The 57,671-nt window shown below is 55.1% G+C and carries 49 protein-coding genes, 3 tRNA genes and 1 pseudogene (1 of these 53 running past the window's edge); 29 read left to right on the forward strand and 24 right to left on the reverse strand.

The window, feature by feature from the left end:
• Nucleotides 1-452, reverse strand: a pseudogene (locus AUQ42_RS00005) (class I SAM-dependent RNA methyltransferase); the annotation flags it as partial.
• Nucleotides 453-842: 390 nt separating this feature from the next.
• Here AUQ42_RS00005 and AUQ42_RS00010 point away from each other — a divergent pair.
• Entirely contained in the window at nt 843-3,470 is a 2,628-nt protein-coding gene (locus AUQ42_RS00010) for an EAL domain-containing protein (protein ID WP_068516910.1), read from the forward strand.
• Between the two features lie 106 nt (nt 3,471-3,576).
• Here the strand turns inward: AUQ42_RS00010 and mgtE are convergent, their stop codons facing one another.
• From mgtE to AUQ42_RS00025, 3 genes are all read right to left on the reverse strand, one after another.
• Entirely contained in the window at nt 3,577-4,980 is a 1,404-nt protein-coding gene (gene mgtE, locus AUQ42_RS00015; RefSeq protein ID WP_068516911.1) for a magnesium transporter, read from the reverse strand.
• Nucleotides 4,981-5,182: 202 nt separating this feature from the next.
• Nucleotides 5,183-7,474, reverse strand: a complete 2,292-nt coding sequence (locus tag AUQ42_RS00020; RefSeq protein WP_068516912.1) for an NADP-dependent malic enzyme — start codon at nt 7,472-7,474, stop codon at nt 5,183-5,185.
• A 343-nt stretch (nt 7,475-7,817) separates the two neighbouring features.
• Nucleotides 7,818-7,904: transfer RNA gene (locus tag AUQ42_RS00025), tRNA-Leu, on the reverse strand.
• A 117-nt stretch (nt 7,905-8,021) separates the two neighbouring features.
• Between AUQ42_RS00025 and lipB the strand changes: the two genes are divergently transcribed.
• The 3 genes from lipB to AUQ42_RS00040 all read left to right on the forward strand — a co-directional run bounded on the left by lipB (nt 8,022) and on the right by AUQ42_RS00040 (nt 10,574).
• Complete coding sequence (lipB, locus tag AUQ42_RS00030) at nt 8,022-8,684, forward strand: lipoyl(octanoyl) transferase LipB (RefSeq protein WP_068516913.1); 663 nt, start codon at nt 8,022-8,024, stop codon at nt 8,682-8,684.
• Nucleotides 8,685-8,749: 65 nt separating this feature from the next.
• Complete coding sequence (locus AUQ42_RS00035) at nt 8,750-9,679, forward strand: diguanylate cyclase (RefSeq protein WP_068517010.1); 930 nt, start codon at nt 8,750-8,752, stop codon at nt 9,677-9,679.
• Nucleotides 9,680-10,034: 355 nt separating this feature from the next.
• Complete coding sequence (locus AUQ42_RS00040) at nt 10,035-10,574, forward strand: hypothetical protein (RefSeq protein ID WP_228194426.1); 540 nt, start codon at nt 10,035-10,037, stop codon at nt 10,572-10,574.
• Between the two features lie 466 nt (nt 10,575-11,040).
• Here AUQ42_RS00040 and AUQ42_RS00045 read toward each other — a convergent pair whose 3' ends face one another.
• Both AUQ42_RS00045 and AUQ42_RS00050 read right to left on the reverse strand, forming a co-directional pair.
• Entirely contained in the window at nt 11,041-11,424 is a 384-nt protein-coding gene (locus AUQ42_RS00045; RefSeq protein ID WP_068516915.1) for a DUF4169 family protein, read from the reverse strand.
• 131 nt (nt 11,425-11,555) lie between these two features.
• Nucleotides 11,556-12,674, reverse strand: a complete 1,119-nt coding sequence (locus AUQ42_RS00050; protein WP_068516916.1) for a hypothetical protein — start codon at nt 12,672-12,674, stop codon at nt 11,556-11,558.
• Between the two features lie 336 nt (nt 12,675-13,010).
• Between AUQ42_RS00050 and AUQ42_RS00055 the strand changes: the two genes are divergently transcribed.
• Nucleotides 13,011-13,087, forward strand: a tRNA-Arg gene (locus AUQ42_RS00055).
• A 56-nt stretch (nt 13,088-13,143) separates the two neighbouring features.
• Nucleotides 13,144-13,220, forward strand: a tRNA-Arg gene (locus AUQ42_RS00060).
• A gap of 182 nt (nt 13,221-13,402) precedes the next feature.
• Here AUQ42_RS00060 and AUQ42_RS00065 read toward each other — a convergent pair.
• Nucleotides 13,403-13,891, reverse strand: a complete 489-nt coding sequence (locus AUQ42_RS00065) for a fasciclin domain-containing protein (RefSeq protein ID WP_068516917.1) — start codon at nt 13,889-13,891, stop codon at nt 13,403-13,405.
• A 268-nt stretch (nt 13,892-14,159) separates the two neighbouring features.
• Between AUQ42_RS00065 and AUQ42_RS00070 the strand changes: the two genes are divergently transcribed.
• A complete protein-coding gene (locus AUQ42_RS00070) occupies nt 14,160-14,681 on the forward strand; it encodes a glycine cleavage system protein R (RefSeq protein WP_068516918.1) in 522 nt (173 codons plus the stop codon).
• Between the two features lie 54 nt (nt 14,682-14,735).
• Here AUQ42_RS00070 and AUQ42_RS00075 read toward each other — a convergent pair whose 3' ends face one another.
• Nucleotides 14,736-15,896 (reverse strand): GGDEF domain-containing protein, encoded by a 1,161-nt coding sequence (locus AUQ42_RS00075; protein WP_068516919.1) that lies wholly within the window; start codon nt 15,894-15,896, stop codon nt 14,736-14,738.
• A 377-nt stretch (nt 15,897-16,273) separates the two neighbouring features.
• Here AUQ42_RS00075 and AUQ42_RS00080 point away from each other — a divergent pair, with 377 nt between their 5' ends.
• Complete coding sequence (locus AUQ42_RS00080; protein WP_068516920.1) at nt 16,274-17,260, forward strand: CoA ester lyase; 987 nt, start codon at nt 16,274-16,276, stop codon at nt 17,258-17,260.
• Between the two features lie 87 nt (nt 17,261-17,347).
• On the opposite strand, the gene AUQ42_RS00085 is transcribed toward AUQ42_RS00080, so the two are convergent.
• On the reverse strand, nt 17,348-18,370 hold the full coding sequence (locus tag AUQ42_RS00085; RefSeq protein ID WP_068516921.1) for a zinc-binding alcohol dehydrogenase family protein: 1,023 nt from the start codon (nt 18,368-18,370) through the stop codon (nt 17,348-17,350).
• Between the two features lie 178 nt (nt 18,371-18,548).
• Here AUQ42_RS00085 and AUQ42_RS00090 point away from each other — a divergent pair, with 178 nt between their 5' ends.
• Nucleotides 18,549-18,917, forward strand: a complete 369-nt coding sequence (locus tag AUQ42_RS00090; protein ID WP_068516922.1) for a helix-turn-helix domain-containing protein — start codon at nt 18,549-18,551, stop codon at nt 18,915-18,917.
• Here the strand turns inward: AUQ42_RS00090 and AUQ42_RS00095 are convergent.
• Nucleotides 18,914-19,405, reverse strand: coding sequence for an N-acetyltransferase (locus tag AUQ42_RS00095; RefSeq protein WP_068516923.1), 492 nt, complete (start codon nt 19,403-19,405; stop codon nt 18,914-18,916). The two genes, AUQ42_RS00090 and AUQ42_RS00095, sit on opposite strands and share 4 nt — an antisense overlap.
• Before the next feature lie 148 nt (nt 19,406-19,553).
• Here AUQ42_RS00095 and AUQ42_RS00100 point away from each other — a divergent pair, with 148 nt between their 5' ends.
• From AUQ42_RS00100 to AUQ42_RS00130, 7 genes are all read left to right on the forward strand, one after another.
• Nucleotides 19,554-20,510 (forward strand): acetyl-CoA carboxylase carboxyltransferase subunit alpha, encoded by a 957-nt coding sequence (locus tag AUQ42_RS00100; RefSeq protein WP_068517011.1) that lies wholly within the window; start codon nt 19,554-19,556, stop codon nt 20,508-20,510.
• A gap of 159 nt (nt 20,511-20,669) precedes the next feature.
• Nucleotides 20,670-21,503 carry an ion transporter gene (locus AUQ42_RS00105; RefSeq protein ID WP_068516924.1) on the forward strand — a complete coding sequence of 278 codons (834 nt, stop codon included), beginning with the start codon at nt 20,670-20,672 and terminating at the stop codon, nt 21,501-21,503.
• Nucleotides 21,504-21,620: 117 nt separating this feature from the next.
• The gene (locus tag AUQ42_RS00110) at nt 21,621-22,400 is read left to right on the forward strand and encodes an MBL fold metallo-hydrolase (protein ID WP_068516925.1); all 780 of its coding nucleotides are present in this window, start codon (nt 21,621-21,623) and stop codon (nt 22,398-22,400) included.
• Between the two features lie 88 nt (nt 22,401-22,488).
• Nucleotides 22,489-25,725 (forward strand): ABC transporter transmembrane domain-containing protein, encoded by a 3,237-nt coding sequence (locus AUQ42_RS00115; RefSeq protein WP_068516926.1) that lies wholly within the window; start codon nt 22,489-22,491, stop codon nt 25,723-25,725.
• A 30-nt stretch (nt 25,726-25,755) separates the two neighbouring features.
• Entirely contained in the window at nt 25,756-26,001 is a 246-nt protein-coding gene (locus tag AUQ42_RS00120) for a hypothetical protein (RefSeq protein ID WP_068516927.1), read from the forward strand.
• A 179-nt stretch (nt 26,002-26,180) separates the two neighbouring features.
• Complete coding sequence (locus AUQ42_RS00125) at nt 26,181-27,668, forward strand: NAD-dependent succinate-semialdehyde dehydrogenase (protein WP_068516928.1); 1,488 nt, start codon at nt 26,181-26,183, stop codon at nt 27,666-27,668.
• 40 nt (nt 27,669-27,708) lie between these two features.
• On the forward strand, nt 27,709-29,109 hold the full coding sequence (locus AUQ42_RS00130) for an aspartate aminotransferase family protein (protein ID WP_068516929.1): 1,401 nt from the start codon (nt 27,709-27,711) through the stop codon (nt 29,107-29,109).
• Nucleotides 29,110-29,244: 135 nt separating this feature from the next.
• Here the strand turns inward: AUQ42_RS00130 and AUQ42_RS00135 are convergent, their stop codons facing one another.
• Nucleotides 29,245-29,670, reverse strand: coding sequence for a hypothetical protein (locus AUQ42_RS00135; protein WP_156480791.1), 426 nt, complete (start codon nt 29,668-29,670; stop codon nt 29,245-29,247).
• Between the two features lie 332 nt (nt 29,671-30,002).
• Nucleotides 30,003-31,022 carry a TRAP transporter substrate-binding protein DctP gene (gene dctP, locus AUQ42_RS00140; protein WP_068516931.1) on the reverse strand — a complete coding sequence of 340 codons (1,020 nt, stop codon included), beginning with the start codon at nt 31,020-31,022 and terminating at the stop codon, nt 30,003-30,005.
• Nucleotides 31,023-31,241: 219 nt separating this feature from the next.
• Between dctP and AUQ42_RS00145 the strand changes: the two genes are divergently transcribed.
• The 10 genes from AUQ42_RS00145 (at nt 31,242) to AUQ42_RS00190 (ending at nt 40,962) form a co-directional block, all read left to right on the forward strand.
• Nucleotides 31,242-32,639, forward strand: a complete 1,398-nt coding sequence (locus AUQ42_RS00145; RefSeq protein WP_068516932.1) for a PLP-dependent aminotransferase family protein — start codon at nt 31,242-31,244, stop codon at nt 32,637-32,639.
• Nucleotides 32,640-32,795: 156 nt separating this feature from the next.
• A complete protein-coding gene (locus AUQ42_RS00150; protein WP_228194436.1) occupies nt 32,796-33,377 on the forward strand; it encodes a TRAP transporter small permease in 582 nt (193 codons plus the stop codon).
• Between the two features lie 13 nt (nt 33,378-33,390).
• Nucleotides 33,391-34,674: a TRAP transporter large permease gene (locus AUQ42_RS00155; protein ID WP_068516934.1), complete on the forward strand. Its 1,284-nt coding sequence runs from the start codon at nt 33,391-33,393 to the stop codon at nt 34,672-34,674.
• Nucleotides 34,675-34,791: 117 nt separating this feature from the next.
• Nucleotides 34,792-35,577, forward strand: a complete 786-nt coding sequence (locus AUQ42_RS00160) for an aspartate/glutamate racemase family protein (RefSeq protein WP_068517012.1) — start codon at nt 34,792-34,794, stop codon at nt 35,575-35,577.
• A 12-nt stretch (nt 35,578-35,589) separates the two neighbouring features.
• On the forward strand, nt 35,590-36,579 hold the full coding sequence (eutB, locus tag AUQ42_RS00165) for a hydroxyectoine utilization dehydratase EutB (RefSeq protein ID WP_068516935.1): 990 nt from the start codon (nt 35,590-35,592) through the stop codon (nt 36,577-36,579).
• A 5-nt stretch (nt 36,580-36,584) separates the two neighbouring features.
• Nucleotides 36,585-37,577 carry a cyclodeaminase gene (locus AUQ42_RS00170; RefSeq protein WP_068516936.1) on the forward strand — a complete coding sequence of 331 codons (993 nt, stop codon included), beginning with the start codon at nt 36,585-36,587 and terminating at the stop codon, nt 37,575-37,577.
• 57 nt (nt 37,578-37,634) lie between these two features.
• On the forward strand, nt 37,635-38,816 hold the full coding sequence (gene doeA / locus AUQ42_RS00175; RefSeq protein WP_068516937.1) for an ectoine hydrolase DoeA: 1,182 nt from the start codon (nt 37,635-37,637) through the stop codon (nt 38,814-38,816).
• A 101-nt stretch (nt 38,817-38,917) separates the two neighbouring features.
• Complete coding sequence (doeB, locus tag AUQ42_RS00180) at nt 38,918-39,916, forward strand: N(2)-acetyl-L-2,4-diaminobutanoate deacetylase DoeB (protein WP_068516938.1); 999 nt, start codon at nt 38,918-38,920, stop codon at nt 39,914-39,916.
• 1 nt (nt 39,917) lies between these two features.
• Nucleotides 39,918-40,409 carry an Lrp/AsnC family transcriptional regulator gene (locus AUQ42_RS00185; RefSeq protein ID WP_068516939.1) on the forward strand — a complete coding sequence of 164 codons (492 nt, stop codon included), beginning with the start codon at nt 39,918-39,920 and terminating at the stop codon, nt 40,407-40,409.
• A 115-nt stretch (nt 40,410-40,524) separates the two neighbouring features.
• On the forward strand, nt 40,525-40,962 hold the full coding sequence (locus AUQ42_RS00190) for an EamA family transporter (protein WP_068516940.1): 438 nt from the start codon (nt 40,525-40,527) through the stop codon (nt 40,960-40,962).
• A 135-nt stretch (nt 40,963-41,097) separates the two neighbouring features.
• Here AUQ42_RS00190 and AUQ42_RS00195 read toward each other — a convergent pair whose 3' ends face one another.
• The 11 genes from AUQ42_RS00195 to AUQ42_RS00245 all read right to left on the reverse strand — a co-directional run bounded on the left by AUQ42_RS00195 (nt 41,098) and on the right by AUQ42_RS00245 (nt 53,595).
• Complete coding sequence (locus tag AUQ42_RS00195; protein ID WP_068516941.1) at nt 41,098-41,283, reverse strand: hypothetical protein; 186 nt, start codon at nt 41,281-41,283, stop codon at nt 41,098-41,100.
• On the reverse strand, nt 41,283-42,635 hold the full coding sequence (locus AUQ42_RS00200) for an amidase (RefSeq protein WP_068517013.1): 1,353 nt from the start codon (nt 42,633-42,635) through the stop codon (nt 41,283-41,285). Before AUQ42_RS00200 ends, AUQ42_RS00195 begins: the two co-directional genes overlap by 1 nt.
• A gap of 13 nt (nt 42,636-42,648) precedes the next feature.
• Complete coding sequence (locus AUQ42_RS00205) at nt 42,649-44,070, reverse strand: TRAP transporter large permease subunit (RefSeq protein ID WP_068516942.1); 1,422 nt, start codon at nt 44,068-44,070, stop codon at nt 42,649-42,651.
• Between the two features lie 57 nt (nt 44,071-44,127).
• Nucleotides 44,128-44,700 carry a TRAP transporter small permease subunit gene (locus tag AUQ42_RS00210; protein WP_068517014.1) on the reverse strand — a complete coding sequence of 191 codons (573 nt, stop codon included), beginning with the start codon at nt 44,698-44,700 and terminating at the stop codon, nt 44,128-44,130.
• A gap of 98 nt (nt 44,701-44,798) precedes the next feature.
• Complete coding sequence (locus tag AUQ42_RS00215; protein WP_068517015.1) at nt 44,799-45,956, reverse strand: TRAP transporter substrate-binding protein; 1,158 nt, start codon at nt 45,954-45,956, stop codon at nt 44,799-44,801.
• 208 nt (nt 45,957-46,164) lie between these two features.
• A complete protein-coding gene (locus tag AUQ42_RS00220) occupies nt 46,165-47,130 on the reverse strand; it encodes a D-glycerate dehydrogenase (protein ID WP_068516943.1) in 966 nt (321 codons plus the stop codon).
• Nucleotides 47,131-47,635: 505 nt separating this feature from the next.
• The gene (locus AUQ42_RS00225) at nt 47,636-48,799 is read right to left on the reverse strand and encodes a Gfo/Idh/MocA family protein (protein WP_068516944.1); all 1,164 of its coding nucleotides are present in this window, start codon (nt 48,797-48,799) and stop codon (nt 47,636-47,638) included.
• A gap of 56 nt (nt 48,800-48,855) precedes the next feature.
• The gene (locus tag AUQ42_RS00230) at nt 48,856-49,911 is read right to left on the reverse strand and encodes a sugar phosphate isomerase/epimerase (protein WP_068516945.1); all 1,056 of its coding nucleotides are present in this window, start codon (nt 49,909-49,911) and stop codon (nt 48,856-48,858) included.
• A gap of 104 nt (nt 49,912-50,015) precedes the next feature.
• Nucleotides 50,016-50,972, reverse strand: coding sequence for an ABC transporter substrate-binding protein (locus AUQ42_RS00235; RefSeq protein ID WP_068516946.1), 957 nt, complete (start codon nt 50,970-50,972; stop codon nt 50,016-50,018).
• Nucleotides 50,973-51,035: 63 nt separating this feature from the next.
• Nucleotides 51,036-52,049, reverse strand: a complete 1,014-nt coding sequence (locus tag AUQ42_RS00240) for an ABC transporter permease (RefSeq protein ID WP_068516947.1) — start codon at nt 52,047-52,049, stop codon at nt 51,036-51,038.
• Nucleotides 52,042-53,595: a sugar ABC transporter ATP-binding protein gene (locus AUQ42_RS00245; protein ID WP_068516948.1), complete on the reverse strand. Its 1,554-nt coding sequence runs from the start codon at nt 53,593-53,595 to the stop codon at nt 52,042-52,044. The genes AUQ42_RS00240 and AUQ42_RS00245 overlap by 8 nt, the downstream gene beginning before the upstream one ends.
• Nucleotides 53,596-53,848: 253 nt before the next feature.
• On the opposite strand from AUQ42_RS00245, the gene AUQ42_RS00250 reads away from it, so the two are divergent.
• Nucleotides 53,849-54,883, forward strand: a complete 1,035-nt coding sequence (locus AUQ42_RS00250) for a LacI family DNA-binding transcriptional regulator (protein WP_068517016.1) — start codon at nt 53,849-53,851, stop codon at nt 54,881-54,883.
• A gap of 60 nt (nt 54,884-54,943) precedes the next feature.
• On the opposite strand, the gene AUQ42_RS00255 is transcribed toward AUQ42_RS00250, so the two are convergent.
• Nucleotides 54,944-55,432, reverse strand: coding sequence for a VOC family protein (locus tag AUQ42_RS00255; protein WP_068516949.1), 489 nt, complete (start codon nt 55,430-55,432; stop codon nt 54,944-54,946).
• 816 nt (nt 55,433-56,248) lie between these two features.
• Here AUQ42_RS00255 and nspC point away from each other — a divergent pair.
• Both nspC and AUQ42_RS00265 read left to right on the forward strand, forming a co-directional pair.
• The gene (gene nspC / locus AUQ42_RS00260; RefSeq protein ID WP_068516950.1) at nt 56,249-57,346 is read left to right on the forward strand and encodes a carboxynorspermidine decarboxylase; all 1,098 of its coding nucleotides are present in this window, start codon (nt 56,249-56,251) and stop codon (nt 57,344-57,346) included.
• 76 nt (nt 57,347-57,422) lie between these two features.
• On the forward strand, nt 57,423-57,671 hold the beginning of the coding sequence (locus tag AUQ42_RS00265; protein ID WP_068516951.1) for a saccharopine dehydrogenase family protein. 993 nt of this gene lie beyond the right edge of the window; 249 of the gene's 1,242 nt are visible here — the first part of the coding sequence; the start codon lies at nt 57,423-57,425; its stop codon lies beyond the right edge, outside the window.

A 57,671-nucleotide genomic window follows, 5' to 3' on the forward strand; every position in this document is an offset into this window, starting at 1 on the left:
GGCGGGGAGATTTCAACATCAGCAATCAGGTCATCGGCATCTTCGGGGTCAATCCCGGCCCGTAAAACCGCCGTTCTGGCCTTGTCGTGTTTCCAGGCGCGGTAATCATCATCATTCATATGCTGAAGCGCGCAGCCACCGCATTCCTTGAAATGCGAACAGCGCGGCGGATTGAATGCGGGGCTTCTTTTCAGTTCCTCGATGACTTCGGCGCCATAGCCATCACCGCGCTTCTGGCGCAGGGCGACACGCACCTCGTCCCCGGGCAAAACGCAATCGACATAGACCAGCACAGACTTGCCATCCGGCGCCTGGACATGGGCAATACCATCACCACGCGCCCCAACCTGTTCGATTGTGACGGGCGCTTCAAAACCAATCAACGGATCGCGCCGCGACGGCTGACGCTTGCGTCCCCCGCGGGCCCGGGGATTGCGATGATGATGTTTCATAAATTCTCTCTCGGGGGTGATCTTTGTCACGCTTTGCCTGACAGATCGACGCCACTGTCAGATGCCCGCCTGAGATACACCAGTTGACGCACCGCGAACAGGGGCGATCAAAGATTTATCTCCCGATCATGTCGCGCAATCGCCATACAGGCCAGGGCAGCATTACCATGACGCGAAAATTTATCCGCAAATGAACGCGACCAAACCCTTAAAATCGTGTAAGAATAACACCATAAAACATACAGGGAACTGTTAATCGGCCGCGTGACACGACACCATTTGTGCGACATCATGGGTTTGATGATCAGCGCAAATGGCGCGACGGAAACGTTTTCTGCGCGTATTGACGGGTCGGGGGGACCTGTTTGGCGGGTCACGTATGGGGGAGATATGGAAGAAGAAAACAAGCAAGCCGACGAAAACACATCCACGCAAACGACCCGTTTGAAAAAGCGGGCCTTGGTGGCTGGTTTTCTGACGGCTCTTTTCTTTGCCTCAGTGACATTCTTTTTCTGGCAGACGTTTGAAAACAACCGCCGGACCATTTTACTGTCTGCGGCCCAGATCACCGCCAATGCCGTTGCCCAGCAGGTCAATCAGATCGTCACCAGCAATCTGGCTGTGCTGGAAAGTTTTGCCGATAACTGGCAGGACGGCGCACCGGAAGACGAACGCGCATATCTGTCGATTGCAACGCCGCTGCAAAGCCGCTTCCCCGCACTTCAGGCCATCAACTGGATTTCGCCCAACTACATCATTTTGTATGTCGCCCCGATCAAGGGCAATGTGCCCGCGATCGGTGCCGACCTTAAACGTCACCCGGTTGCCGGTCCCGTGCTTGATATCGCACTTGATCAACGCCGCACCCAGATCACCCCGACACTTGAACTTCTTCAGGGCGGACGCGGTTTTGCCGCCTATAGCCCGGTCCTCGGGCGGGATGGGGAAATTATTGGCGTGATTAACGGTGCGTTTCGCATCCGGTCCATGCTGGCAGCAGTGATCAATACCGAACAGGTCGAAGATTACACCGTTCGCGTCCGCGAAGGTGACACCGTCCTGTTTGAAATCCGCGGCGAAGGCGACAATGAATTGTTGCAGCGTACCGTACCGGTCGAAATCGTCGGGCGCCAATGGCTGGTTGATGTGATTGCCGATCCGAAACTGGCAACACAAAGCACCATCAATCCTGAACTGATTCTTGTGTTCGGGGGAACGGCGACCGTCATATTCACCGTTCTGATCTTCATGCTTTGTAACCGGCAAAGACCGGCGGGCCGCCGGACCATGCATCACATCAATGCCGGTGATGACATCAATGATCTGGCGCTGTCGATTACCAAGCTTGATGGTCACCTGAAATCGATGTCCCCCGAAACCGCCGAATTCTTTGACCTGCGCGAAGAAGATTACGGCTTTATCCGATTTTACAATCTGGCCCCCGAATTCCAGTCGGACGGCACCGCATCGCGCCGGTCACAGGAAAAGATGCTGCTTGCGATCAATCGTGGTGACGAAGAATTGCGCCGTGAATGGATTGTGCGCAGCGCCGAGGGCGTTCATGTCGTCTGCAATCTGTCGATGAAGCCATCGACGACCAATGCCGATTGCGTCGATATCACTCTGCATCACAATCCGGCTGCCAATGCATCGGTCAATCGTTTGCGGTATCTGGCAACCCATGATCCGCTGACCGGATTGCCAAACCACGCATTGTTTGAAGACCGCCTTAATCAGGCGGTCGCGCATGCCAAACGCTATGAAAAGCTGTTGTCGGTTCTGGTGGTCGATATCGACAATTTCCGCGCGATCAATGATCGCTTTGGTGCAGATATCGGGGATGAAACCCTTCGGACCATTTCCGGGCGTCTGCGCGCGACCGTGCGTGAAAAGGATACCTGTGCGCGCTTTTCCGGCGACATGTTTGCGATCATCGCAACCGACCTGTCAGAAGCCGAGGGGGCCGCACTGGTCGCCGAACGTGTCGTCGAAGCCATGTCGCAACCCATTCAGACGGCAACCGGCGATGAAATCCGCCTGCATGTCAGTGTCGGTGTTGCCCTGTATCCCAATGACGCGCGTGCGCCGTCGCAATTGCTGGCCAATGCCGATGCGGCAATGTATCGCGCACAAAAATCGGCAGAATCGTCTTATTGCTTCTTTGTTGAAACAATGAACAACGTCATGCATGCGCGCCTGTCGATGGAAACGCAGTTGCGCCGTGCGGTGGATGAAAAACGCTTTGTGCTGGAATATCAGCCGCGCTACCGGACATCGGATCGCAGCCTGACCGGGTTCGAAGCATTGCTGCGCTGGATTGATGACAGTGGCAAACGCCGCCTGCCGCCCGACTTCATCGCGGTTGCCGATCGCACCGGGTTGCTGTCCCCGCTTGGTCAATGGATCATTGAAACCGTATGCAAGCAACTGTCCGACTGGCGGGCACAGGGATATGTCCCGGTTCCGATTGCGCTGAACGTTTCAAGCCGCCAGTTCATTCAGGCCGATCTGATCAAGAACATCATGGATCTGACCACAGAACATGAAATTGATGCGGCCATGATCGAGATCGAGGTATCCGAAGACATCGCCATGCGCGAACCCGAACGGGCACTTGGTCAGTTCTATCGCTTTGCCGAGGCAGGCATTGGCCTGACACTTGATCATTTTGCAGCTGGCAACACGTCCTTGCGCTATCTGAAACGCTTCCCGGTACAGCGTATCAAGCTGTCAAAATCGCTGTTTAATCTTTCACTCGATGAACAGCCCGAAAACAGCATTTTGCAGCCGGCAATCCGCCTGTGCAAAAGCCTGAACCGCAAAGTCGTTGCCGTGGGTGTTGAGACCGAAGAACAGCTGGCGGTCCTGCAAGCCGCCGATTGCGATGAAATGCAGGGCTTCCTGCTTTCAGCCCCGCTTGATGCGCAGGACACGACCGAACTCCTGACCCGTCAGAAAAGCTCGACGCGGGCTCAACCCAAATCAAAACCCAAACAGGATGAACAGTCCGGCAAGTAAAGCTGCGCTGGCTGTTCGCCCCCCTGCGGTTCCTGTCACCCGAAATGATAAAAGCCCCGCTCGGACTGAGGCGGGGCTTTTTATTTATGGTGTGCGATGTCCGATCCTAAAGCAGGAATGCCGCGGCCAGTCCCAGAAAGGCAAAGAAGCCGACCACATCGGTAATCGTCGTCAGGAACACCGATGACGATACCGCCGGGTCAATGCCTGCGCGCTCAAGCCCAAGCGGGATCAGCGCTCCGAACAATCCGGCAAACAGCAAATTGACAATCATTGCCACACCAATCACAGCGCCAAGCATGACATCACCAAACCAGAACCAGGTCACCGCCCCCGAAAGCACGGCAAAGGCAAGCCCGTTCAGCCCGCACACGGCCACTTCCTTGCGGATGACGCGCCAGGCGTTGGTGCTGGTCAGTTCACGGGTGGCAATGGCACGCACCGCAACGGTCAGGGTCTGGGTGCCGGCATTGCCGCCCATCGATGCAACAATCGGCATCAGAACGGCAAGTGCCACCAGCTGCTGGATCGTTCCTTCGTACATGCCGATCACAAGTGACGCCATGATCGCGGTGCCCAGATTGACCAGAAGCCAGGTAAAGCGCGACCGCGTGGTATCAAGGATAGCACTGGAAAGGTCATCCTCCTCGCCAACACCGGCAAGACGCATCATGTCTTCTTCATATTCCTCATCGATAACGTCAACAACGTCATCGACCGTGATCACACCGACCAGACGGCCGCTGTCATCAACCACCGGGGCGGAAATAAGGTCGCGCTGACGGAACAGATGGGCGACGTTTTCCTGTTCCTCGGTGACCAGAACCGTGCGCATTTCTTCTGATTCCATGACATCGCGCACCAGAACCGGGCGGTTGGTGCGGATCACACGCGACAGCGGCACGATCCCGACCGGGCTATAGCGCGGATCGACGACAATAATGTCATAGAAATCATCCGGAAGACTTTTGGCCGAACGCAGGAAATCGATCGTCTGGCCGACCGACCAGTAATCCGGGATCGCCACCAGCTCGCGCTGCATGATACGGCCGGCGGTATATTCCGGATAAGACAGCGCTTCTTCAACACGCGCACGTTCGATATCGGACAGCGCACCCAGAAGTTCGCGCTGCTCGTCCTCGTCGAAATCCTCGATGACCTCGACAACGTCATCGGAATCCAGTTCGGTGATGGCCTCGGCCACCACATCGGTACCAAGCAGATTGATGACTTCTTCGCGAAGTTCGTCATCAAGCTCGGTCAGGAATTCCGGATCGAAATCGGGACGGATCAGTTCGACAAGCTGCGCACGCTGGTTGGAACTTGCCCAGCCAAGCAAGTCGGCAATATCGGCAAAGTGAAGTTCCGAAAGCAGTTCGGACGCGGTGTTGCTGTCATCTTCACCGAGCGCGTCGAAAATTTCGCGCGCATATTCAGGTGTCAGATCGACATATTCATCGCCAGTCGACGTTTCCGCCGGACGGTCCAGTTCTTCAACCTGACCTGTCATCTGCCCCTCCCTGAATGATGTGCTGCTTTTTGCGTCCCGCACCAGATTTCGACTGCGCCAAGAAAACGCCGCGCCGGGAAGTTGATAATCAAAATCCCGACACGGCTGTTTCTGCGCTATCACATGGCCCCGGTCAAGGGCCCCGATAGAAGATTAAAGTCTGAACCCCGCCGAATAATTCAAGTGGGGTTCAGGCTATTTTTTATTGGCCTTCCTGGCTGCGCGTCACCGCGTCAACAACGGCAATCGCCGTCATGTTGACGATACCTCGCACCGTGATGGACGGGCTGACGACGTGTGCGGATTTTGCCGCACCCACCAGAATCGGACCAACCGGCAAACCGTCGCCCAGCATCTTGACCAGATTGTACGAGATGTTGGCCGCATCAAGTGTCGGCATCACCAGAAGGTTTGCAGAACCCTTAAGCATCGAATGCGGGAAAATACGATCACGGATCGGCTGCGAAATTGCGGCATCGGCATGCATTTCACCTTCGACCTCAAGATCGGGGGCCTGGGTGCGGATCAGCTGCAACGCATCACGCATTTTGCAGGCCGACTTGTTTTCGTGGCTGCCGAAGTTGGAATGCGAAATCAGTGCTGCTTTTGGCGTGATGCCAAACCGCTTGACCACATCGGCTGCCATGATCGTGGTTTCGGCCACATGTTCCGGGGTCGGATCCACCGACACATAGGTATCGGTCAGGAAGAATGTCCCCTGTTTCATGATCATCATGTTGACGGTCGAGAAATCGGTGACCCCTTTGCGCAGACCGACAAGGTTGCGGACATAACGCAGATGACGCAGGAAACCGCCCTGACAGCCGCACAGCATCGCATCGACTTCGCCACGACGCAGCATCAGGGCCGCAATCACGGTCGGACGGGTACGCACGATGGAACGGGCATATTCCGGGTTGATCCCGCGACGGCCCATGATGTTGTGGAAGTCCTGCCAATCCTGTTCGAAATGCGGATTGTCATCGGGATCGTGAATTTCGATCTGTTCATCAGGAACAAGACGCAGGCCAAGCTCGGCAATCCGGTCAAGGATCACTTCACGACGACCAATCACCACCGGATGGCACACACCATCATCGACCAGCACCTGGCAGGCCTGAAGCACACGGCGCGATTCGCCTTCGGGATAGACAACGCGCTTCTTGTGCGCACGCGCCATGTCAAAGACCGGCTTCATCACCAGACCGGACCGGAAGACAAAGCCTTCAAGCTGCTGACGATAATGATCGAAATCCTCGATCGGGCGTTTGGCAACACCGCTATCCATCGCGGCCTTGGCAACGCGCGGCGGAATTTCAAGCATCAGGCGCGGGTCAAACGGCTTGGGAATAAGGTATTCCGGACCGAATTTAAGCTCCTCCCCGCCATAGGCGGTCGCCACCACGTCCGATACTTCGGCGGTTGCCAGATCGGCAATTGCCTCGACCGCGGCAATCTTCATTTCCTCGTTGATCTCGGTCGCGCCGACATCAAGCGCGCCTCGGAACAGGAACGGGAAGCAAAGAACGTTGTTTACCTGGTTCGGGTAATCGGTACGCCCGGTTGCCATAACGGCATCGGGGCGGATTTCCTTGACCAGTTCCGGCGATACTTCCGGGGTCGGGTTGGCCAGCGCCATGATGATCGGGCGTTCGCCCATCTTGCGCAGCTCGTCCTCGCCCATGACATTTGGTGCAGACAGGCCAAGGAAGATATCGGCACCTTCGACCACATCGCTCAGGGTACGGGCGTTGGTTTCAATGGCATATTCCGCTTTCCACGGATCCATTTCTTCCTGACGGCCCTTATAGACCACACCAAACCGGTCGGTGACCGTGATGTTTTCCTTGGGCAGGCCCATCGACACCAGAAGGTTCAAACATGCCAGTGCCGCGGCACCGGCACCCGATGCCACCAGACGGACCTTGTTGATATCCTTGCCGGTCACACGCAGACCGTTCAGGACGGCCGCGGCCACACAGATTGCCGTGCCGTGCTGGTCATCATGGAAGATCGGAATGTTGCAGCGTTCGCGCAATGCCTTTTCGATGATGAAGCATTCCGGTGCCTTAATGTCTTCGAGGTTAACACCCCCGAAAGTCGGCTCCAGCGCTGCGACAATATCGATAAATTTCTGCGGGTCGGTTTCGGCGACTTCAAGGTCGAAGACATCGATATTGGCGAACTTCTTGAACAGAACCGCCTTGCCTTCCATCACCGGCTTGGATGCCAGCGGGCCGATCGGACCAAGACCAAGCACAGCCGTACCGTTGGAAATCACACCAACCAGATTGCCGCGTGCGGTAAATTCCGCCGCAGTATCGGGGTTTTTGACGATTTCCTCACATGCGAACGCAACGCCCGGCGAATAGGCCAGCGCAAGGTCACGTTGGTTGGCAAGTGTGGTGGTTGCCGTTACGGACAATTTCCCCGGGGTGGGATACCGGTGATAGTCCAAAGCTGCTTCGCGCAGCTTGTCATTTCTATTTGCCATTATAATACCTTTTAATTTCAGGTATTTACATTAATTAACCACGAAATGGTTAAATCCTGATAATTCACTCTAGCGGGACGCCCAGACTAAAGCAGTTTTCCCTGCGATAGAAGCACTCAGTGTAACGCACGGCCAATGGGCTGCATTGCATAATTCTCAACGCGGCACTGCACAATAAATCAATCAGTTGTATCGCAACTGCGTTGATTAGCGGACATCGCCCGACACCGCCTGACCGGAACATTGTAGGACATATATGGGGAAGGTCCAGAAACGAAAAAACCCGCCATTTCTGGCGGGCTCTTTTTCGTGGCTTTCCCGGTCGCCCGGGTGGGCCAGATAATGGTGCGGTCGAGAAGACTCGAACTTCCACGGTATTTCTACCACAGCGACCTCAACGCTGCGCGTCTACCAATTCCGCCACGACCGCATATTGTCTGCAGCAAGTCCCGTGAGGTTTCGAAGTGGGCTTGCCTTGGCGCGGAAAGGGAGATAGCAAATTGATTACCCCTGATCAAGGGATCTTTTCACTTATTTGACAGGAAAAATGCAAAGCATCGCCCCAACCGCGCAAATCCTAGAGTGGCGCACCACCTCCGAGTTGGTTTCCTACCCCGACGCCCTTGCCGAAATGGAAGCCCGTGCCGAGGCCATCCATGCTGGCGAAGCCAATGAACTTGTTTGGTTTCTTGAACATCCGCCACTTTATACAGCCGGCACCAGCGCCCATCAGGAGGATTTGGTCGATCCGGATCGTTTTCCTGTCTATGACGCGGGCCGTGGCGGCCAATATACCTATCATGGACCGGGTCAGCGCACGGTTTACCTGATGCTCGACCTCAAGAATCGTGGTCGTGACGTGCGTGCCTATGTCCATAATCTTGAAGAATGGGTGATTCGCACGCTTGCCCTGCTTGGGGTCAAGAGCGAACGCCGGGACGGCCGTGTCGGCATCTGGGTGGTGCGGGCAGATGGTCGTGAAGACAAGATTGCCGCCATTGGCGTACGTGTGCGCCGCTGGGTGACCTTCCACGGCATTGCCATCAACCTTGCCCCGGATCTTTCGCATTTCGGTGGCATTGTTCCGTGCGGAATTTCCGATCACGGGGTCACAAGCCTTGCCGACCTTGGGGTCGATATTACTATGGATGAACTTGATCGCCTGTTAAAACAGACCTTTACCGAAGTATTTCCCGGGCCAGCTGAATGAATGACACGTCGCAACCAGCATCGAATGCCACCCGATCGGCGAAAGGCAACAGCAAGGGCCACAAAATGCCCGAAAGCGTTGCCGAGGGCGGCATGGCCGATGCTGAACGCGACATTCTGGCCGAGCTCGAAAAGGCGCTTGGCGAACATATCGCACTGATATTGCGCTGGAATCGGAAGCTGATGTTTCCCGATTCCCCGCATCCGTCCGAAATGGACGATGACGAACATGACTGCGATTTTGGCGCCTGGTACGAACTTAACCGCAATAACCGCCTGATTGATCAACCCGCCATGCATGCGCTGGCAGCCACCCATCAACAATTGCACGATTCGGCCAAACGGCTTTTAAGTGCGCGCGCTGTTGATGGCGAAATCGATTCGGCCGAATTCGATATGATGGCCCTGCGCGCCGAATCGTTTTTTGCCCAGTTGCGTCGTCTAGAACGCGCATTTCGCACGGCGCGCTCCGATGTTGATCCGCTGACCGGGACCTATAACCGTCAAACCATGATGGGGGATCTGAATTCCGAACGCGAACGTGCGATTCGAACCCAGGTCCCGACCGCCATCGCCCTTGTTGACCTTGATCACTTCAAATCGGTTAATGATACTTACGGCCATCAGGCCGGCGATCTGGTGCTGCAATCGGTTGCCGGCATCCTGCAATCCCATGTCCGCCCGTTCGACAAGGTTTACCGATATGGCGGCGAGGAATTCCTGATCTGCCTGCCCAATGCAGACATGAAACAATGCGCGCGCGTGCTGGAACGTCTGCGCCGGGTAATCGAAGCATCCCCGGTAACGATATCCGATAGCACCACCCTTCCGGTCACTGCCTCCATCGGGGCGGCACCGATGACCAAAAGCCGCACAATCGAACAAATCATCGAAAAGGCCGACAGGGCCCTTTATGCCGCCAAGGAAGGCGGTCGCAACCGGGTGCGGGTCTGGCGCAGCCCCGACACAAAACCGGCCCCAAAACCGTCTAAATAGCGCGCAGGGCGCATTCCCGATCCCTGAACAGCGACCAAGTGGATGCGATTTGCGCATGCCGACGTGTTTTCATGGCGCCATGATCGGGTTTGTATCGGGTTTATAGGGTGATCATCGCCTTTTGCCGGCCTGCCGATTTTCACGGAAAAACAGACACCTGGTGCTTTGGTGCAATGCATTTCACACACAGGAATAAAAAATTCTTTCGGTCTGCAATCTTGTCTTCACAAGTTGGAAACATATCTGCAAACTATAATAATAAAAGGCAGCATGGCTTCGGCCCCGACGCCGAGGTGAGAGAGAAAAGCTGCCAGCTTGGGAGGGAATTCGGTTCTATCTGAACGGAGGCCCCTGAATGTCCAGTTCTATGGATTTTGCACCTGGCGATCCCGCGCTGATGCTCACGGTGTTGCGCAGTGCCGAAGCAAATCTTGACCGCAACATGCTGTTGCGGCGCGTTTTATCCCTTTTCTGCACAGACGATGATGGCAATCAGGTTGCCATTGAAGATGGCCCGGATTTGCAACGGCGCATCGACACCGCCATTGCCAATCTGCAAATGGCCGGGCTTATTCGTGTGACCACCGGTGACGAACTTTCGATCACATCCCTTGGAACAGCCATGATGATGGCCTATCCGCTGGGTATTGATGATGGTGTGCTGTGTTCGCTGCCGGCATTTCGCAACCGGGTCTATGAAACCAATGCCCCTGTGGTGCATGAACGTCATCTGCCCAATTCGGCGTATGGTTCCGGCTTTTCCGCCGGGCTTGATGCGCATCGCCTGACGGAAAATCCCTACCCGTCAGATTCGCGCGATCATGAAGACTGGCTTATGGGCTGGGACGAGGCACTTGATCAAAGCAAACGCGAAGCCGAAACGCTTCTGAACTGATTTCCGGTTCATCCGGAATATCCGCCCAACAGACCTGTGACCGGCACCGGATCAGAAATGGTTTTGGTGCTGTGATTTGAATTCCCGGCATATCGCCGGAACTGCCGTGCTCATCCGATGTGACGGCCCGAATTTGCCCGCGTGTTTTGCAGTGATGGCATCAAGCCCCTGACACTGCGTTTCCGACCCGGGTAACGGCATTCTGCCCCCTGCTTCCCAGTTCAATGTCCCTATTCAATGTTCACACCCAATGACAAAGACGCGCTCAGCCGGTCAAAAGCGCGCAAGTGATGCGTTGCACGTCCAACATCGCATCCACCACCCAGCAGGCAGACACGACTGCTGACTGCCCCCATGAAGAAGCACTGCGGGGCACCCCCATCACACACGAACGCGAACATGAACCACCATCACGCTGTCACACGCGACGACAGGATGGGAAAATTATCTATGACAGGAAGGCTGATCAGGCCGGATCATTCCCCGGTTTGCCGTGACCGAAAATCGATACGACATTATCCCGCGCGGTTTCGTCTGATCGGCTTTTTGTCAGCCCGGCCTCGGACGGCTGCGGGTTTTGATCGGCATCATGGTCTTTGACACCCGCATCCCGGGCATCAGCCGCATCCGCATTATCCGGTTCATCGGACACTTTGGGCGCATTGGACGCATCGGGATCATCACGGCGATGACCATCTAGGTGTTTTCCCGCCGATTGTTTGCGGGCGTCATTCAGATCGCGTTCATGCCGGGTGCGCCCGTGGAGAACCCGGTTCTCGTCGGCTTTTTTGGCCTTTTCATTGCGCTGCTTACGTTTGCGCACCTGACGCAAATTGACGAGATCACCCATCACACTCTTCTTTGGAACATTATCAAACCGACAGGGGATCTGTCGGGTCACACTATCCAAAACAAACGGGTGCTTCGATTTCCCGAAGCACCCGCCATAGCCGTTCTTAAAATCCGTATGTCCAGCCGGACTTAGCGCACGAAGACATGCACCTCGTTGGCCGAAACAGATGCGCTGGTGGCATCCGATGCGCGCACGCGCGAACTCGGCATGCCCATATCGGTAAGCGAGCGAAGAACCGCCTGCGCATTACGTTTGGATTTGTTGGAATTCAACGCAACCTGCGCCGGGGTACCACGATTCGGGGTCACGGCAACCACGTCAAAGCTTGCCTGCGGGCGGCGTTCCAGAACACGGTTTACCGCGTTATAAAGCGCCTGCTCGTATTTCACGTTGGCATTGTCAAACCGGATAACCACCAGCGGACGGTCGCTGGTTGCGGCCATGCGCGGGCTGCTCGATGCCGGTGCGGCCTGTGACTGGAAGACACGCTTGGAAAGCGAATCCCCGAAGATTTCACCGTTTTTAACGGCCAGTGCCAGGGCATTCAGGTTCGCACGTTCGGTGCTGACATAGGATGTCTGACGCGACAGGCTTTCGCTGATTTCATTGAGAAGGCGGTCAATCAGCACCGTGGTGCGGTTGGTTTCGTCTTCAAGCAGCGCGAGTTGACGGTGATCTTCGTCAACAGCACCCGATACCTGATAAGCCGAACGAACCGACTCAAGCAGGAAGGTCGAAAGCGTGCTGTCGGCGGCAACCTTGTTTGCCAGCGAATTCAGCGCGGCGATATCGTCATTCACACGATCCAGTTCGGACTGCGCGGTGTTCCACTGCTGCACCAGAACCGGGTTACCCGGGGTGGTACCAACCTGCAGACGCGCGCTGATTGCCGCCACAGTGCCGTGATAGGCCTGCGAGTGCGACACAGTCTGTGCCCGAAGCTGTTGCAATTCGTTGTTGTGTTCATTCAGAGCCGCCTTCAGGCGGTTGAGTTCCTGCTGCATGTTCTCGACTTTGGAACCGACAAAGGTCCCGGTCTGAGAAACACCGGTCAGCGGCTGCGTGCTTGCAGCAACATCGTAACTGGTGGTGGCATTCGCACCAACCGGCTCGGATGCGACCACATTGTTCTGGGTCGTATCTTCTTCACCAGCAAGTGTCGGCCAAAGGGCCTCAGAAGAAAAAGAACATCCCCCCAGCATAAGGGCGGTGCCGATTACGGCAAGGTAGGTTTTACGAACGGCCATTTCGATCTATTACCTAAGTAGAAATATGCGAATCTCCCTGGGCTTGCCTTTTTATGTGGTGAAACAAGCCCCTGCTCCCCCGGGATTGAAAGCATCTTAGTCCACGACCACTTATGGAACAAGACGCATTTGCCCCTTTTTTGCCGAGTCTTGTCCATAAGTCCGACAAACCGGACAAAGCCGGGCAAAACAAGTGCGTAGCAGTCCTGTAAACGGTGGCTTGTGAAAAAATACCTTTTTTTGAAATTTACTGCTTGCAATGCCCTGCTCGTTTGCATAAGTTCCGCTCCGCCGACGGGGAGCACACCCAAGCAAACCGCCGGAAATTAAGGCAATGCGCCCGTAGCTCAGCTGGATAGAGCATCTGACTACGAATCAGAAGGCCGGAGGTTCGAATCCTTCCGGGCGCGCCAGTGAAAGGCTCGACGTTACCGCGTCGAGCCTTTACCATTTACATAAGCTTTAAAAAGCGCCCGTAGCTCAGCTGGATAGAGCATCTGACTACGAATCAGAAGGCCGGAGGTTCGAATCCTTCCGGGCGCGCCAGTCAAAGGCCCGACGTTACCCGTCGGGCCTTTGTTCTTTTCGGGCCTTTGTTGATTTTGCACTTTGCCACTGCCCTTCGATCACAATCCCCAAATGAAAACAGCCCGCCGCAATTGCACGACGGGCTGCACGGATGCCAATTCTGGCTAATTGCCATTCTGACCAATCATAATTCCGGCAAATTACATCGATGGCATGATCACGCTGTCAATCACGTGAATGACACCGTTATCGGCTTCGATATCGGCCGTTACGACCGATGCGTCATCGACCATGACGCCACTGGTGGCGTTCACATCAATGGTGTCGCCCTGCACACTGGCAACCGCCATTTCCTTGCCGGCGATGTCACCCGACATCACCTTGCCCGGCACCACGTGATAGGTCAGGATCGCAACAAGTTTGTCCTTGTTTTCCGGTTTCAGCAGGTCTTCGACCGTGCCCGCCGGCAATTTCGCAAAGGCATCATCAGTCGGGGCAAATACAGTAAACGGTCCGTCACCCTTAAGGGTGTCGACCAGCCCTGCTGCCTGTACCGCAGCAACCAGCGTTTTGAACGAACCGGCCGAAACGGCGGTATCGACGATGTCGGCAGCCTTGGCCGATGCCGCGCCAAGCAAAAGGCCCGCAGCGGCGCTAACAGCAATAAGCGAAGTTCTGAAGGCAGTCATGTTTCAATCTCCTTGGAACGTGATTACGGAATTTCGCATTCCGCATTTCGCTGTCAGAGATCGCTTACGCTCACGGTTTGACGGTTGGTTCAATCATATAAATGTGAACCCGGATGCCTCATCGGATGTCTGATCCCGCGCGTATTGACCTTATTTTTTCTTTGTTTCGGACAATCGACAAAAGACCGTGCGAAGCGCATATAGCTATTGATAGGATGGCAATTCAAAACAAAGCCTTAGGGAACTTCCACAATACGGAGCGCGACAGATGAACGCCAACGCACGCATTATGATTTCTTGCGATGACCGCGTCGGTCTTATTTCGGACATTACCGGACGCCTGTTTGACATTGGAGCGAACCTTGGCACGACATCCTTCACCATGAAGGACGCAAAAGCGATATTTGAAACCGATTGCGAACTGCCTGAAAGCTGTTCCATTGCCGAATGCAAATCCGCTGTCAGCGAACTTCCGATGACCAATGCCGACATTGTTGTTGAACAGATCGCGGCTGCCCCGGAACTGACCACCGCCCCCGGCGCGACCCACTTGATCGAATGTTCAGGCATTGATCAGCCGGGCCTGATCGCCCGGTTGTCGGAAATCTTCATCGAATACAATGCCAATATTGTTCGCATGGCGGCATCGGCAACCGATGAAAAGGATGCGCGCATCTATACCACCCGTTTCGCGGTCGAGATCCCGGCCGAACGTGCGGCAAACTGTCTGGCGACCCTTGCCAATACGGCGGGGTCCATGCGGCTTGTGTTCAAATTTGATGAGCTTTGAGCAGCAAGGCAGCCAAGCCTGACACCGGCCCGAACCGGTAGTTTTGTTGCCTGATCAGGCAACCACGCGGTTACGGCCGGCCTGCTTTGCTTCATAAAGTTTCTGATCGGCGCGCTTCAAAACGCCCCATGGATCGGTCGCATCATCGTCGCGTTCGCAAACCCCGACCGAAATCGTCACGGAAACGGTTTTGTTCTTTTCAGGGACAGCAATTTTATTTTCAGCAATCCGTTTGCGCAGCGCTTCGAGCGGCTCTGTAGCCTTTTGCGCGGTCCGACCGGCAAACAGTACGGTGAATTCTTCGCCGCCATAACGGAACGCTTTGCCGCCCCCGCCAACACGTGACAATTCACGCGCCACCTTTTTCAGAACAATGTCACCAACATCATGCCCATAGGTGTCGTTGAATTTCTTGAAGTGATCAACGTCAAGCATCGCAACCGTGTATTGATTGCCAAGTTCGGCCATGGCATGGCCAAGCGCGCGCCGCCCGGGCAGCCCCGTCAGATCATCGACAAATGCCATGCGCCAGGCTTCCTGGGCCAGCCCCGCCAACACCACCCCGGTGGCGGCAAGATATCCATACTGGATAATGCCCGCCCCCATGACAGTTGCGACATCAATGGCAATGATCGCCGCCGCAAAACTGGTTTCAAGCGGCTTGTGACGGATCAGCAACAACACCACCGCCACAAACGAGATAATCATGGCCGGGTGGGGCATTGCATCAAGGAAACCGGCACTGACAAAAAACCGGGTATCCAGCAGATGATAAAGTGCCGAGCCGACATCGGGCTGCCCGGCAAGCATCAGCATGACAAAAATCTGCAATCCCAGAACCAGCATCCGGGCGATGCCGCGCGGATTCAGAACACCACGTTCCGCGGTAAAGCCAAGGATCAGCAGATTGATCGGGATCAGATACAGCGTCGCAATGCGTAAAAAGGCCAGCCCGTCGGGCGAAAACCCCGCCCCGTTACCGACCAGAAGCCAATAGCAGATCAGCAGCAATAGCATCACAAACACCGCGCGCCCGCGGTTGAACCACCACGCGATCGCACCGCCCAGAACCGCCAGCAAAAACGGACCATACCGGACAAGCCCGGCCAGTTCGTTCGGTACAAGGTTTGGCGAAATCGCCAGAACCAGACATGCCCCCATGATCAGGACAGGTGCCATACCGGCGGAAACAATGATGGAATAAGCGCGACGCATGGGTCGATTTTTACTACCTGCTGATGTGACCATCGGGAATGGCTGCAGTACGCCACCCGCGGATATCGGCGGTAATCTAGCGGCTGAGCTGTTAAGGGGCTATTGCTTTATCGGGCTTATCTCCACTTTTTCTTATTAAACACCCGTCTGCGTCGAAAGCACAATGGAACGCACGCTTTTTAAGCTTGCCAGCCTTCGCATATGCACCATAAATTGAGATCAGGACTACCGCGACGCACAATGATCGCGGACCACATAACTGTCACGGCGGCCACGGTACGATCCCGAAAACGGGACGCAAAACACGCCAGCGATATTCACGGGATTGCTTGCCCGTGATGTCCACTTGAAATGACAGGTTCTGGAGAGACGTTATCATGAGCTTCACCACACCGACCCCGGCGCCAGCACGCCTGAACAGATCGGAACTTGCCGTCCCCGGCAGCCGGATCGAGCTGTTTGAAAAGGCAGCCAAATCCAAAGCCGATGCCATTTTCCTTGATCTGGAAGACGCGGTAGCGCCCAGCGACAAGGAACAGGCCCGCAAAAACATTATCGCGGCAATCAACGACATTGACTGGGGTGACAAGGTTCTGTCGGTCCGGATCAACGGTCTTGATACACATTATATGTATCGCGATGTTGTTGATGTTCTTGAACAGGCCGGCGACCGGCTTGACCTGATCATGATCCCCAAGGTCGGGACCGCGTCTGACGTCTACGCCCTTGATATGCTGACAACCCAGATCGAAACGGCCAAGGGTCGCAAAAAGCGGATCGGGTTTGAATTGATCATTGAAACCGCCCTTGGCATGCAGAACATCCACGAAATTGCCGCCGCCTCCCCGCGCAATGAAAGCCTGCATTTCGGGGTTGCCGATTACGCGGCCTCGACCAAGGCGATGACGACCGGCATTGGTGGCCCGAACCCGCATTATGGTGTTCTGACCGACAAGGATGGCGACAATCCGCGCGACTATCACTGGGGCGATATGTGGCATTATGCCATTGCGCGTATGGTGGTGGCCGCACGCGCCAATGGTCTGCGCCCGATTGATGGGCCGTTTGGTGATTTTTCCGATCCCGATGGCTATCGCGCCCAAGGGGCCCGCGCCATGGTTTTGGGCTGTGAAGGCAAATGGGCCATTCATCCAAGCCAGATCGGCCTTGCCAATGACGTCTATTCACCGTCCGAGGCCGAAGTGACCAAAGCCAAACGCATCCTAGAAGCCATGGCAAAAGCCCAGGCCGAAGGATCCGGCGCTGTCGCCCTTGATGGCCGCTTGATTGATATTGCATCGATCAAACAGGCCGAAGTCATGGTCAAACAGGCCGAAGCCATTGCCGCGCGTGATGCGGACTAAGCCAAAAGGCCTGCGACGTTAAAACAGCAAAAGGGGCGCAAATCACTGCGCCCCTTTTGGCTGTAAAACGCGAATTTTCAGGCGTTCCTAGTCCGGGATCGCATCAAAGGTGATCTTGCCAATCGCCTTGCCGCTTTCAAGAAGCGCATGAGCCTTTTGCAGACTTTCCGGTGTCAGCGGGCCAAAGCTTTCATTTGCAGTATTGGCAATCACACCGTCATCGACCAGCTGTGCGACAGTTGCCAGCAATTTATGCTGTTCAATCATGTCATCGGTCTGGAACATCGAGCGGGTGAACATGAATTCATAAGAGAAGCTGGCAGACTTTGCTTTCAGAAGGTCGACATTATGATTTTGCGTCGCTTCGGTGATGGTCACGATCCGGCCCTGTGGCGCGATCATGGTTGCCATCACATCGAAATACTGATCCGTTTCCGACGTGCAGAAGATGTAATCGACATTCGACATGCCAAGGGCGGCCAATTCTTCATCAAGCGGATTGCGATGATTGATGACATTGTCTGCGCCGAGTTTCTTGACCCAGGCAACGGTTTCGGGGCGCGATGCGGTCGTGATCACCTTCAAACCGGCAAGTTTTGCCAACTGGATCGCGATCGAGCCGACACCGCCTGCACCGCCAATGATCAGGATGGTTTTTGCGCCATTGGCTGCCACTGCATCGCGATCAATCAGCAAACGGTCAAACATCGCTTCCCACGCGGTAATGGTGGTCAATGGCAAGGCCGCTGCTGCCGCAAAATCAAGTGATTTCGGTTTTGGGGCGACGATGCGTTCGTCCACCAGTTGCAACTGGGCATTCGATCCGGACCGGGTGACATCGCCCGCATACCAGACTTCATCGCCCGGACGGAACAGGGTCACATCTTCGCCGACCGCTTCGACAATACCGGCCGCGTCCCAACCCAAAATCCTGAACGCGCCGTCATCCTGTTTGCCTTTGCGAACTTTGAAATCAACCGGGTTAACCGCAACACCCTTGACCCGCACAAGAATGTCATGACCGGTCGCGACCGGTGCTTCGGTCTCAATCTGGGTGAACAGCCCGTCGGTATCGACCGGGGCGGATTTGTAAACGCCAATGGCTTTCATCGTAAGTCGTCCTTTTCTTCAAAGGTTTGATTTGTGAATGCCAAAGAGTTAGCGCATAATGACCAAAGTGATAAGTACGCACAATTTTTGCTTATAGTGACAATTTGTATACTAATGCGGATTTATGCGGTTTTCGCCAACAGTATGCGCACTATTTCGCCCATGAAGGAGTTTCACGATGACCATCTGTCCGCCCAATCGCAGTCCCGGTTGCCCGGTCGAAGGCGCACTTGATGTCATTGGGGGCAAATGGAAAGGTGTGGTGATGTTCCATCTGCTTGATGGAACAAAACGGTTCAACGAATTGCGCCGCATGATGCCCGGCGTGACCCAGCGCATGCTGACCCGCCAACTCCGCGAGTTGGAGGCCGACGGCCTTGTCCATCGCGAAGTCTATGCAGAAGTTCCCCCGCGGGTCGAATACAGCCTGACGGCCAAGGGCGAAACATTGCGCGACATTATCCTGGCCCTTAAGGCATGGGGTGAAACCCATGTGCCCTATTATGCAGTGTCAAAACAGGGTCTTCCGGAAACACAGACCGCCTAGACCGAAAGACGCCGGGCCATTTTCCAGAATGTCGGGCGATCATATCCGTCGTGAATGCCCTCGCCCGCAATGTCAAATCCGCGGGCGCGAAAGAACGCGATATTGTCGCGCAGTTCCACACGAACATGCAGGCGCATCACCTCCTTGCCGTTCTTTGCCGCGAACGCACAGGCCGCCTCGACCAGTGCACGGCCGATACCCCCGCCCATGATCGCGGGGTCCACCGACAATTTATATAGGTACGCATCCTTGCCGATATCTTCGATCCAGACCTGTCCGACCACGGTGCCGTTTTGATCATGGGCCAGAATCAGGGTATCGCGGGCAAATCGCCACTGAAGCTCGGACACATTCACCGACTTTGCCGAGCTTGGCGGATCGACGATGCCATCCTGAAAGGCGAATGCCGCCAGAAGAATTTCCACAAGCCGATCAAACGGAACTTTTTCAGGTACTTGCGCGACTGTGATCTGGATACTGGACGTCATGGCAACCCGCGTGCAAAATGTCACTGGATGAAGTGCGAACCTTACGCCATAAACGGAAAATATGGATAGCTTATCGGTCAACTCTTGACGTAGCGGGTTGATCAACTATGTTCCGCCCCATTGTTTCCCAGTCGGATATGATGCCCTGATGCATAACTTCCTCGATTTTGAAAAACCGATCGCCGAACTCGAAGGCAAGATCGAAGAGCTCCGTCACCTGACGGGCAATGACGAAGTCAACATCGCAGACGAGGTTGCACGCCTGCAGGACAAGCTGACCAAGTTGCTGCAAAGCACCTATGGCAAGCTGACCCCGTGGCAGAAGACGCAGGTCGCCCGCCACCCGGATCGTCCGCACTTTACCGACTATATCGCAAACCTGTTTGACGATTTCACCCCGCTTGCCGGCGACCGCCAGTTTGGCGAAGACGCTGCAATCATCGGCGGTTTTGGTCGTCTTCAGGGCCGTACCGTAATGGTGATCGGCCATGAAAAAGGCCGCGATACCGAAACCCGTGTGAAACACAATTTCGGCTCGGCCCGTCCGGAAGGGTACCGCAAGGCCATCCGTCTGATGCGTATGGCTGAACGTTTCAACATTCCGGTTGTGACCCTGGTTGATACGGCCGGTGCCTTCCCGGGTGCCGATGCCGAAGCACGCGGCCAGTCCGAAGCCATCGCGCGTTCGATCGAAGCCTGCCTTGATATCAAGGTTCCGCTGGTATCGGTCATCATCGGCGAAGGCGGTTCTGGTGGTGCGATTGCGCTTGCGGTTGCCAACACGGTGCTGATGCTTGAAAACTCGATCTATTCGGTGATTTCGCCAGAAGGCTGTGCCTCCATTCTGTGGCGTTCGGGCGACGAAGCCAAAACCGCGGCCGAGGCCCTTCGCCTTACCGCACAGGATCTTCATCAGCTTGGCGTGATCGACGATATCGTTCCCGAGCCGCTTGGCGGCGCACAGCGCAACGCCAAGGAAGCCTGCAAACGTGTCGGTGATGCGATCATCAAGGCCCTTGAAAGCATGGATGATGTCGAAGGTGGTGTTCTCAAGGCACGCCGTCGCGACAAGTTCCTTGAAATGGGTCGCAAAGGCCTGAACTGATTTTAAATTCAGGGCGCGATACTCATGGTTTGACGTGTCGCGCCCTGTTTTGCTGATCTCCGGCGCAATGTGTCCGTCGGTTACATCCCGGCAAGAACAGGCGCCCATTTTCTCCCCTTTTCGGTGTCATCATACTCATCGAACGGAGCCTAGACCTGAATGGACGCTCTTCGCCGGATCGTAGAATCCAGTCGCTTTAAAAATTTCATCACCATCGTCATTGCTGTGAATGCCGTAATTCTGGGGTTTGAAACCTCTGAAACGGTCATGGCAAAGGCCGGAACGGTTTTACATGTTCTCGACCAGATTGCCGTTGCGATCTTTGTCGTCGAATTGCTGATGAAACTTGCCGTTTATCGGCTGGCCTTTTTCAAGCGCGCCTGGAACGTCTTTGACTTCACCATTGTCGCGATCACGCTGCTTCCGGCCGGACAGGGCATTTCAGTATTGCGGGCATTGCGAATCCTGCGTGCGTTCCGCCTGATTTCGACCGTGCCCTCGATGCGCAAGGTGGTCGAAGCCCTGATGCGTGCCATTCCGGGCATGGTGTCGGTGCTGACATTGCTGTCGCTTGTTTTCTATGTCTCTGCGGTCATGGCAACCAAACTGTTCGGTCAGGGTTTCCCCGACTGGTTTGGCACAATCGGCGCGTCGCTTTATTCGCTGTTCCAGATCATGACGCTCGAAAGCTGGTCGATGGGGATCGTCCGTCCGGTCATGGAGTCTTACCCGCTGGCATGGCTGTTTTTCGTTCCTTTCATCCTTGTCACGACATTTGCGGTGCTCAACCTGTTCATCGCAATTGTGGTTGATGCAATGTCGACCCATGTCGATGTCGAAGAAAACAAAACCCGCGACGAGATCGAATTTGATCATCAGGAAATCATGCAGGAACTCCGCGCGTTACGTCAGGAAATGAGCAAACTTTCCGCCGCCCAATCAGCGGCAAACACCGGCCCGAATTCCGATCAAAACAGATCATCCGACACCTAAAAGACAGGTGGTCAGAGCACCATCGACAAGAAAAATTCAAGCTTTGCTCATAAAAGGGGGTGGTTAAACGCCCCGAACCTCGTCTAATCTTTCGACAAAATATCGGGAGAACGGGGAATGAAGCTTACGTTTGCGGGGACGGGCTCAGCCTTTTGCATGGCAGCCGACAATTTTCAGAGCAACATGGTTCTGGAAACGACCCCGTCGGGTAACGCACAACCGCATCGCCTGTTGATTGACTGTGGTTCAGATGCGCGCCATTCGCTGCGCAATCTTGGCTACATGCCCAACGACTTTGATGCGGTCTATATCAGCCATCTGCATTCGGACCATATTGGTGGTCTGGAATGGATGGCGCTTGCCAACTATTTTGTGTTTGACGGGCATCGCGCCACGCTGTTTGCGGTTCAGGAACTGCTGGAACCATTGTGGGAACATTCCCTGCGGGGCGGCCTTGAAACCAGCGACCATGGCAACAGCCAGTTGTCATCCTATTTCGATGTTGCCCCGCTCAGCATCAAGGACGGCTTTGACTGGCAGGGACTGCATCTTGATGTCATCCCCGCACCGCATATCGTGACCAATGAAACCACCATGTATTCCTATGCCCTGTTCGGGCACGGAAAAAAGCAGTCCTTTTTCCTGACGACAGATGCGATTTTCAATCCCGACGACCATATGTCGCTGTATCAAAAAGCAGATATCATTTTTCAGGATTGTGAACTTGGCCCCAGACATTCCGGCGTCCATGCCCATTACAAAGAACTGGTCACGTTGCCCGACGCGGTAAAAGCCAAGATGTGGCTTTATCACTATCAGGCCTATGACAAACCCGATGCGATTGCAGACGGATTTTGCGGTTTTATCGAGCCAGGACAAAGTTTCGATCTTGGCTGATCGGTATCCTTGCGCATAATCTGCACTGCACCCAATAAAAACGAGCGACAGGAACAAAAAGTTCCAATGCAACAGACGGGACGTGCGAATGCCCAAATCGGTCTTTGCCTATATCTGGCGCCATAGTCGCCTTCAGCAGATCATCCTGACCGTGGTGACGCTGCTTTCATTCCCCTTCCTGTATTATTCGCTCGACCTGCCAAAGCAAATCGTCAACGAAGCCATCGGTGGTGCCGGCGCGCCCTATGATATTCTTGGCGTGCCGCTGAACCAGATTGAATATCTGTTTGCCCTGTCGGCAATTTTCCTGTCGCTTGTGTTTGTGAATGGCGGGTTCAAATATTTCATCAACGTCTATCAGGGCGTGATGGCTGAACGCATGCTCAGACGGATGCGCTATGAGCTGTTTGATCGTGTCCTGCGCTTTCCCCTGCCGCATTTTCGCAAAACCAGTCAGGGTGAAATCGTTTCAATGATCACCGCCGAGGCCGAACCGCTCGGCGGCTTCTTTGGCGAGGCATTCGCCCTTCCGCTTTATCAGGGCGGTATCCTGATCACGATTTCGGCCTTTATCTTTATCCAGGACCCGCTGATGGGTCTTGCGGCGGTCGCCTTTTATCCGTTGCAGGGATATCTGATCCCCAAATTGCAGCGCCGGGTGAACCTGCTTGGCAAACAGCGCGTGCAAAACGTGCGCCGCATGTCCGAGCATATCGGCGAAACCGTTGGTGGTGCGACCGATATTCGCGCCCATGAAACCCAGGGGTTTGAACTTACCCATTTCACCCAGCGTCTGGGCCGGATTTTTGAAATCCGCAAGGAAATCTATTACCGCAAATTCTTTATCAAGTTTCTCAACAACTTCATTGCCCAGATCACGCCGTTCTTTTTCTATTCGATTGGCGGTTATCTGGTTATTACCGGTGATCTCAGCTTCGGGGCGCTGGTCGCGGCCCTTGCCGCCTATAAGGACATGTCAGCACCGTGGAAAGAATTGCTGGCCTATTACCAGCGTCTGGCAGATGCCCATATCAAATATGAACAGCTGCATGAACAGTTCGAACTGCCTGATCTTGCACCCGAACATCAGCTTAGTGCGCCTTTGTCGCCTTCGCTTTCCGGCCCGCTTGATGTCAGTGCCCTGTCCTGGATCGACGAAGACGGCACCCGTGTTGTTGAAAATGTTTCCTTTAACATGGCGCTTCCGGGCAATGCCCTTCTGACCGGTTCCTCCGACAGCGGCAAGTCCCAGCTTGCCCGTCTTTTGGCGCGCATTCTTGATCCGACCAGCGGACGCATCCAGTTCAATGATCTTGATGCAACCGCGTTGCCACCCGCGGTCATTGGCCAGCGTCTGGCCTATGTCGGGGCGGATGCCTATCTGTTTAATGGCAGCATCGCCGATAACCTGTTTTACGGATTGAAGCACCGCCCGGTCATCATTGATCAGGATGCGGAAAACGATAATCCGGACCCTGATAAATCCGACGCCAAAAACGCGCTTGCCCGCACCAGACAGGACGGGAAGCACCAAACAGACGATCCCAAATATCCGCTTCCGAAATTCGTTGAGACCATCGAACTGTCAGATCCGGCCGATCTGCCCTGGAAGCTGACCCGCGAGATGTATGACGAAATCAGGATGTCGGGCAACATCCCCTATGATCCGTCTGCCGAATGGATTGATTATATCGGGCCGGGCTATCAGTCGCTTGATGAATTGCGCAGCGAACTTTTGCGCCTGCTTGAAGTTGTGGGTCTGGATCGGGACATCTACCGGATCGGCCTGTCGCGCCGGATCAATGCCGAAGAACGCCCTGACCTTGTCGAGGCCATCCTTGATGTCCGCCCGCGCCTGAAGGCGATCCTTGAAGAACGGCAATTGTCCGACCTTGTCGAACCCTATGACATCGAAAAATACAATGATAACGCCCCGGTCGGCGTGAACCTGATGTTCGGGTCACCATCGCGTACCGATTTCAAGCGTTATGAATTCCTGTCTCATCCTTACATTCAGGAAAGCCTTCGGGAAAACGGCCTCTATGACAAAATGGTCAAGATGGGTCGTGAAACACTTGATCTGATGATAGAACTGTTTACCGGCTTGCCGCCCGGGCATGAATTTTTCGATCGTTACAGCTTTGTCTCGGCCGATGAGATTGCCGATGTCAAAAACATCCTGAAACGCACAGACGGCGTTGCTGTCGATGACATGCGCGAAGAAGACCAGCTCCGTCTGCTTGACGTTGCCATGCAACTGACCCCGGCCCGCCACCGTTTACGGGTGATTGATGATGATTTCCGTGACCTGATTCTCAAGGCGCGCCCCAAAATTCGCGCCAACCTGCCAGAAGAATTGTCACAACATATCGACTTCTTCGAAGCAGACGGTTACGCCCCGGCTGCCCCGATCATTGACAACCTTCTGTTTGGTCGCTTTGCCTATGGCCGAGCGCACTCAGAAGAACGCGTTGGCGAAGTCCTGTTCGAAATCGCCCATGAAGGCCGCCTTTATGAAGGGCTGGTTGCACTCGGTCTTGAAAGTCAGGTCGGTGTCGGCGGCAGTCGCATGTCACAGAACCTGCGTCAGAAAATCGCCCTTGTCCGCGCCCTGATCAAAAATCCCGATCTTCTGGTTGTCGACGAAGGATTGTCGGCACTTGACCGTGAAACCCGTGAAAGCGTCATCAATTATCTGACCGGGGAAAACGACAATACCAGTCTGGTCTGGGTTGATGGCGATGATCAGGACAATGACAAGTTCGATACATTACTGCATATGTCGAACGGCAAACTGGTCAAACGCCGCAGCCACACCGACGATGACAGCAGCGACACCACCGAAACCGAAGACGATGCCGCCATTCTTGCCGATGGCAATATCGAACAGGAAGTCCGGCTGCTGCGTACCATTCCGCTGTTTGCCGGTCTTGACCCCAGTGTCGTCAAGCTGCTGGCCTTTACCAGCCCGCGCCTGACCTTCAAACATGGCGAGGTCCTTGTCAAACAGGGTGACCCGGGCGATGCCGCCTTTATCGTGATTTCCGGTCGCGGTGAAATCTGGCTGACCACCGAGGAACAACAAACCCTGAAACTGCGCGATGTCCATCCCAAGGAAGTCATCGGCGAAATCGCCCTTCTGGTCGATGCACCGCGTTCGGCAACCATCCGTGCTGTCGAGGACATGACGGTTCTCAAACTCGACAAAACCGAATTCCTTGGCCTTGTCCGACAGGACCAGGCCGTCGCGGTACAGCTGATCCGTGTCCTTGCAGACAGACTGGATCAAACCACCAAACAACTCAGCAGCCGGACAAGCGACTAAATGTGCCCTGAATTGTTGAAATAGCCGACCATGAACAAAGTTGCTTCCATATTTCTTGCTGCCGTGATGGCCATTGTCATGCTTGGCGGGTTTATGGCCCTGCTGGGCGGCAGCATCGTCGGGGCGCTGGTTTTCATCCTTGGCATTCCCTTTGCCTTTCCGATGTCGACCAGTGTGGTTGTTCTGTTCTTTTTGGTGATTATCATCCGTACCGTGATCGAAAAGCGCCGTCAGAAACGCGAAATGCAGAAATACCTGACATCGCCTGACGACTGAAAACCGGGCGTTTTGTGCCAGTGCAGAAAAAACATCCGGATTTGACCATGGCGGACCAAAAAAAACGCATCATTTGGATCCGAGTTCGGAAACCTCCTCTGAGAAACTGCTGATAGCTTCCTTGCAGTTCAACAAACAGGCTCGACCGGAAGTGTCGGCTGGTTCTCAAGGAGGTCAAAATGACGGCACAGTCAAAAGAACAGCGTTGTGTGTCGTTAAGCCAGCTTGCCGATTTGCGGCTGCTGCGCGAACACGCCTATATCGATGGACGCTGGTGCTCGGCCGATAATCTTCAGGTTATCGAAGTCACCAACCCGTTCGACGGAAGTTTTATCGGCACAGTCCCGAATATGGGAATCTTTGAAACCCGCAAGGCCATTGCCGCGGCCCGCGCGGCCTTTCCGGCATGGGCCGGGTTGCTGCCCCAGGAACGTGCATCTGCATTGCGTCGCTGGCATGATCTTCTGATCGAGAACAAGGAAGATCTGGCTTTGCTGATGACCCTTGAACAGGGCAAGCCGATCAACGAAGCGCGTGGCGAAATCGATTACGCGGCAAGCTTTGTCGAATTTTACGCCGAAGAAGCCAAACGCGTGAATGTTGAAAACATCACGTCCCACCTTCCCGGCCGCAATATGAGCGTCAAACGCGAACCGATCGGTGTTACCGCAGCCGTCACACCATGGAACTTCCCGTGCGCAATGATCACGCGCAAGGCCGCTGCCGCATTGGCAGCCGGTTGCACCATGATCGTCCGCCCGGCAACCGAAACGCCGTTTTCCGCCACCGCCCTTGCCGAACTGGCCGAACGGGCCGGGATCCCGGCGGGAGTGTTCAATATCGTTACCGGTGACCCCAACCCGGTGGTGGGTGAGCTGTGCGGCAATCCGCTGGTGCGGGCATTGTCCTTTACCGGTTCGACCGAAGTTGGGCGTTTGTTGCTGTCACAAGGGGCACAGACCATCAAGAAAATGTCGATGGAACTTGGCGGTCATGCCCCGTTCATAGTGTTTGATGATGTTGATGTCGACGCGGCAGTGGCACATGCAATCAATGCCAAATTCGCCACCAGCGGACAGGACTGCCTTGCAGCCAACCGCATCTTTGTCCAGCGCGGCATTTATGATGCGTTCCTCGACAAATATGCCAAGGCGATTGCCGCCCTTCGGGTTGGAAACGGCATCGAGGAACATGTCGAAATCGGACCTTTGATGCATGATCGCGCCATTGCCAAATGCGACCAGCATGTGGCGGATGCCCGCGCCAAAGGTGCACGCGTTCTGACCGGCGGCAAAAAGATGGGTGGCTTGTTCTATGCCCCGACACTTCTGGCCGATGTCACAAGCGATATGCAAATCTATCGCGAAGAAACATTTGGCCCGGTCGCACCGGTCATGGCCTTTGACCATGAAGATGATGTCGTCCAACAGGCCAATGACAGCGAATATGGTCTGGCCGCCTATCTGCTGACCAATGATCATGACCGTGCAGCACGGGTTTCCAACGCCCTGGAATACGGCATGGTCGCGCTTAACTGCGTCAAGATCACCGGCGCCCCCATTCCGTTTGGCGGGATCAAGCAGTCAGGCCTTGGTCGCGAGGGATCGCGTCACGGTCTCGAAGAATTCACCGAACTCAAATATGTCTGCGCCGCCTACAAGGCCTGATGCGCCAGAACGACCACCGCATTCACATGGGAGAAGCAAAATGAATGTCATCAAAAACACCACCGCCGACTTGCAGGAGATGGATCGGGCGCATTTCATGCATCCATCCACCCATATGCGCCAGCACGCCGCCGGGGAAACCCCGAACCGCATCATCAATGGCGGCAAGGGCATCTATATCCATGACACCGAAGGCAAAGAAACCCTTGATGCCTTTGCCGGTCTTTATTGCGTGAATATCGGTTATGGCCGCACCGAAGTCGCCGATGCGATCTATGCCCAGGCCAAGGAACTGGCTTATTATCACACCTATGTCGGACACAGTAACGAGCCGATCATTCGTCTGTCGGACCGTATTGTCAAAAGCGCCCCCGAAGGCATGCAGCGCGTCTATTACGGCATGTCGGGGTCGGATGCGAACGAAACCAACATCAAGCTGATCTGGTACTACAACAATATCCGCGGCCTTCCGCAGAAGAAAAAGATCATCTCACGCTGGCGCGGCTATCATGGTTCCGGGATCATGACCGGCAGCCTGACCGGTCTTGCGGCCTTCCACAATGCGTTTGATCTTCCGCGGGCACCAGTTTTGCACACCACCTGCCCGCACCATTACTGGAATGCCGAAGCCGGCGAAACCGAGGCCGAATTTGCCAAACGTTGTGCCGATGATCTTGAAAAAATGATCCTGCGCGAAGGTCCGGAAACCGTTGCCGCCTTTATCGGCGAACCGGTCATGGGTACGGGCGGCATCATCACCCCGCCAGAAGGTTACTGGGATGCCATTCAGGCGGTTCTGAACAAATATGACGTTCTGCTGGTTGCCGACGAGGTTGTTACCGCCTTTGGTCGTACTGGGTCCTATTTCGGGTCCCAGCATTACGGGATGAAACCCGACCTGATCACGATTGCCAAAGGTGTGTCATCGGGCTATCTGCCGCTTTCGGGTGTGATTATCGGTGAACGCGTCTGGAAGGTCCTGGAACAGGGATCCGATCAGATGGGTCCGATCGGCCATGGCTGGACCTATTCCGCCCATCCGGTATGTGCGGCGGCTGCCAATGCCAACCTTGATATTGTCGATGGTGAAAACCTGACGGGCAATGCGGCCGAGACCGGTGGCTATTTCCAGCATCTGCTGCGTGAAACCTTCAAGGATCATCCGCTGGTGGGCGAAGCCCGCGGTGTTGGCCTGATGGCGGCCCTGGAATTTGTTGCAGACAAAACCAAAAAGGAACGCTTCGATCCGAACGCAAAAATCGGCCCGCGTGTGTCAGCCGCCTGTCTTGAACGCGGCATGATTGCACGCGCAATGCCGCACGGTGACATCCTTGGCTTTGCCCCGCCGCTTTGCATCACCAAGGCAGAAATCGACAAGGTTGTCGATATCGCCAAACAGGCGGTCGATGCCGTTGCCGACGAAGTCGCCGCGGGTAAATAATCCGGCGGAACATAATCCCCGCCGCGTCAAACCTTCTTCCCGACGCGGTGCACGAACAGGGGCCGGGCCCATGACCGGCCCCTGTTTTAATTTTTGTCATTGATGGTCACGGCACCGCTGATCCGGGGATCCGGATTACTGACAAACCGTTTCAAACTTGCCAGACGCCCCTTTTTTTGACGACACAGCGCAACTGCCGGTCACACTGCCGGATGCATTGATGATTTGAAGTTTGATTTCGGCATTGCCGCCATTTTCCGCAGGCCACCAGATCGAACCGGCACTGTCAGAACCCGACAGGTTCAGATAAGGCGCAGCATTGCTGTTGGTCACCCCTGAAACGACAGTGCTGTTTGCGGAATTGCTAAGCGCATCACGCACAGTCACCGCCGCAGAATCAGGCGACTTTTCCGACCATTCAGCCGGCGAGACCGGCACGCCATTGGGGTTGAGGACCTCTGCCTTGGGCGAGGTCACAAATGTTCCAAGCGCCATCAACGCAAACATCAGCACCGGAAAAATAGCATCACGGGCACATTGAAGCAGGTTGAACATATTCACGGCCAGTTCCTTTCACGTCAGTTTCAACACCACAGACCGGTTATCGGAATGGGCACGTATTAGACGCCTGACCCCCGTTATTGTGAGGTTTGCAATAACGTCCGCCCCGCCCGTCAAGCCATCGATCCGGCCATCGATCAAGCACCCGCGCATCGAAAACAGACCGGGCATCCGCGATGCATACGTCATTTGCGGCACAGGTTTGAAATGCACGCCAAGATATCAACCATCAGAAAATACAACTTTTGGTATTAAATCTCAAAATACAAAAAACCCCGCAGCAAAGTGCTGCGGGGTTTTGTCAGATCACCGTTGAAGACGGCGAAACGTTATTACATCTCGGTGCCGAATTCCTTGCGAAGTGAGTCCAGAACTTCTTTGGTGTCACCACCGACTTCCTCGACCAGGCTTGCGCCAATGCCTTTGGAAGCGTCTTTGAACGCTGCGCGCTGTGCATCATCAAGACGAATCACCTGGATGTCCGGCTTGGCTTTCTTGATGCGATCAAGAGCTGCGTCGTTGGCTTTTTTCTGGGCTTCATAGATGAAGTCGTCGAGTTCGGATTTCACCTCTGCCAGCATTGCCTTGCGCTCGTCAGACAGACCTGCATAGAAGTCGGCATTCGAAACCACCGTCGTGGTGTATTGCTGCTGACCGGCATAGATCAGATAGTCGGTAACTTCATAGAACTTGGCACTTTCGATGAAGAAGATCGGGTTAACCTGTGCGTCGATCACGCTGGTCTGAAGGCCCGAATAAACTTCACCCCACGGCAGTGCGACCGGATCGGAACCGAACGATTTATAGGTCTCGATCAGGATCGGCGAGGTCATCACACGGAATTTCACACCATCGAAATCAGCCGGTTTCTTGACTTCTTTCTTGGTGGTCCAGACCATTTCGCCTTCCGGGTACATGGTATAAAGCTTAAGCCCCTTGGACTCGAAATCCTTCGAAAGACCTTCATAGATGGTCGGGCTGCTCGACAGGACCTTTTTGTTCACATCGTTGTCCTGCGACAACAGATACGGAACACCAAAGACCTGGATTTCCGGAACAAAGGTACCAAGGTGACCCGGCGACGCGTTCGAGAACTGAACGGCACCTGCCGCCGTCAATTCGGTAATGTCGTTTTCCGTGCCGAGCTGACCATAGGTGTAAATGGTAACCGTCACATCGCCATTGGTCTTTTCTTCAACAAGGCGTTTGAATTCCTTGGCATAGAGATCCTGAACATCACCCGGGCTTTCCTCGTGGGCGAATTTCCATTCTTCGGCATGGACGGCGGTCCCGGCTACTGCGAACAGGGCGGCAGCAGACAGGGTTGCCTTGAAGAGTTTGTTCAAACTCATATCGAAGTCTCCCTTATTGTTACGCGCAACGACCGAGTTTTGACCCGGATTCAGGGGCGTTTGGTTGGCACATCAATGTCATGAACGCGCAAAGTGTTGAAATGTTCCTGCATCAGGTCAATGCTAGTTTTGTTTCATGACAAAATAACATTGACGTCTACACATTAACCCGCAGCTCATGTTAGGGTTCGACAAAACAACGAGGGTGGAAATCGAACAATGTGGCTGCCAGACATCAATCTCAGCGGCGAAACAGGTCCGAAATACAAGGCACTGGTCGAAGCAATCATCACCGATATCGAGTCGGGCAGATTGCGCCACGACGTTCGCATGCCAACCCATCGCGAACTGGCCTATCGGCTGAAAGTCAGCGTGCAAACCGTCAGTGCGGCCTATAAGGAAGTCGAACGTCAGGGCTATCTCAGATCCGAACGCCGCCGCGGCACCTTTGTCCAGGCGCGCCTGACCGACCGGGCATCGACCTTTATCCTCGACAGTCGGCAACCCGACCTGATCGACCTGTCAATCGTGCGTGCCGCCTATACCGATTTTCACAATGATCTGTCGCGTCAGATCAATACACGCCTGTCCGAAGAACCGCATCACAGCTGGATGGAAAGCTGCCGTCCGGTCGCCGGGTTTGAATATCACCGTGACATCGGCCGCACCTGGCTTGCCGGACATGGTGTTGATGTTGCCATCCCCAATCTTTTGATCACCAATGGCGCAGCACAGGGGGTTTTCACGGCCCTTGCCACCGTTGTTCAGCCCGACGACGTGGTTCTGACCGAAAGTCTGACCGACCACGGGGTCATCGGAACGGCGAGTATCCTGCGCTTTAAACTCGGCGCCCTGCCCACCGATGACGAAGGCATCCTGCCCGATGCCTTTGAACGCGAATGCCGCAACCGGCAGATCCGCGCTCTTGTCGTCACCCCGATTTTCACCAACCCGACCAACTGTCTGATGGGGCTGGAACGGCGCAAGAAGATCGCTGAAATCGCCGAACATTACGGTGTGTATGTCATTGAAGATGACGTTTATCGCCCGCTTCTTGAACAAAACCTGCCGCCGATCACAAGCTTTTTGCCCAAGCTCGGCTTCCATGTTTCAAGCCTGACCAAGATCGTCATGCCGGGCCTGCGCACCGGTTTCCTGACAGTTCCCCAGCACTTGTCGATTCGCGCCAGCAGCGTGTTGCGCGTCACCGGCTGGATGGGGACTCCGATGATGGCAGAGATCGGTGCACGCTGGATTGTCGATGGCACGGTCGAACAGGCCGTCACCGTGCAACGCGCCCTGATGCGCGAACGCCAGGCCCTTGTCGCCGATATTCTGGGCAGTGCGGTCGTGCGCCATCACCCGACATCCCTAAGTGCGTGGGTCCGTATTCCCGCCCATTGGCAGGAAGAATGGTTTGCCTCCGAACTGCGTAAAAACGGCATTGCGGTTACGATTTCCGACCCCTTCATGACCGTAAAGGTCCCCCGCCCCAATGCCATTCGCATCTGCCTTGGCGGGGCACCCGACACCCCGACATTGCATCACGGGCTGATGCAAATCCGCCATACCATGGAACAGATGCCCGGCGTTCATGCCTTCGACGTTATGTATTGATTTTTGTGCCATGACAAAAATCTGATTGAACCGTCACAAAGCGTTTTTATTCTGACCAGACCGGCGCGAAGCGAACGGCAATACTGTGTGGGAGGGAACCATTCACCGCACATCACGTTCTGCAACAATGTCTCGCACGCGCATCAAGGAGGTCGTATGTCAGGTTCAAACGGGGAGACCCCCGCCCCGAGTGGTGGGGTGTTGGGCATTCTGAAACGTCTTGATGACGGGTTATCCGTGATCGAGCGTCAGCTTCTGGGGTGGAGCATCGTGATCATGGCGGTCAATACCGTCGCCAACGTGATCATGCGCCTTGTCTTCAGTTCGAGCATCTTCTTTTCCGAAGAACTCAATCAGTTTCTGATCATTCTTGTCACATTCGTCGGCATCAGCGAGGCCGCCCGCATGGGGCGCCATATTCGCATGTCCGCCTTTACCGACATGCTCGGCCCGACGACCAGCAAGATCATGATGATCATCATCACCACCGGGACGGCCTGCCTTCTGTTTCTTCTGGCCTGGTATTCCGTCGATTATGTGATGTCCCTGATCAAGTCGAACCGCCTGACCCCGGCCTTGCGCATACCGTATTACTTCACCGTCCTCTGGGTTCCGTTCGGTCTGACCGTCACCGGAATCCAGTTCCTGTTTGCCGCTGCAACGAACATCTTCAAACCGGGGACCCATCTGTCCTATCGGGTCGAAGACACGTTCGAAGCCGAAGATCATCACCTGTAAGGAGGACGGAAAAATGGATCTTGGAACCTCAATCCTTCTGGTGATGCTGGTCCTGCTGGTACTCGGCTTCCCGATGATGGTACCGCTGGCAACCGCCAGCGTCGTTGCATTTGCCTTTTATATGCCGATCCCGGAACGCATCCTGATTCAGCAAATGGTCACCGGCATTTCGCCCGTGGCCCTGATCGCGGTGCCGATGTTTATCTTTGCCGCCGATATCGTGACAAAGGGCCATACTGCCAACCGGCTGATTGACCTTGCCATGACATTTGTCGGTCATGTGCGCGGCGGTCTTGCCGTGACCACCGCCCTTGGCTGTACGCTGTTTGGCGCGGTATCGGGCTCGACCCAGGCAACCGTTGTTGCCATGGGGGGACCGTTGCGTCCCAAGATGCTCAAGGCCGGCTACGAAGACAAATTCGCCATGGCCCTGATCATCAATGCCAGTGACATTGCCTTTTTGATCCCGCCATCAATCGGCATGATCGTGTTTGGTGTGGTTGGCAAGGTTTCGATTGGCGAGCTGTTCCTCGCGGGGATTGGCCCGGGCATTCTGATCCTGATCATGTTCTCGCTTTACTGCATGTATTACGCCAAAAAGAACAATATCCCGACCATCCCGCGCATGACCTGGGCGGAACGCGGACGGGCCGTGATCAATGCCGGTCCGGCGATCATGTTCCCGGTTCTGATTGTCGGGGGCATCTATCTGGGTTGGGTCAGCCCGACCGAGGTCGCAGCCGTCGCCGTGGTTTATGCAATCATTCTTGAAGTTCTGATCTTCAAATCGGTCAAATGGTCCGAATTGCTTGAAATTGCGCGCTCCACCGGCCTGATTACCGCGGTTGTGTTTATTCTGGTTGGCGCTGGAACAACATTCTCGTTTGTCATTTCCTTTGCCCAGATCCCGCAGCATGTCATTGGTGCGCTGGGTCTTGAAGGTGCCAATCCCTACATCATTCTGGCCGCCATCTGCATCGCGTTCTTTATCGGTTGCATGTTTGTCGACCCGATTGTCGTCATTCTGGTTCTGACACCGATCTTCATGCCGCTGGTCAATCAGGCCGGTCTTGATCCGGTTCTGGTCGGCACACTGGTCACGCTTCAGGTCGCGATCGGATCGGCAACACCACCATTCGGGTGCGATATCTTTACGGCCATCGCGATCTTCAGGCGACCCTATGCCGAGGTCATTCGCGGGACGCCACCGTTCATTTTCATGCTGCTGCTGGCAGCGGTGATTCTGATTTTCGTGCCGCAGATCGCGTTGTTCCTGCCTGAACTGGCGTTCCGTTAACCGACACCAGTCTGGCAGAAACCGGGCACTGTCCCGGAAACAAATTCGACAGCATGTGAAACCCGGGGCGGTCCCGATCAAAACATAAAGACCGCCCCATCCATGGAGTTCAGGACGATGTCCGTATCCCCAGCGGTCACGCCAGAGCCGGTAGACCTGCCCTATTTTCCTGATCCGGTCGGACCGGCGGGCAAGATCGGGCTGATCACACTGGCGACTGACTTCAACAGCGAGGATGACCTGCGCGGCATCCTGCCAGCCGATATTCGTCTGTTCACCACCCGGATTGAAAATGCCAATCCGGTCACCGTCGAAAACCTGCGTGCGATGGCCGATGACCTGCCGCGCGCGGCGCGCACCTTGCTACCCGGATACGGGGTAGATGTCGCGATATTTGGCTGTACGTCGGGCACGGCTGTCACCGGTTCGGAACGAATTGCATCCCGGATCCATCAGGGGATGCCCGGTGTAAAGGTCACCAACCCGCTTCTTGCCGGTGAATTGGCGCTGCGCGCGGTAAAGGCGCAAAAAATTGCCATCCTGACCCCCTATGTTGCCGACGTTACCCGTTCGGTCGCCGACGGCTTTGCCTCACAGGGTTTCGAGGCCACCCGTCTGATGGGATTTGGCCTTGATAGCGATCAGGACATGACCGCACTGCCCCCTGGCATTCTGCTTGAAGCAGCCCTTAAGGCAGACACACCCGATGCCGATGCAGTTTTCATTTCCTGCACGGCCATTCGATCGGCCGAAATCGCCGCCGAGGCTGAAAAGAAACTCGGCAAGCCGGTGATCACCAGCAATCAGGCCCTGATCTGGCATGCGCTGCATCTACTTGGTTATGACAAACCGGTCACGGGGTTCGGAACCCTGTTTGACCATGCCCCACAACCCGAAGAATAAGTCGAGGTCGCCATGAAAGACCCCATCACATTTGCTGATGTTCTTTCTGCCCGCAAAACCATTGCGGGTCATGTGATCCATACGCCATTGCGTCCCTCTACCGCCCTGTCCGAGCGTGTCGGGAGCCCCGTCTGGCTGAAATGCGAACACCAACAATATACCGGAAGCTTCAAGCTGCGCGGTGCTGCCAACGCTGTCTTGCGCCTCAGCGACGATCAGAAGGCCAAAGGCGTGGTTGGCGTTTCGACCGGCAATTACGGTCGTGCCCTTGCCTATGCCGCGCGCAATGCCGGGGTGCGGTCGGTCATCTGCATGTCCGAACTGGTGCCAAAGAACAAGGTCGACGGCATTCGCGCCCAAGGGGCCGAAGTCCGCATTACCGGACAATCCCAGGATGAAGCCCAGCTTGAAGTCGACCGTCTGGTCAAGGAAGACGGCATGACCATGCTGCCGCCCTTTGATCATGCCGATATCATTGCCGGTCAGGGCACGCTTGGACTTGAAGTCATCGAAGCCCTTCCGGATGTCGATACCCTTCTGGTGCCGTTGTCTGGCGGCGGGCTTCTGGCCGGGGTTGCGCTGGTGGCGAAATCGATCAATCCGGCCATCCGGGTGGTTGGCATTTCGATGGAACGCGGCTGCGCAATGATCACGAGCCTTCAGGAAGGCAAACCTACCGCTGTTCGCGAATTGCCGACATTGGCCGACAGTCTTGGCGGCGGTATTGGCGAAAACAACCAGTACACATTCGATATGTGCGCCGATCTGACCGATGACTTTGTTCTGGTCAACGAAGCCCAGATCGCAGACGGCATTCGTGCGGCCTATCACGATGATCAACAGGTGATCGAAGGATCAGGTGCCGTTGGCATCGCCGCCCTGCGCGCCGGTCTGGTGGATAACCCCGGACGGACGGTTGTCCTGACCACGGGCTGCAACATCGATATGGAATTGCACAAACGCATAGCCGGCGGCGAAGACGTCGACCTGATGGCGGAGTAACCGATATGTCCAAAATCAGAATTCTGACCGAAAGCGATCTTCGCAACGTCATCGATCTTGATCGTGATGCGATCAAATGCGTTGAAGATGCCTTTGACGCACTGGCGACCAAGGATGTGCGCATGCCGCCGATCCTGCGTCTTGATATCGAAGATCATAATGGCGAGGTCGATGTCAAAACCGCCTATGTGCCGGGACTTGACAGCTTCGCCATCAAGATCAGCCCGGGCTTCTTTGACAATCCCAAACTCGGCCTGCCATCGGTTAATGGCATGATGAACCTGTTTTCATCAGAAACCGGCATGCTTGAGGCCGTCCTGCTTGATAACGGCTATCTGACCGATGTGCGAACAGCAGCCGCGGGCGGCGTTGCCGCGAACCATCTTGCGCGAAAGGATGCCAAACATGCCGCCATCTTTGGGGCCGGTGTGCAGGCCCACCTGCAACTCAAGGCACTGACACTGGTGCGTGATATCACCTCTGCCACCATTTGGGCCCGTGACATCGCCAAGGCCGAAGCATGTGCCAAAAAGGCATCGCTTGAACTGGGCATCCCGGTATCGGCCACCGATGATGGCAAGGAGGCCGCATCGACCGCCGATATCATCGTCACCACAACCCCGGCCCGTGAACCGGTCCTGTTGGCCGACTGGGTTGCACCGGGCACCCATGTCACGGCCATGGGATCGGATGCCGAACATAAAAACGAAATTGATCCGGCCCTCATCGGCAGGGCGGATCTTTATGTCTGCGACAGTCAGGCACAGACCAGCATCCTTGGCGAACTTCACCACGCCTTGGCTGCCGGGATTGTTGCCCCTGATGCCGCATTCCCCGAACTCGGTCAGATCATCGCCAAATCGGCAACCGGCAGAACATCTGCCGCGCAGATTACGGTCTGTGACCTGACCGGAACCGGTGTCCAGGACACCGCAATCGCCACCCTCGCCCGTCAACGCTGCGACGCAGCCGGTGCCGGCGTCGAGATCACATCGTAACAACAAAAGGAACATGGGTCAGGAAGCTGAAACCCCGCCTTTATCTGGAGGCCTGCGATGAGCCAGGTTGAATTGAATTTCACGCGCGAGGAATATGCCGAGCGTCTGGAGAAAACCAAAAACGCCATGGTGGAAAGGGGCATCGATCTTTTGATCGTCACCGATCCGTCAAACATGGCCTGGCTGACCGGCTATGACGGCTGGTCCTTTTATGTCCATCAATGTGTGCTTGTCCCGATCGAAGATGATCCGATCTGGTTCGGGCGATCCCAGGATGCCAACGGGGCAAAGCGCACGGTCTATATGACCCATGATCGCATCATCCCCTATGCCGATTACTATGTGCAATCGACGACCCATCACCCGATGGATTACCTGTCCGAGGTCATCGAACATCGCGGCTGGGCAAGTCGCCGTATCGGCGTGGAAATGGATAACTACTATTTCTCGGCCAAGGCGTTCCTTCAACTTCAGACCCATCTGCCCAATGCCAAGTTTTCCGATGCCACCGCACTGGTAAACTGGCAGCGCGCGGTAAAATCCGAGACCGAAATTTTCTATATGCGTCAGGCTGCCCGCATTGTTGAAAACATGCATGAACGCATTTTCGAAATTGTCGAACCGGGCATGCGCAAGAACGAACTGGTTGCCGAAATCTTCCGTACCGGGATTGCCGGGATTGACGGTATTGGCGGCGATTATCCGGCGATCGTGCCGTTGCTGCCATCCGGGCAGGATGCCAGTGCGCCGCATCTGACCTGGGATGAAAAACCCATCCCCGGCGATGCCGGAACCTTTTTCGAGATCGCGGGTTGCTACAAACGCTATCACGCGCCCTTGTCACGCACGATCTTCCTGGGCGATCCGGATCAACGGTTCCTTGATGCCGAAAGTGCACTGATCGAAGGCCTTCAGGCCGGGCTCGAAGCCGCCAAGCCGGGCAACGTTTGCGAAGACATCGCCCTTGCCTTCTTTGGTGTGCTTCAGAAATTCGGCATCGAAAAAGACAGCCGCTGTGGCTATCCGATCGGGCTGTCCTATCCGCCGGACTGGGGCGAACGCACCATGAGCCTGCGCCCCGGCGATCGCACGGTCCTTGAACCGGGCATGACATTCCACTTCATGCCGGGTCTCTGGTTTGATGACTGGGGGATCGAGATCACCGAAAGCATGATGATCACGGAAACCGGCAGCAAAACACTGACCAGCTATCCGCGTCAGCTGTTTGTAAAGAACTAAGCCAAAAGCCGCACCGGGCCGCGCCATCGACATACGATGCGGGGCCCGGTTGCCCGATATCAAAGCCCGTACAAGACGGTCGCAAGACCAAGGACACGACCATGACAAAACCATCCCCCATCAGCCCGACGATCCCCCTTGATCAGGATGGCGTGCATCACGGCTTTTTGAAACTGCCCTATTCGCGCGACGATTCCGCCTGGGGCGCTGTGATGATCCCGATTACCGTTATCCAGAACGGCGATGGCCCGACCGCCCTTTTGACCGGCGGCAACCATGGTGACGAATATGAAGGGCTGGTTTCGCTGTTCAAACTGGCAGGATCACTTCAACCATCCGACATTACCGGTCGCGTCATTATCCTGCCGGCCATGAATTATCCGGCCTTTCGCAATGCATCGCGCACGTCGCCCATTGATGCCGGCAACCTCAATCGCAGTTTCCCGGGCAAACCCGACGGAACCGTGACCCAGAAGATCGCCGACTACGTTTTCCGCCATCTGGTGCCGATGGCCGATATCGTTCTCGATATCCATTCCGGCGGCAAGACGCTTGATTTCATTCCGTTTGCAGCCGCCCACGTCCTACCTGACAAGGAACAGGAAGCCCGGTGTGTTGCCGCGATGAAGGCATTTGGCGCCCCTTATGCCATGATGATGCTTGAACTTGATGCGGTTGGCATGTTTGACACTGTGGTCGAGGAAGCCGGCAAAACCTTTGTCACCACCGAACTCGGTGGGGGTGGTTCGACCACGGCTGAACGAGTGGCGATTGCCGATCGCGGGGTGCGCAATCTTCTTATCCATGCCGGGATCATGACCGGTGATATTGAACCGGCCCCGTCGGGGACCACCATGCTCGATATGCCCGATGACAGCTGCTTTGTCGCATCCGAGGCCACCGGGCTGTTCGAACCCTGTGTCGATCTGGGTGCAATGGTCAAAAAGGGCGATCTGATTGCGCGCATTTATGATGTTGAACGCACCGGCACGCCGCCGCGCGAATATCACGCGGCCCGTGACGGCATTCTGTCATGTCGCCATTTCCCCGGACTTATCAAGACTGGCGACTGCCTGGCAGTGATTGCAAAGGTACTCTGACATGATCAGGCTGGATGAGCTGGATCTGAAAATCCTTAAAACCCTGCAACGCGAAGGGCGCATCACCAAGGTCAAACTGGCCGAGGCGGTGAACCTTTCGCCCAGCCCGTGCTGGGAACGTTTGAAACGCCTTGAAGACCTTGGCGTTATTTCGGGGTATCACGCCCATCTCAACCTTGAAAAGCTGGTCAAACCGACACTGGTGATGACCGAAGTCACCCTGCGTCATCATCAGCATGCCGATTTCGAAATTTTCGAAAAAGCCGTGCAGGACATCCCCGAAATCATTGAATGCTATGCGCTGGGTGGCGGGGTTGATTACATGCTCAAGGTGCTTTGTCATGATGTTGATGCCTATCAACGTCTGATCGACCGGTTGCTGGTGTCCGATATCGGGATTGACCGGTATTTCACCTATATCGTGACCAAAAAGGTCAAAACCACCGCCATCATCCCGGTCGAAAATCTGGTCGAGCCCCCCGAACGGCGATAAGTGCGTGGATATTCCTGGTTATGGGCGTTTGAAACGTCTTAACAGTCAGGGATTATGATATGCGGGCAATCCCCAACCGGATTGCCCGCATACACGCATTTGGCAGGATAAACCGATGAAAGAAGTAATCGACAGCTGGCAACTCTGGGCCGGGCTTGCGGCCTGTTTTGCCGCATTAACAGCAATCTTTGCCAAGGTCGGGGTCGCCAATATCAATTCCGATTTCGCAACCTTCGTCCGTACCATCATCATATTGATCATGGTTTGGGTGATCATGCTGACCAAGGGGGCCTGGGAAAATCCGGCCACCATATCGGCGAAAACCTGGTATTTCCTGATCCTGTCGGGACTGGCAACCGGTGCATCCTGGCTATGTTATTTCCGCGCTCTTAAAATCGGTGAAGCCGCCAAGGTGGCCCCGATTGACAAGCTCAGCGTCGTGCTGGTTGCGGTGTTTGGCGCGATCTTCCTGGGTGAAAAACTGACCATGGTCAGTTGGCTGGGGGTCGCCATGATCGGAAGTGGTGCCGCCCTGATCGCCTGGCGGGGATAGCGTCCCAGCCCCAAACCAAAAAGCTCCAACCACAAAGCCCTATCGACAAAAAGAGAGGCAGGAACATCTCCCTGCCTCGTCAGTTTGCTCACATCTATCTGTGATCTTCAGGGTGTTGGTATTCCCCTGAACAAATCAGTGTTTGTCTTCGGAATGGCCCATGGCGACACGCCAGATGTCCCAACCGGCAAGCCCGATACAGATCGAAACCATGATGGCAAGATCCCAGCGCGGCACATAGGCCACCAGAATGCCGACAAACCCGACCAGAATGACAAACGCCAACAGCGCCATGACACGATTTAAAAGACCGCTTTGCATTACGCGTCCTCCTGATTTTTGAGGAATTTTTTCAACCAGTTTGCCGTGCGCATCAAACGCGCATCATCGCCAACCCGGCCAACAAGCTGAATGCCCATCGGCATGCCGTTCTGTGACCATAACAGCGGAATGGTAACCGCCGGGGTGCCACAAAACGTCCAGAGCCCGTTAAAGATCGGATTACCGGTTGTCTGAAGATTTTTCGGTGCCGGTCCTGTTGCCGCCGGCGTGATGATCACGTCACACCGGTTAAAGACTTCCTCAAGCCCGGCATTAAGCACCGTGCGCCAGTCAAGTGCCGCAAGATAATCGCGCGCCTTGATGTCATTGCCCTTGTCGATCGCCTCAAGAATTTCGGGGGACAATTGCGCACGACCGCGCTTTTCATAATCGTAGTAATCCTTGGCCATTTCGGCAAAGTTGATGCGTGCGCGCAACGCATTGGCATCATCAAACGCCTTTGGCAGCGAGGCCTCGAAACATTGATCCCCCAGCATCCCGGTGATTTCCTGAAATGCCATGACGGTTTCTTCGTCTGCAACTTCTTCAAATTGCGGCGGACGAACAAACGCAAACATCGGGGTCACCAGCGGATCGCTTTTTGCGATTTCAAGCAATCTTGGCGCCGGGCTTGGCGTCGTTGCAGGATCCTTTGGATCATAACCAAACAGGCTTTCGGCCACCAGCGCCGCACCATTGACCGAATTGGAAAACACCCCAATCGTATCAAGGGTCGGGCTTTGGCTTAGAACGCCGGTCCGGGCAATGGCCCCGAAGGTCGGCTTGAACCCGACGACACCGCAAAACGATGCCGGACGGATCACCGATCCCCCGGTTTGGGTTCCCACGGCAAGTGGCACCATGGCTGCGGCAACTGCGGCGGCCGACCCGGCAGATGACCCGCCCGGGGTATGTTCCGGGTTATGGGGGTTGCGGGTTTTTGACGGATGCATAAAGGCAAGTTCGGTCGAAACCGTCTTGCCCATAATGATCGCACCGGCAGCCTTAAGGCGCGAAACCAGCACGGCATCTTCTTCGGGCACGCGTCCCTCATCAAGAACCGTGCCGTTTGACGTCGGGATTTTAGCCGTATCAATCACATCCTTGAGACCGACCGGAAGCCCGTGCAACGGTCCGATCGGTGCACCGGATTGCCGCCGGATATCAAGCGCCCGCGCCTGGGCAAGGGCATGATCCCCATCCAGCCACGCCCAGGCCTGAACCTGGGGTTCGACCTCGGCGATGCGGGCAAGACAGGCCTCGACATATTCGACTGCACGGACCGCCCCGCTGGCAAGGCGGTCGCGCAGTTCAATAACATCAAGTGTCAGTAACGGGTTGATTTCAGTCATCTGAATACCCCCGTTACCGTGCGCCATAGAACAGGTCAGGCAGATGGAACACGATCTGCGGGAACGCGTACATCAGAACCATGCTGACAATAACCATGAACAGGAACGGCATGATGCCCTTGAAGATATCGGTCAACAGGATGCCGCTTGGCGCAACCCCCTTCAGATAATAGGCCGACATCGCCATTGGCGGGGTCAGGAAGGAGGTCTGAAGGTTCAGGGCAACAAGAATACCAAAGAACAGCGGATCGATATCAAACAGCGGCAGCAGCGGCAGGAAGATCGGCACGAAGATGATGATGATCTCCGACCATTCCAGCGGCCAGCCAAGCAGGAAGATGATCAGCTGTGCCAGCAGCAGGAACTGAAGCGGGGTCAGGTCCAGTCCACCGACAAATTCCGCAATCACATGTTCGCCGCCAAGATAGGAGAACACAGACGAGAAAGTGTAGGAGCCGACAAACAGCCAGCACACCATCGCCGATGTCCGCACCGTCAGATAAACCGACTCACGCAGGCGATCAAAGGTCAGCGCACGATAAGCCGCAGCAAGGATCATCCCGCCAAGTGCACCGATCGATGCTGCTTCGGTCGGGGTTGCCAGACCAAACAGGATCGAGCCCAGAACCGCCAGAATAAGAAACGCCAGCGGGAAGAACGATGTCGCCAGCATCCACAGAACCTGCGGCAACGGAACTTCCGGGATTTCGTCGCTGGTCGGACGCGGTGCGGCTTTGGGCTGCAACATTGCACGGCCCATCACATAAAGCAGATACAAACCGACAAGGGTCAGACCCGGCAACAGCGCACCGGCATAAAGGCGCACGATCGACACACCCGATGCGGCGGCATAAACAATCAGCATGATCGAAGGCGGGATCAGAATGCCAAGCGTACCACCGGCACAAATAATGCCCGCAGCAAAGCTTTTGTCATAGCGTGCCTTGAGCATCGCAGGCAGTGCCAGCATCCCCATCAGGGTCACAACCGCACCGACAATACCGGTGGCCGTTGCAAACAATGCACAGGTGATCAGGGCTGCAACACCGAGTGATCCGGGGATATTGCGGGCCGCGATATTCAGGGTCGAGAACAACCGGTTGACGATATTGGCGCGCTCAACGATATAGCCCATGAACAGGAACAGCGGTACTGCGGTCAGCACCTCGTTGGACATCACCGTGTATGTCTGGTTGATAAATAAGTCGAATATTCGGTTGTTAAACGCCCCTTCAAACCACGTTATCGCGGATGTAAGGGTATCGCTGTCTTCGGCAAGCCGGTTAAAGGCCCGCCACATACGACCGGCATCAAAATAGGCGTAGTAGCCAAATCCGATCCCCAGCGCCATCAGGGTAAAGGCAACCGGGAAACCCAGAAATACCAGTATAATAAAGATGCCCAACATCATAAGGGCGACATGTGCGTCAATCACTTTGGAAGCTCCGTTCGGGGGCGTGTCTTGCGCGTGTATGACAAAGGCTGATCATCATCAGTCTTCTTTGGTCACACGCTGTTTGATCAGCAGTTCTTCGGTTTCTTCAACATCATCCTCTGCATTGCGCCAGTACCCTTCACGGATACACAGAATGCAGCGCATCACCTGTGCGATGCCCTGAATGAAAAGAAGAATTCCGGCCGCGACCATCACCGCCTTGAATTGGAAAATCGGAACACCCGCCGGGCTGTTCACACTGACTTCGCCATATCCCCACGACCGGATGGCATATTTGCTGCCAACCAGAATGAGCGCCGTCACCCCGGGGAAGAAGAAGAAGATATAAAGTACCAGGTCGACCATGGCCTGTGTTTTGGGTTTCCAGAGACGATACAGGAAATCCCCACGGACATGTCCGCCGCGTGACAGAGTATAAGCCCCACCCATCATAAAGAGCGTGCCATACATGATGAATGAAACATCAAGTGACCAGGTCGTCGGCGCGTTAAAAATATATCGCGCAGCGACCTCATAGCTCATGCCCAGTGTCATCAAAATGATCAGCCAGCCAAAAGCCTTGCCAAACCAGCCCGAAAGCTTGTCCGCGAATTCAATAAATCCAATCATGAAACCCTGTCCGTTAGCATTGACCGCCCCGCCTGATGCACGGGCACCAGACGGGGCAGTCAGATTCATCGCAACACTGAACAACCGTTAATGGTTGATCAGAGTTTCAGCTTGCCCGGGAAGTAGTGATTATAAGCAAGCTGATAATCAGGCGAGTTCATCAGTTCATAATAGGTTACACGCTCGACCCAGGCGCGCTGGCTGTCGAGAACCTTTTTCATGAACGGATCTTCTTCAAGCGTCGGGATCAGTTTGTCCCACGCATCAAGCTGTGCACTCAGGATTTCCTTGGACGTACGATGTACTTCAACACCTTCGGCCTGCAGTTTCTGCAAGTCAGAGGAATAGTTGTCCATCGCAAGTGCGGTGTTCGAGGTCGAAGCTGCTTCAACGGCGTGACGCAGGATCGCCTGCAGATCCGGTTCCAGATCTTCCATCAGCGACTTGTTGAACAGGAATTCAAAGCTTTCGGAAGCCTGATGGTACGAAGACAGGTAGTAGTTCTTCGCAACGTCCTGTGCGCCGAAACGCATATCCGAAGACGGGTTGTTGAATTCGAACGCGTCAATCACGCCACGTTCCATTGCCGGTACGATCTCGCCGCCCGGAAGCTGTGCAACAGACATGCCCATCGACTGCAGAAGGTCTGCTGCCAGACCGACAGTACGGTATTTGAAGCCCTGTATGTCGGCAACGGAGTTCACCTGGCCCTTGAACCAGCCGAACGGCTGTGCAGGCATCGGGAAACCAAGAAGACCGACAATATCAAGACCCATCACGTCCTGAATCAGTTCGCGATAGAATTCTTCACCGCCACCGGCATAGAACCAGCTCAGCATGGTGGTTGCAGAACCGCCAAAGACCGGACCGGTACCGAACAGCGATGCTGCCTTGTTCTTGCCGTACCAGTAAACCGGCACGGAATGGGCGATGTCGATCACGCCATCATTGACACCGTCCAGAACCTGGAAGGCTGCGACAACCGCACCAGCCGGCAGAAGGTCGATTTTAAGACGACCACCCGACATTGCTTCTACGCGGTCAACATATTGCTGGGCAAACGTCATCCAGATATCGGACGACGGCCAGGAAGTCTGCATTTTCAGCACCATCGGTGCCGGCTGCGCATGAACTGCCGGTGCAGCAAACAGCCCTGATGCTGCTGCACCGCCGGCAACCACCCCGGTCGCACCTTTGGTAAGGAACGAACGACGGGATACTTCCTTGGACTTCACGTCTTCAGACTTGGTCTTCATATCCATTATTTCCTCCCAGATTTACCGTCTTTGACCAACAACCATTGCCGGAAAAAGAACGATAACTGTCAGCCTTCAAAAGCCCCTGACTTCAGTATTGAAGATCGTAGATCATGCGCTTATCCCGTTTCGGGACCTGAAAAACGGCACGCATTTTGTTATTATTAGAATTACGAACTAACTGAATTACGACGGTTTTCCCGTCTTGTTATGCCACCCGGTCACCCGGTTCACGGCCTGCAAAATAGGCATCAAGATTATCAAGTGCGCGAAAGCCCATCGCATCGCGCGTTTCTTCGGTGGCGGAGCCTATATGTGGCAACAGAAACACGTTTTTCAACGCGCTAATTCGTTGATTTCCACCGGGTTCGTTCCGAAAAACGTCCAGACCGGCAGCAAACAACTTACCACTTTCAAGCGCATCCACCAATGCGTCCTCATCGACAAGATTACCACGTGCTGTATTGACCAGAATGGCCCGGTCCGGCAGCCAGCCGATCGTCTCGGCATTGATGATGCCGGTCGTCTCGGGCGTTGACGGACAATGCAATGACAACACATCGGAATTGGCAAACAGGCCTTCAATCGTGTCGTGATAAATTGCCCCCTTTGCCAGATGTTCGGCAACCGGCTGACGATTATGGTAATGAACAGTCATTCCAAAACCGCGCGCACGTTCGGCGGCAACCTGACCGACACGGCCCATGCCAAGCACACCGAAACGCTTGCCGGTCACCTGACGCCCGACCATAAAGGCCGGCGACCAGAAATCCCAGTTTCCGGCACGGATCATGGCGTCACCCTCGGCCCCGCGACGCGCGGCACCAAGCATGCACAACATGGCGATTTCGGCCGTGGCATCGGACAATACGTCCGGCGTATTCGTCACGACGATGCCGGCCGTCTTGGCAGCCGCCAGATCAACATGATCAACCCCGACCGAATGGTTGGCGATGATTTTGAGACGATCGGGCAATGCCGCAATCACATCGGCAGAAAAATGTTCGGAATGACACGGCAGAACCGCGTCAACCTGCTGACATTTTTCAATAAGCTCATCCCGGGTAAATACCCGGTCTTCGGCATTGGTAAGCACCTGATAGTCGCGCGCCGCGCGTGCCTGTACGGCATCGCGAAGACGTCGGGTAATCAGAAGCTTTGGTTTCTCGGGCATGCGGACGCTCCCGGTTTTCCCTGATAGGTAGATTTATTTATTATGCTTCAAGGAAACACCTATACGAAAAAACCATCAATAGGCGATCAACCAACCGGTAACTCTTTTTCACTTCGTGGAAAACCATCAGGTTGACGCCCATCGCGCCGCATATGCGAAAATTGAACTATCACATTGATTTTACTATATTAAATATGGATTTCAGGTTCCTGTACGGCCAACGTTGAGGTCATCGAAATCCGGACCTCTTCCACCATCCAGAAGTATAAAATCAACAGATCCCTGATCGGGAATCGTTACATCGACATTGGTCATTTACCGCACTGCAAGACTCTGATTCGCGGCAAATCGTTGTCAAAATTGACCAATAAAAAAGCCGCTGCCAGATGGCAGCGGCTATATGCCGACATGGCTGTCGGTCGGGAAGAATCCGTTTCAAGGATGTCTCGACATTGTTTGGCGATCCCCAGAAACACCAAGCAATGTTAACGAATATGAGACATCCTCACATTTTGACCCAAACGGCCCCGTCCCGCCCGGACCGCACGACGGCCTCGACAAATTTCATGCCCTTAAGACCTTCGACCACACCGGGCACCAGAAGCGCGCCGTCATCGGGCTTGGTTCCGTTGATATGGGCCATCAACTGGTCGGCAAAATCGGTGTAAAGGTTGGCAAAGCCCTCAAGATATCCCTCCGGATGTCCCGGAGGAACACGTACACCACGAAGCCCCTCGGCACCGATCCCCGCACCACCGCGGGTCATCAATTCCGGACGACCATCAAGGGGACGGAAATGAAGCTGGTTGGGATGTTCCTGGGCCCATTCGATGCCGCCCTTGTCGCCATAGACCCGCAAACGCAGACCGTTTTCATGTCCGACCGCAATCTGGCTTGCCCATAGCATGCCACGCGCACCATTGGCATAGCGCAACAGGATTTGCACATTGTCATCAAGCTTGCGCCCCGGAACGATCGCATCGACATCGGCACAAAGTTCACTGATCTCAAGCCCGGTTACGAACTCGGCAAGGTTATGGGCATGGGTACCGATATCGCCAAGCGCACCGCCCATGCCGGCCTTGGCCGGGTCGGCGCGCCAATGGGCCTGTTTGTTATCGGTATCTTCAACCCGGGTCGCCATCCAGCCTTGCGGATATTCGACCTGCACCAGACGAATATCGCCAAGCTTGCCATCCGCCACCATTTTGCGGGCCTCGCGGACCATCGGATAGGCGGTGTAATTATGAGTCAGGGCAAACAGAAGTCCGGTTTCCTTGACCTTGGTGGCGATCTTTTCGGCTTCTTCCACCGTCAGGCAAAGCGGCTTGTCACAGATCACGTGAATACCGGCATCAAGCATCGCCATGGTGATGGGAAAATGCAGATGGTTCGGCGTGACAATCGCACAGACATCAATGCCGTCCTCGCGGGCGGCCTCGGCCTTTGCCATGGTTTCAAAACTGTCATAGCTGCGATCGGCGGCAATGAACAGTTCGGCCGCGGATGCCGCCGCCACATCGGGCTTGGATGACAATGCACCGGCAACCAGTTCATAACGATCATCAAGACGGGCGGCGATGCGATGGACCGCACCGATAAAAGCCCCCTGACCACCGCCAACCATGCCAAGGCGGATGCGACGACCGGGATTGGAAGAATTGCTCATGTCTGTCTCCAGATGTCGTTGACTGTTTTCGAACCGCGAAAGTCTTTTACGACGGCCTATCCAAGGCCAAGGATGCGGCGATTGGCCGCCTCGTCGGTGCCGCCATCGGCAAAATCGTCAAAGGCCTTTTCGGTTACGCGAATGATGTGATTCTTGATGAATTCGGCCCCTTCGCGGGCACCGTCTTCGGGATGTTTAAGGGCGCATTCCCATTCCAGCACGGCCCAGCCATCAAAATCAATGGCCGCCAATTTCGAGAAGATCGCGCCGAAATCGACCTGCCCGTCGCCAAGCGACCTGAACCGGCCGGCCCGCCCGACCCAGCTTTGATACCCGGAATAGACACCCTGGCGTCCGGTCGGATTAAACTCGGCATCCTTGACGTGGAACATGCGGATACGATCAGCGTAAATATCGATAAAATCAAGATAATCAAGCTGCTGCAACACAAAGTGGCTTGGATCATAAAGGATGTTGGCACGCGGATGGTTCCTGACGCGTTCAAGGAACATCTCGAATGTCACCCCGTCAAACAAATCCTCGCCCGGATGAATTTCATAGCAGATATCAACCCCGGCATCCTCGGCAGCATCAAGGATCGGGCTCCAGCGTCTGGCAAGTTCATCAAATGCGGTTTCGATCAGACCGGCCGGGCGTTGCGGCCACGGATAAACATACGGCCAGGCAAGCGCGCCCGAGAATGTCGCATGGGCCGAAATACCCATATGGTTTGATGCCTTGATCGCGGCTTTGACCTGATTGACGGCCCATTCCTGACGGGCCTTTGGATTGCCACGGACTTCCGGTGCGGCAAAACCATCAAACATTTCATCATAGGCCGGATGAACGGCGACAAGCTGGCCTTGCAAATGGGTGGAAAGTTCGGTCAGCTCGACACCATGCTGGCCAAGAATTCCGGTGATTTCGTCGCAGTAATCCTTGCTTGATGCGGCCTTTTCAACATCAAACAGGCGCTTGTCCCAACTGGGAATTTGCACCCCCTTATATCCAAGCGACGCAGCCCAGCGACCAATGGAATCAAGGCTATCGAACGGGGCTTCATCGCCTGCAAACTGTGCAAGAAAGATTGCCGGTCCCTTAAGTGTTTTCATTGCTGGCCTCTTTAACTGCGTCCTGACGGGATATCGGGGAAAGATGGATGTGTCGGGCGGACAGCCGCCCGACACGCAAGTGTGCTCGTCTCAACCAAACCCGATTAGAACGGGCTGTCCGGGAAATAGAAGTTCTCGGCATTGTCCTGGGTGACAACCGTGGCACCAAGGATGTAACGGCCTTCGACCGGCGCATTCGAGGTAAACTTCATCACCGTGATATCAATCGCGGTTGCGATCATTGCCGGCGGATAAAGCACATCAATCGGGGTCAGTTTGTCGCCATCCATCACGCGTTTGATGATGTCTTTCATGCCCGCACCGCCAACGATGAACATCTCGTCGGTACGATCGGCCTGTTTGACCGCTTCGATCACGCCAAGGGCAATGTCGTCATCCTGTGCCCAGACCGCATCGATTTTCGGGAAGCGCGACAGGAAGTCCTGCATCACTTCATAGCCGTCATCGCGGTTCCAGTTGGCATGTTTCATATCAAGGATTTCGATCTTTGACCCATCAAGCGTTTCGACAAACGCATCAACACGTTCGGTATCAACCGTGGTCGGAATGCCGCGCAAAACAACGATCTTGCCTTCGTCATTCAGACGTTCACGAATATATTCACCCGATACACGGCCCAGTTCCGGGTTATTGCCCGCAACATAGACATCCTCGATCCCCGGAAGCGAAAGACCACGGTCAACCACCGTGACAAACTTGCCGGCCTGTTTGACCTGCTGAACCGGAACGGTCAGCGGATCGGACTCAAAGGGCAGAACCACAAGCGCGTCGATATTCTGAACCGATACCAGATCTTCAAGATCGTTGGCCTGCTCGGATGCGCCATTCGCGCTGACCACGATGATGTCGATATTCGGATAGGTTGCCTCGATCCGCTTTTCAGCCTGTTCGGCATGCCAGTTCAGGCCACCGGCCCAGCCATGGGTTGCCGCAGGAATGGAAACCCCGATCTTGATTTTATCAGCCGCCAAGGCCGTCGTGGATGCAAGGCCAAGACCCAGCACACAAGCAGCCCCAAGATATTTTGTAAACGTTTTCATCAACGCTTCCTCCTGATCAAAAAATGATGCGTTTTCACATTCTTCCCGGACGTTGATCGCCGGTTATTTGCTCTTTTTGCGTCGCCAGTCCCCGCGTTGCAGGAACACAGCCACGATAATGATCAGCCCCTGAACCGCTCCGTTCAGATAGTTACTGATCGCATCCGTCAAATTCAGGATATTGCCAATGGTGGTCAGCATGATTGCACCAACAACCGTGCCCCAGATCCGGCCATAGCCACCCTTAAGCATCGTGCCACCAATGATCACTGCGGCAATCGCTTCGAGTTCCCAAAGAACGCCCGTGGAACTGGATGCCGATCCCAAGCGCGGCACATAGATGATGGTGGCAAGCGACACGCAAAGTCCCTGGATCACATAGGTCATGGTCTTGACCCGATCGACATGGATTGCCGAATACCGTGCAACCTGTTCGTTTGATCCGATGGCAAAGCATTTGCGGCCAAACGGCGTCATGTTCAGCAACACATAGCCGGCAACCGCGACTGCAAAGAACACCAGGACAGGCACAGGAATGCCCAGAACATCGCCGTAATAGACCGGGCGATAGACACCGCGCACCTCGAAATCAAGCGACAGCGTCCCGCCATCGGCCATATAGGTCACAAGCGACCGGTAAATTCCCATGGTACCAAGGGTGACGATGAAAGCTTCGATCTTGCCCTTGGTGCTGACCAACCCGTTGATCGCACCGGCCCCGACACCCAGAACAATGCTGAGCACAACACCGATCAGAACCGTTTCAATCCCGGCGCCAAGGGTTGCGACCAGTGTGTTCATCACAACAATCATCGCACCCGATATAAAGGCCGCCATCGACCCGACCGAAAGATCAATTCCGCCAGCGGTAATCACAAAGGTCGCCCCGACCGCGATGATCCCGATAAAGGCCGCACGGGTAAAGATATTGGCAAGGTTGCCACCACTCAGAAACGCCTCGTTGATCGCGGTTCCCAGAATGAACAGGCCGACAAGGGCCAGAAACGGACCCAATGCCTTGAAATCAATAGTGAACCCGCTTGAAGCCGATCTTTCGGTTCGCTCAAGGCTATTCATGAACAGACACTCCCTGCTTGCCTGAAATTCCTGTCGCATGCCGCATGATTTCATGTTCGTTGCGGTCGTTTCCTTCAAGAATGCCGGTAATGCATCCGGCTGCCATCACCGCAATACGGTCAGACAGGCCGAGCATCTCGGGCATTTCAGACGACAGGAGGATGACGGATTTTCCGCGATTGGTCAGATCGCCGATGAAATGATAAATCTGGCTTTTGGTGCCGATATCGATGCCGCGCGTCGGTTCATCGATAATCACGATTTCCGGGTCGGTTTCCATGACCTTGGCCAGCAACAGCTTTTGCTGATTGCCGCCGGAAAAATCACCGACCTTGGATTTGCGATCGGCGGCCCGAATGTCGAATGCTTCAATCGCGGTTTCAAGGGCGGCTTCCTCGGCCTTGCGGTCAATGATCACCCGCCCGAATTTCTCCAACGCCAAAAGGGTCAGGTTCGGGCGCATTTCCATATTCAAAAGAAGCCCGCTGCCCTTGCGATCCTTGGTCAGATAGGCAATCCCGCATTTTTTGGCGTCCTGAAGACTGTTGATCGCCACCGGATTGCCATTGCGCTCAATTTGGCCTGAACTGCGTTCGCGAAGCCCGATGATCGCTTCCATAAGGGCGGTACGCCCCGCACCGACGATCCCGGCAAAACCGAGAACCTCGCCGCGTCTAAGATCAAAGCTGGCGTCACGGACTTGCCCGTCCACCGACAGATTGCGCACCGAAAGCGCAACATCACCGGCATGTCCAGGCGTGCGATCGGGGAACATCTGTTTGATGTCACGTCCGACCATCAGGCGCGCCATATCATCCTTTTCAAGACCCGCGACCGGTTCGGTCGTGATATGACGGCCATCGCGCAGAACCGTTACCCGGTCGGCAATGGCTTTGATTTCATCAAGTTTGTGGGAAATATAAAGGATCGCGACACCCTGATCGCGCAGGCGCCTGATCTGGTCAAACAGGATATCGACCTCGCGCCCGGTCAGAACCGCGGTCGGTTCATCGAGGATCAGGATATCGGCCTTTTTCGAAAGCGCCTTGGCGATTTCGACCATCTGGCGATCAGAAACCGACAGATCACGGATACGGGTTTTGGGGTCAACATCACATTGCAACTGGTCCAGAAGCTTTGCCGCTTCCTGTCGCATCGTGGCTTTATCAAGGAACCAGCCACGCTTGATCTCGCGCCCCAGAAAGATGTTTTCTTCAACGGTCAGTTGTTCGGCAAGATTGAGTTCCTGATGGATCAGGATCACACCGTGATTTTCACCGGCCTCACTGTCATGGAAGGTGACTGGCGCCCCATCAAGAACCAGTTCGCCGCTGCTGGGCTGATGATAACCGGACAGGATTTTCACAAGTGTCGATTTGCCAGCACCGTTTTCCCCCAACAGCGCATGAACTTCACCGGCCATCAGGTCGATGGAAACATCAAAAAGGACCTGTGCCGATCCAAATGACTTGCAAATCTGCCGACCGGACAGGCGTGTGCGCACCTGTTGATCGGGATTAACGGCGTGAACGGCCGCATCCGTCATGAATGTATCCTCCCTGGCGTCGCATTTTTTGCGATCAGCTTTTAGCACCGCGTGCCGCGATAAATGCCCCGGCCGGGCGCATTGGGCGCCAACAGACCGGCCGTTCACCTGAACTGGCGGTATTTATCACTGTGTAAACGTTTTCATTTTGAATGTAAACCTTTACATTTTCATGATTGTGATCAAAATCACCACCGACAACGATGTATCGAATGCCGCTGGACAGGTTTTATCGGGCGGAGTAGGAAGAAGCATGAGTGAAAAAATCGCGACGATTGAAGATGTTGCCCGCCATGCAGGGGTATCTATTGCCACTGTCAGCCGGGCCTTGCACAAACCTGATGTGGTTTCCGAAACCACACGTGAAAAAGTGCAAACTGCGATCGCCGCGACCGGCTATACCGCCAATGTCATGGCCAGAAACCTGCGCCTGAACCGTTCGGGCATGATCCTTTTGCTGGTGCCCGACATCGGAAATCCGTTCTTTTCGGCGATACTGTCCGGGATCGAAAAAGGTGCAAGCCAGGCGGGCTATAATGTCCTGATCGGCGATACGCAAAACGACCCTGAACGCGAAGCAACCTATGCCGCCTATTTGCGCAGCAATCAGGCCGACGCCATGATCCTGCTGAACGGGCGTCTCCCGGCATCGCTTGCCAATGCACCGGCCAATGCGACCCCGCCGGTGGTTGTTGCCTGCGAACGGATCCCGGGATGTGCCTTGCCTACCGTGATCATTGACAATGACGAGGCATCCTTTATCGCCAACCGTCACCTGACAGAGCTTGGCCATACCCGCATCGCCCATGTCAGCGGCCCATCCACCAACATCCTGACCACGGACCGCGTTGCCGGATATCGCCGCGCCCTCGAAACCGCCGGCATCGCCCATGACCCGGCCCTGATTTATCGCGGGGATTTCTCGATTGATTCGGGTATTGCGGCGGGTCGGGCGCTTCTGGCCGATCCTGAAACCCGGCCGACCGCCGTTTCCTGTGCCAGTGACGGCATGGCCATCGGCGTGATTGTTGCCGCCAAGGAATATGGGCTTCGTATCCCCGAAGATGTATCGGTGGTCGGCTTTGACGATATTCCCCATGCCGCGGCCTATGATCCGCCCATCACCACCGTTCGCCAGCCGCGCCGCCGCCTTGGCGAACAGGCAATCAGCCTGCTTCTTGACCGTCTGGGATCAAAGGGGATGTTTGAACATCGCGAACCCGGTCCGGTCATTATCCCGACCGAACTGATCATCCGCCAAAGCAGCGGCCCCTGCCCGGCATCCTGACACATAAGGCACCATCGCTGCCCGAACCGGTCAGTGATCTTTCATCGGCAGAACACCCGATCAGTCACCAGAAATCTTTTTCCATTCACCAATGACCGCACGGGCATTGCCTTCGTGATCATGTCCGGACTTGGCACTTTCGGATGCAAAAATCTCGAACCGGATGCCATTGGGATCGCGAATGAAAAGACGCCGCGACTGTCCGTCATCTTCGTTGTGATAGACGACCTTGTGTTGGAACAGATGGTTTTGCCAGGCAATCACATCGCGTGGTGCGGCACAGCGCAACCCGATATGAAAAACGTCATCTGGCATATGCGGATCATCGGGATAAGGCCCGGTATCCGCCGGCCAGTCATAAAAGGACAATCTGGTCCCGTCAGGCAGCGCATAGGTAATCAGCAAATAATCGCTTTTCCAGGACGGGCTGTAACCGCTTTCGGCATGAACAAGCTTGGCCGCCAGCACCTTGGAATAAAAGTGGTCGGTTGCTTCAAGGTCGCGGGTTGGAAACGCAAGATGGTCTACACTGACTGCTGCAGGTTGCATGGTTTCCTCCGTCTTTGTGGGTCCCTACCGCCCCAACGCCCGTGATCGGAAAATGATCCGTCACGGGGTTTGCATTTTGCCGGTGCATCGGGTCCGGGTCTGGCCGGGGGGGGGTGCAGGCACACCCGTCCACGAACATTATTCCACCATCACCTTTACCGGCGTCACATTGCGGGGCCGCTCCGTTGGCGGGCGGGTCATGATCGATCAAACCATGCGCACCGCCCATAACTATCAGATAGGCAATAGCAAACCGAAATCAATGCGACCAAATACCAGATGCCCGCGCACACGCATGACACATCCCGATGCGCGATACCCCGGGCAAAGCCGCCCTGCATCGCGAAAGTCCGGTGGGGGCACCAACCGAATACACATCAAAACAATAACATCGCCCCCATGACCACCGCATCGCATCACGGCTAAGCACTTGGTTATTTTGACGAATGCGCATCGGTCCGGGGTGTTTTGTAAATCCCGGCAGTGCCGTTACAATCATGTTAAACAGTTCGGACTTTGGAATGCGGTATTGACCACCCTGCCCCCCGCTGCTATTGGGTCGCGGCAGATACGCAGAAACACGCGCAGCCCTTATCGGCTGACTTTGGCAACAACTCAAATGACGGGGACGAAGTGATGAATGAATACAGTTTATCTGTCTCTGTCTATTGGATCACGCATCGTCTTGCTGATCACTAGTTGATCCGGTTGTTTTCCACCAGATTGGTGACTGCCCGAAACCCGGAAACTGGCGCAAACCGCCACGTATCGCGTTTCATCCGCATTTTCCCGTGACATAGTTGTAGAGAGCCGCCTATGCCCGCAACGCCCTATTATCTGATCGACAAATCCAAGCTGCTGCGCAACATGGAAAAGATCGCCTATGTGCGCGAACATTCCGGTGCAAAGGCGCTTTTGGCGCTCAAATGTTTTGCGACCTGGTCGGTTTTTGATTTCATGTCCGATTATATGGATGGCACGACGTCTTCGTCGCTTCATGAAGTCAAACTGGGTCGTCAGAAATTCGGCAAGGAAACCCATGCATACAGCGTGGCCTATTCCGACAGCGAAATCGCCGAAGTCATCGAAAATGCCGACAAGATCATTTTCAATTCGATCAGCCAGCTGACCCGGTTCAGTGCGCAGGCATCGGGCATTGTGCGCGGCCTTCGCCTTAATCCGCAGGTATCGACATCAAGCTTTGATCTGGCCGATCCGGCGCGCCCGTTTTCTCGCCTGGGCGAATGGGATGTCACCAAGGTCGAAGCGGTGATGGATCAGATTTCCGGCTTCATGATTCACAATAACTGTGAAAATGCCGACTTTGATCTGTTTGACCGGATGCTTGGCAATATCGAGGAAAAATTCGGATCGCTGCTGTCGCGTGTTGAATGGGTCAGTCTTGGTGGCGGCATTCATTTCACCGGTGATGACTACCCGCTCGATAAATTCTGTGCACGCCTTAAGGCATTTTCCGAAAAATTCGGCGTGCAGGTCTATCTGGAGCCGGGCGAAGCATCGATCACCAAAAGCACGACCCTTGAAGTCACCGTGCTTGATACCCTGTTTAACGGCAAGAATCTGGCCATCGTTGATAGCTCGATCGAGGCACATATGCTCGATCTTCTGATCTATCGCGAAAGCGCAAAGGTCCTGCCCAACAAGGGCGACCATCATTACATGATCTGCGGCAAGTCCTGCCTTGCCGGTGATGTCTTTGGCGAATTTGATTTCGAAAACGAGATCAAGGTAGGCGACCGTATCTCCATTCAGGATGCGGCCGGTTACACCATGGTCAAAAAGAACTGGTTCAACGGGGTCGGCATGCCGTCCATCGTGATCCGGGAACTGGACGGAACTGAACGCGTTATTCGCGAGTTCACTTTTGATGACTACGTATCGAGCCTTTCGTAAACCGAAAGCGCACTTTTCATAGCGAACCGGAGCACGGGTGCTCCACCTCTCAAAACAAGGGAGTTTTTGGCCCGACATGAAAAAGAATGTTCTGATTATCGGCGCAGGTGGCGTCGCACAGGTCGTAGCACATAAATGTGCGCAGCATAATGACGTGCTTGGCGATATTCATATCGCTTCGCGTACTGCTGCGAAGTGCCAGGCAATCATCGACAGCATCCATGAAAAGAAAAACCTGAAGAACCCCGGCGTTCTTGAAGGTCATGCACTTGATGCCACGGATGTCGATGCAACCGCCGCCCTGATCGAAAAAACCGGCAGCCAG

The sequence above is a fragment of the Thalassospira sp. MCCC 1A02491 genome (assembly GCF_001613785.1).
In the GTDB taxonomy this organism is placed as follows: domain Bacteria; phylum Pseudomonadota; class Alphaproteobacteria; order Rhodospirillales; family Thalassospiraceae; genus Thalassospira; species Thalassospira povalilytica.

What these genes read in the sequence shown, in the direction of transcription:
- AUQ42_RS00235 (WP_068516946.1), bottom strand. Translation starts at nt 50,972, where the DNA reads ATGAAAACGTTTACAAAATATCTTGGGGCTGCTTGTGTGCTGGGTCTT.
- AUQ42_RS00115 (WP_068516926.1), top strand. Translation starts at nt 22,489, where the DNA reads ATGCCCAAATCGGTCTTTGCCTATATCTGGCGCCATAGTCGCCTTCAG.
- AUQ42_RS00130 (WP_068516929.1), top strand. Translation starts at nt 27,709, where the DNA reads ATGAATGTCATCAAAAACACCACCGCCGACTTGCAGGAGATGGATCGG.
- AUQ42_RS00020 (WP_068516912.1), bottom strand. Translation starts at nt 7,474, where the DNA reads ATGGCAAATAGAAATGACAAGCTGCGCGAAGCAGCTTTGGACTATCAC.
- AUQ42_RS00105 (WP_068516924.1), top strand. Translation starts at nt 20,670, where the DNA reads ATGGACGCTCTTCGCCGGATCGTAGAATCCAGTCGCTTTAAAAATTTC.
- AUQ42_RS00240 (WP_068516947.1), bottom strand. Translation starts at nt 52,049, where the DNA reads ATGAATAGCCTTGAGCGAACCGAAAGATCGGCTTCAAGCGGGTTCACT.
- AUQ42_RS00170 (WP_068516936.1), top strand. Translation starts at nt 36,585, where the DNA reads ATGTCCAAAATCAGAATTCTGACCGAAAGCGATCTTCGCAACGTCATC.
- AUQ42_RS00190 (WP_068516940.1), top strand. Translation starts at nt 40,525, where the DNA reads ATGAAAGAAGTAATCGACAGCTGGCAACTCTGGGCCGGGCTTGCGGCC.
- AUQ42_RS00245 (WP_068516948.1), bottom strand. Translation starts at nt 53,595, where the DNA reads ATGACGGATGCGGCCGTTCACGCCGTTAATCCCGATCAACAGGTGCGC.
- doeB (WP_068516938.1), top strand. Translation starts at nt 38,918, where the DNA reads ATGACAAAACCATCCCCCATCAGCCCGACGATCCCCCTTGATCAGGAT.
- dctP (WP_068516931.1), bottom strand. Translation starts at nt 31,022, where the DNA reads ATGAGTTTGAACAAACTCTTCAAGGCAACCCTGTCTGCTGCCGCCCTG.
- AUQ42_RS00080 (WP_068516920.1), top strand. Translation starts at nt 16,274, where the DNA reads ATGAGCTTCACCACACCGACCCCGGCGCCAGCACGCCTGAACAGATCG.
- AUQ42_RS00210 (WP_068517014.1), bottom strand. Translation starts at nt 44,700, where the DNA reads ATGATTGGATTTATTGAATTCGCGGACAAGCTTTCGGGCTGGTTTGGC.
- AUQ42_RS00225 (WP_068516944.1), bottom strand. Translation starts at nt 48,799, where the DNA reads ATGAGCAATTCTTCCAATCCCGGTCGTCGCATCCGCCTTGGCATGGTT.
- AUQ42_RS00255 (WP_068516949.1), bottom strand. Translation starts at nt 55,432, where the DNA reads ATGCAACCTGCAGCAGTCAGTGTAGACCATCTTGCGTTTCCAACCCGC.
- AUQ42_RS00050 (WP_068516916.1), bottom strand. Translation starts at nt 12,674, where the DNA reads ATGGCCGTTCGTAAAACCTACCTTGCCGTAATCGGCACCGCCCTTATG.
- AUQ42_RS00125 (WP_068516928.1), top strand. Translation starts at nt 26,181, where the DNA reads ATGACGGCACAGTCAAAAGAACAGCGTTGTGTGTCGTTAAGCCAGCTT.
- AUQ42_RS00230 (WP_068516945.1), bottom strand. Translation starts at nt 49,911, where the DNA reads ATGAAAACACTTAAGGGACCGGCAATCTTTCTTGCACAGTTTGCAGGC.
- AUQ42_RS00145 (WP_068516932.1), top strand. Translation starts at nt 31,242, where the DNA reads ATGTGGCTGCCAGACATCAATCTCAGCGGCGAAACAGGTCCGAAATAC.
- AUQ42_RS00085 (WP_068516921.1), bottom strand. Translation starts at nt 18,370, where the DNA reads ATGAAAGCCATTGGCGTTTACAAATCCGCCCCGGTCGATACCGACGGG.
- AUQ42_RS00120 (WP_068516927.1), top strand. Translation starts at nt 25,756, where the DNA reads ATGAACAAAGTTGCTTCCATATTTCTTGCTGCCGTGATGGCCATTGTC.
- AUQ42_RS00195 (WP_068516941.1), bottom strand. Translation starts at nt 41,283, where the DNA reads ATGCAAAGCGGTCTTTTAAATCGTGTCATGGCGCTGTTGGCGTTTGTC.
- AUQ42_RS00250 (WP_068517016.1), top strand. Translation starts at nt 53,849, where the DNA reads ATGAGTGAAAAAATCGCGACGATTGAAGATGTTGCCCGCCATGCAGGG.
- AUQ42_RS00090 (WP_068516922.1), top strand. Translation starts at nt 18,549, where the DNA reads ATGACCATCTGTCCGCCCAATCGCAGTCCCGGTTGCCCGGTCGAAGGC.
- AUQ42_RS00160 (WP_068517012.1), top strand. Translation starts at nt 34,792, where the DNA reads ATGTCCGTATCCCCAGCGGTCACGCCAGAGCCGGTAGACCTGCCCTAT.
- AUQ42_RS00075 (WP_068516919.1), bottom strand. Translation starts at nt 15,896, where the DNA reads ATGCGTCGCGCTTATTCCATCATTGTTTCCGCCGGTATGGCACCTGTC.
- AUQ42_RS00150 (WP_228194436.1), top strand. Translation starts at nt 32,796, where the DNA reads ATGTCAGGTTCAAACGGGGAGACCCCCGCCCCGAGTGGTGGGGTGTTG.
- AUQ42_RS00220 (WP_068516943.1), bottom strand. Translation starts at nt 47,130, where the DNA reads ATGCCCGAGAAACCAAAGCTTCTGATTACCCGACGTCTTCGCGATGCC.
- AUQ42_RS00035 (WP_068517010.1), top strand. Translation starts at nt 8,750, where the DNA reads ATGCCCGAAAGCGTTGCCGAGGGCGGCATGGCCGATGCTGAACGCGAC.
- AUQ42_RS00185 (WP_068516939.1), top strand. Translation starts at nt 39,918, where the DNA reads ATGATCAGGCTGGATGAGCTGGATCTGAAAATCCTTAAAACCCTGCAA.
- eutB (WP_068516935.1), top strand. Translation starts at nt 35,590, where the DNA reads ATGAAAGACCCCATCACATTTGCTGATGTTCTTTCTGCCCGCAAAACC.
- doeA (WP_068516937.1), top strand. Translation starts at nt 37,635, where the DNA reads ATGAGCCAGGTTGAATTGAATTTCACGCGCGAGGAATATGCCGAGCGT.
- AUQ42_RS00070 (WP_068516918.1), top strand. Translation starts at nt 14,160, where the DNA reads ATGAACGCCAACGCACGCATTATGATTTCTTGCGATGACCGCGTCGGT.
- AUQ42_RS00045 (WP_068516915.1), bottom strand. Translation starts at nt 11,424, where the DNA reads ATGGGTGATCTCGTCAATTTGCGTCAGGTGCGCAAACGTAAGCAGCGC.
- AUQ42_RS00215 (WP_068517015.1), bottom strand. Translation starts at nt 45,956, where the DNA reads ATGAAGACCAAGTCTGAAGACGTGAAGTCCAAGGAAGTATCCCGTCGT.
- AUQ42_RS00155 (WP_068516934.1), top strand. Translation starts at nt 33,391, where the DNA reads ATGGATCTTGGAACCTCAATCCTTCTGGTGATGCTGGTCCTGCTGGTA.
- AUQ42_RS00095 (WP_068516923.1), bottom strand. Translation starts at nt 19,405, where the DNA reads ATGACGTCCAGTATCCAGATCACAGTCGCGCAAGTACCTGAAAAAGTT.
- AUQ42_RS00110 (WP_068516925.1), top strand. Translation starts at nt 21,621, where the DNA reads ATGAAGCTTACGTTTGCGGGGACGGGCTCAGCCTTTTGCATGGCAGCC.
- lipB (WP_068516913.1), top strand. Translation starts at nt 8,022, where the DNA reads ATGCAAAGCATCGCCCCAACCGCGCAAATCCTAGAGTGGCGCACCACC.
- AUQ42_RS00010 (WP_068516910.1), top strand. Translation starts at nt 843, where the DNA reads ATGGAAGAAGAAAACAAGCAAGCCGACGAAAACACATCCACGCAAACG.
- AUQ42_RS00200 (WP_068517013.1), bottom strand. Translation starts at nt 42,635, where the DNA reads ATGACTGAAATCAACCCGTTACTGACACTTGATGTTATTGAACTGCGC.
- mgtE (WP_068516911.1), bottom strand. Translation starts at nt 4,980, where the DNA reads ATGACAGGTCAGGTTGAAGAACTGGACCGTCCGGCGGAAACGTCGACT.
- AUQ42_RS00100 (WP_068517011.1), top strand. Translation starts at nt 19,554, where the DNA reads ATGCATAACTTCCTCGATTTTGAAAAACCGATCGCCGAACTCGAAGGC.
- nspC (WP_068516950.1), top strand. Translation starts at nt 56,249, where the DNA reads ATGCCCGCAACGCCCTATTATCTGATCGACAAATCCAAGCTGCTGCGC.
- AUQ42_RS00065 (WP_068516917.1), bottom strand. Translation starts at nt 13,891, where the DNA reads ATGACTGCCTTCAGAACTTCGCTTATTGCTGTTAGCGCCGCTGCGGGC.
- AUQ42_RS00040 (WP_228194426.1), top strand. Translation starts at nt 10,035, where the DNA reads ATGTCCAGTTCTATGGATTTTGCACCTGGCGATCCCGCGCTGATGCTC.